Annotated in this window: 55 protein-coding genes, 4 tRNA genes and 2 pseudogenes (1 of these 61 running past the window's edge); 34 read left to right on the forward strand and 27 right to left on the reverse strand. The window is 44.8% G+C overall.

Translation table 11 applies throughout. The features are described from left to right. From RH86_RS20170 to RH86_RS14165, 5 genes are all read right to left on the reverse strand, one after another. The coding region (locus RH86_RS20170) for a GTP-binding protein (RefSeq protein WP_005595135.1) at positions 1 to 108 on the reverse strand (108 nt) is incomplete at its 3' end. Between the two features lie 102 nt (positions 109 to 210). Then, positions 211 to 286, reverse strand: a tRNA-Thr gene (locus RH86_RS14150). A 12-nt stretch (positions 287 to 298) separates the two neighbouring features. Next, a tRNA-Gly gene (locus RH86_RS14155) sits at positions 299 to 373 on the reverse strand. 34 nt (positions 374 to 407) lie between these two features. After that, positions 408 to 492: transfer RNA gene (locus RH86_RS14160), tRNA-Tyr, on the reverse strand. Between the two features lie 53 nt (positions 493 to 545). Continuing rightward, a tRNA-Thr gene (locus tag RH86_RS14165) sits at positions 546 to 621 on the reverse strand. Between the two features lie 206 nt (positions 622 to 827). Here RH86_RS14165 and coaA point away from each other — a divergent pair. Continuing rightward, positions 828 to 1,757, forward strand: a complete 930-nt coding sequence (coaA, locus tag RH86_RS14170) for a type I pantothenate kinase (protein WP_009386804.1) — start codon at positions 828 to 830, stop codon at positions 1,755 to 1,757. A 135-nt stretch (positions 1,758 to 1,892) separates the two neighbouring features. Here the strand turns inward: coaA and RH86_RS14175 are convergent, their stop codons facing one another. Both RH86_RS14175 and RH86_RS14180 read right to left on the reverse strand, forming a co-directional pair. Next, entirely contained in the window at positions 1,893 to 2,318 is a 426-nt protein-coding gene (locus RH86_RS14175) for a DUF805 domain-containing protein (RefSeq protein WP_009386805.1), read from the reverse strand. Positions 2,319 to 2,438: 120 nt separating this feature from the next. Further along, positions 2,439 to 2,786 carry a 5-carboxymethyl-2-hydroxymuconate Delta-isomerase gene (locus RH86_RS14180; protein ID WP_005599309.1) on the reverse strand — a complete coding sequence of 116 codons (348 nt, stop codon included), beginning with the start codon at positions 2,784 to 2,786 and terminating at the stop codon, positions 2,439 to 2,441. A 270-nt stretch (positions 2,787 to 3,056) separates the two neighbouring features. Here RH86_RS14180 and tpiA point away from each other — a divergent pair, with 270 nt between their 5' ends. Continuing rightward, a complete protein-coding gene (gene tpiA, locus RH86_RS14185; RefSeq protein ID WP_005599307.1) occupies positions 3,057 to 3,827 on the forward strand; it encodes a triose-phosphate isomerase in 771 nt (256 codons plus the stop codon). Between the two features lie 143 nt (positions 3,828 to 3,970). Further along, the gene (locus tag RH86_RS14190; RefSeq protein ID WP_009386806.1) at positions 3,971 to 5,350 is read left to right on the forward strand and encodes an MATE family efflux transporter; all 1,380 of its coding nucleotides are present in this window, start codon (positions 3,971 to 3,973) and stop codon (positions 5,348 to 5,350) included. 107 nt (positions 5,351 to 5,457) lie between these two features. On the opposite strand, the gene rraA is transcribed toward RH86_RS14190, so the two are convergent. The 3 genes from rraA to efp all read right to left on the reverse strand — a co-directional run bounded on the left by rraA (position 5,458) and on the right by efp (position 7,636). Next, entirely contained in the window at positions 5,458 to 5,970 is a 513-nt protein-coding gene (gene rraA, locus RH86_RS14195; RefSeq protein WP_005599303.1) for a ribonuclease E activity regulator RraA, read from the reverse strand. A 75-nt stretch (positions 5,971 to 6,045) separates the two neighbouring features. Beyond that, positions 6,046 to 6,963 carry a 1,4-dihydroxy-2-naphthoate polyprenyltransferase gene (locus RH86_RS14200; protein ID WP_009386807.1) on the reverse strand — a complete coding sequence of 306 codons (918 nt, stop codon included), beginning with the start codon at positions 6,961 to 6,963 and terminating at the stop codon, positions 6,046 to 6,048. 106 nt (positions 6,964 to 7,069) lie between these two features. After that, a complete protein-coding gene (gene efp, locus RH86_RS14205) occupies positions 7,070 to 7,636 on the reverse strand; it encodes an elongation factor P (protein WP_009386808.1) in 567 nt (188 codons plus the stop codon). Between the two features lie 33 nt (positions 7,637 to 7,669). Here efp and epmB point away from each other — a divergent pair, with 33 nt between their 5' ends. The 3 genes from epmB to RH86_RS14215 all read left to right on the forward strand — a co-directional run bounded on the left by epmB (position 7,670) and on the right by RH86_RS14215 (position 9,558). After that, on the forward strand, positions 7,670 to 8,692 hold the full coding sequence (gene epmB / locus RH86_RS14210) for an EF-P beta-lysylation protein EpmB (protein ID WP_009386809.1): 1,023 nt from the start codon (positions 7,670 to 7,672) through the stop codon (positions 8,690 to 8,692). A 78-nt stretch (positions 8,693 to 8,770) separates the two neighbouring features. Further along, complete coding sequence (locus RH86_RS20840) at positions 8,771 to 8,896, forward strand: prepilin-type N-terminal cleavage/methylation domain-containing protein (protein WP_139047656.1); 126 nt, start codon at positions 8,771 to 8,773, stop codon at positions 8,894 to 8,896. A gap of 152 nt (positions 8,897 to 9,048) precedes the next feature. Continuing rightward, positions 9,049 to 9,558 (forward strand): MgtC/SapB family protein, encoded by a 510-nt coding sequence (locus tag RH86_RS14215; protein ID WP_009386810.1) that lies wholly within the window; start codon positions 9,049 to 9,051, stop codon positions 9,556 to 9,558. 89 nt (positions 9,559 to 9,647) lie between these two features. On the opposite strand, the gene pfkA is transcribed toward RH86_RS14215, so the two are convergent. The 3 genes from pfkA to RH86_RS14230 all read right to left on the reverse strand — a co-directional run bounded on the left by pfkA (position 9,648) and on the right by RH86_RS14230 (position 12,463). Then, the gene (pfkA, locus tag RH86_RS14220; protein WP_005599287.1) at positions 9,648 to 10,610 is read right to left on the reverse strand and encodes a 6-phosphofructokinase; all 963 of its coding nucleotides are present in this window, start codon (positions 10,608 to 10,610) and stop codon (positions 9,648 to 9,650) included. A 272-nt stretch (positions 10,611 to 10,882) separates the two neighbouring features. Beyond that, positions 10,883 to 11,791, reverse strand: a complete 909-nt coding sequence (fieF, locus tag RH86_RS14225; RefSeq protein ID WP_009386811.1) for a CDF family cation-efflux transporter FieF — start codon at positions 11,789 to 11,791, stop codon at positions 10,883 to 10,885. Between the two features lie 183 nt (positions 11,792 to 11,974). Further along, on the reverse strand, positions 11,975 to 12,463 hold the full coding sequence (locus RH86_RS14230; RefSeq protein WP_009386812.1) for a CpxP family protein: 489 nt from the start codon (positions 12,461 to 12,463) through the stop codon (positions 11,975 to 11,977). A gap of 180 nt (positions 12,464 to 12,643) precedes the next feature. Between RH86_RS14230 and RH86_RS14235 the strand changes: the two genes are divergently transcribed. The 4 genes from RH86_RS14235 to trmL all read left to right on the forward strand — a co-directional run bounded on the left by RH86_RS14235 (position 12,644) and on the right by trmL (position 15,991). After that, a complete protein-coding gene (locus RH86_RS14235) occupies positions 12,644 to 13,330 on the forward strand; it encodes a response regulator (protein WP_009386813.1) in 687 nt (228 codons plus the stop codon). Further along, complete coding sequence (gene cpxA / locus RH86_RS14240) at positions 13,330 to 14,712, forward strand: envelope stress sensor histidine kinase CpxA (protein ID WP_009386814.1); 1,383 nt, start codon at positions 13,330 to 13,332, stop codon at positions 14,710 to 14,712. Before RH86_RS14235 ends, cpxA begins: the two co-directional genes overlap by 1 nt. An 84-nt stretch (positions 14,713 to 14,796) precedes the next feature. Continuing rightward, positions 14,797 to 15,414 (forward strand): superoxide dismutase, encoded by a 618-nt coding sequence (locus tag RH86_RS14245; protein WP_009386815.1) that lies wholly within the window; start codon positions 14,797 to 14,799, stop codon positions 15,412 to 15,414. A 97-nt stretch (positions 15,415 to 15,511) separates the two neighbouring features. After that, on the forward strand, positions 15,512 to 15,991 hold the full coding sequence (trmL, locus tag RH86_RS14250) for a tRNA (uridine(34)/cytosine(34)/5-carboxymethylaminomethyluridine(34)-2'-O)-methyltransferase TrmL (protein WP_009386816.1): 480 nt from the start codon (positions 15,512 to 15,514) through the stop codon (positions 15,989 to 15,991). 86 nt (positions 15,992 to 16,077) lie between these two features. Here the strand turns inward: trmL and RH86_RS14255 are convergent, their stop codons facing one another. Next, positions 16,078 to 16,608 (reverse strand): FxsA family protein, encoded by a 531-nt coding sequence (locus tag RH86_RS14255; protein WP_005599279.1) that lies wholly within the window; start codon positions 16,606 to 16,608, stop codon positions 16,078 to 16,080. Between the two features lie 423 nt (positions 16,609 to 17,031). On the opposite strand from RH86_RS14255, the gene aspA reads away from it, so the two are divergent. The 8 genes from aspA to RH86_RS14295 all read left to right on the forward strand — a co-directional run bounded on the left by aspA (position 17,032) and on the right by RH86_RS14295 (position 26,496). After that, on the forward strand, positions 17,032 to 18,480 hold the full coding sequence (aspA, locus tag RH86_RS14260; RefSeq protein WP_005599278.1) for an aspartate ammonia-lyase: 1,449 nt from the start codon (positions 17,032 to 17,034) through the stop codon (positions 18,478 to 18,480). 228 nt (positions 18,481 to 18,708) lie between these two features. Continuing rightward, entirely contained in the window at positions 18,709 to 20,016 is a 1,308-nt protein-coding gene (locus tag RH86_RS14265) for an anaerobic C4-dicarboxylate transporter (RefSeq protein ID WP_005599277.1), read from the forward strand. A 237-nt stretch (positions 20,017 to 20,253) separates the two neighbouring features. Beyond that, on the forward strand, positions 20,254 to 22,059 hold the full coding sequence (locus tag RH86_RS14270; RefSeq protein ID WP_009386817.1) for a protein-disulfide reductase DsbD: 1,806 nt from the start codon (positions 20,254 to 20,256) through the stop codon (positions 22,057 to 22,059). 158 nt (positions 22,060 to 22,217) lie between these two features. Continuing rightward, the gene (locus RH86_RS14275) at positions 22,218 to 22,853 is read left to right on the forward strand and encodes a response regulator (protein ID WP_005599274.1); all 636 of its coding nucleotides are present in this window, start codon (positions 22,218 to 22,220) and stop codon (positions 22,851 to 22,853) included. Between the two features lie 155 nt (positions 22,854 to 23,008). Next, the gene (locus RH86_RS14280) at positions 23,009 to 23,635 is read left to right on the forward strand and encodes a MarC family protein (protein ID WP_009386818.1); all 627 of its coding nucleotides are present in this window, start codon (positions 23,009 to 23,011) and stop codon (positions 23,633 to 23,635) included. 217 nt (positions 23,636 to 23,852) lie between these two features. Beyond that, positions 23,853 to 24,116, forward strand: coding sequence for a DUF4212 domain-containing protein (locus RH86_RS14285; protein ID WP_005599270.1), 264 nt, complete (start codon positions 23,853 to 23,855; stop codon positions 24,114 to 24,116). A 12-nt stretch (positions 24,117 to 24,128) separates the two neighbouring features. After that, a complete protein-coding gene (locus RH86_RS14290) occupies positions 24,129 to 25,856 on the forward strand; it encodes a sodium:solute symporter family protein (RefSeq protein ID WP_009386819.1) in 1,728 nt (575 codons plus the stop codon). A gap of 151 nt (positions 25,857 to 26,007) precedes the next feature. Further along, positions 26,008 to 26,496: a hypothetical protein gene (locus RH86_RS14295; RefSeq protein ID WP_009386820.1), complete on the forward strand. Its 489-nt coding sequence runs from the start codon at positions 26,008 to 26,010 to the stop codon at positions 26,494 to 26,496. A gap of 26 nt (positions 26,497 to 26,522) precedes the next feature. Here RH86_RS14295 and RH86_RS14300 read toward each other — a convergent pair whose 3' ends face one another. After that, entirely contained in the window at positions 26,523 to 29,954 is a 3,432-nt protein-coding gene (locus RH86_RS14300) for a NahK/ErcS family hybrid sensor histidine kinase/response regulator (RefSeq protein WP_009386821.1), read from the reverse strand. A gap of 95 nt (positions 29,955 to 30,049) precedes the next feature. Next, positions 30,050 to 31,240 (reverse strand): 3-phenylpropionate MFS transporter, encoded by a 1,191-nt coding sequence (locus RH86_RS14305; RefSeq protein WP_009386822.1) that lies wholly within the window; start codon positions 31,238 to 31,240, stop codon positions 30,050 to 30,052. 207 nt (positions 31,241 to 31,447) lie between these two features. Between RH86_RS14305 and RH86_RS14310 the strand changes: the two genes are divergently transcribed. From RH86_RS14310 to RH86_RS14355, 10 genes are all read left to right on the forward strand, one after another. Beyond that, positions 31,448 to 33,274, forward strand: a complete 1,827-nt coding sequence (locus RH86_RS14310; protein ID WP_009386823.1) for a DUF294 nucleotidyltransferase-like domain-containing protein — start codon at positions 31,448 to 31,450, stop codon at positions 33,272 to 33,274. Between the two features lie 10 nt (positions 33,275 to 33,284). Then, positions 33,285 to 33,917 (forward strand): 3'-5' exonuclease, encoded by a 633-nt coding sequence (locus tag RH86_RS14315; RefSeq protein WP_009386824.1) that lies wholly within the window; start codon positions 33,285 to 33,287, stop codon positions 33,915 to 33,917. Between the two features lie 233 nt (positions 33,918 to 34,150). Continuing rightward, positions 34,151 to 36,103 (forward strand): acetate--CoA ligase, encoded by a 1,953-nt coding sequence (acs, locus tag RH86_RS14320; RefSeq protein ID WP_005594843.1) that lies wholly within the window; start codon positions 34,151 to 34,153, stop codon positions 36,101 to 36,103. Between the two features lie 306 nt (positions 36,104 to 36,409). After that, positions 36,410 to 36,859 carry a type II 3-dehydroquinate dehydratase gene (gene aroQ, locus RH86_RS14325; RefSeq protein ID WP_005594842.1) on the forward strand — a complete coding sequence of 150 codons (450 nt, stop codon included), beginning with the start codon at positions 36,410 to 36,412 and terminating at the stop codon, positions 36,857 to 36,859. Positions 36,860 to 36,918: 59 nt separating this feature from the next. Then, positions 36,919 to 37,389: an acetyl-CoA carboxylase biotin carboxyl carrier protein gene (gene accB / locus RH86_RS14330; protein WP_009386825.1), complete on the forward strand. Its 471-nt coding sequence runs from the start codon at positions 36,919 to 36,921 to the stop codon at positions 37,387 to 37,389. A gap of 14 nt (positions 37,390 to 37,403) precedes the next feature. Beyond that, entirely contained in the window at positions 37,404 to 38,747 is a 1,344-nt protein-coding gene (gene accC, locus RH86_RS14335; RefSeq protein WP_005594839.1) for an acetyl-CoA carboxylase biotin carboxylase subunit, read from the forward strand. 106 nt (positions 38,748 to 38,853) lie between these two features. After that, positions 38,854 to 39,741, forward strand: coding sequence for a 50S ribosomal protein L11 methyltransferase (gene prmA, locus RH86_RS14340; protein WP_009386826.1), 888 nt, complete (start codon positions 38,854 to 38,856; stop codon positions 39,739 to 39,741). Positions 39,742 to 39,880: 139 nt separating this feature from the next. Beyond that, on the forward strand, positions 39,881 to 40,849 hold the full coding sequence (gene dusB, locus RH86_RS14345) for a tRNA dihydrouridine synthase DusB (protein WP_005594836.1): 969 nt from the start codon (positions 39,881 to 39,883) through the stop codon (positions 40,847 to 40,849). Between the two features lie 23 nt (positions 40,850 to 40,872). After that, positions 40,873 to 41,169 (forward strand): DNA-binding transcriptional regulator Fis, encoded by a 297-nt coding sequence (fis, locus tag RH86_RS14350; protein ID WP_000462885.1) that lies wholly within the window; start codon positions 40,873 to 40,875, stop codon positions 41,167 to 41,169. 245 nt (positions 41,170 to 41,414) lie between these two features. Further along, complete coding sequence (locus RH86_RS14355; protein ID WP_009386827.1) at positions 41,415 to 42,404, forward strand: sensor domain-containing diguanylate cyclase; 990 nt, start codon at positions 41,415 to 41,417, stop codon at positions 42,402 to 42,404. Here RH86_RS14355 and zntR read toward each other — a convergent pair. Beyond that, positions 42,401 to 42,841 carry a Zn(2+)-responsive transcriptional regulator gene (gene zntR, locus RH86_RS14360; RefSeq protein WP_005594832.1) on the reverse strand — a complete coding sequence of 147 codons (441 nt, stop codon included), beginning with the start codon at positions 42,839 to 42,841 and terminating at the stop codon, positions 42,401 to 42,403. The two genes, RH86_RS14355 and zntR, sit on opposite strands and share 4 nt — an antisense overlap. A 258-nt stretch (positions 42,842 to 43,099) precedes the next feature. On the opposite strand from zntR, the gene purH reads away from it, so the two are divergent. Beyond that, positions 43,100 to 44,707, forward strand: coding sequence for a bifunctional phosphoribosylaminoimidazolecarboxamide formyltransferase/IMP cyclohydrolase (gene purH / locus RH86_RS14365; protein WP_009386828.1), 1,608 nt, complete (start codon positions 43,100 to 43,102; stop codon positions 44,705 to 44,707). A 125-nt stretch (positions 44,708 to 44,832) separates the two neighbouring features. Continuing rightward, a complete protein-coding gene (purD, locus tag RH86_RS14370; RefSeq protein WP_009386829.1) occupies positions 44,833 to 46,122 on the forward strand; it encodes a phosphoribosylamine--glycine ligase in 1,290 nt (429 codons plus the stop codon). 60 nt (positions 46,123 to 46,182) lie between these two features. Here the strand turns inward: purD and RH86_RS14375 are convergent, their stop codons facing one another. After that, entirely contained in the window at positions 46,183 to 46,878 is a 696-nt protein-coding gene (locus RH86_RS14375) for a DUF1481 domain-containing protein (RefSeq protein WP_009386830.1), read from the reverse strand. Between the two features lie 49 nt (positions 46,879 to 46,927). Further along, a complete protein-coding gene (gene hupA / locus RH86_RS14380; RefSeq protein WP_005594827.1) occupies positions 46,928 to 47,200 on the reverse strand; it encodes a nucleoid-associated protein HU-alpha in 273 nt (90 codons plus the stop codon). Positions 47,201 to 47,552: 352 nt separating this feature from the next. Between hupA and RH86_RS14385 the strand changes: the two genes are divergently transcribed. Then, on the forward strand, positions 47,553 to 48,653 hold the full coding sequence (locus tag RH86_RS14385) for a CNNM domain-containing protein (RefSeq protein ID WP_009386831.1): 1,101 nt from the start codon (positions 47,553 to 47,555) through the stop codon (positions 48,651 to 48,653). 58 nt (positions 48,654 to 48,711) lie between these two features. Here RH86_RS14385 and RH86_RS14390 read toward each other — a convergent pair whose 3' ends face one another. Further along, positions 48,712 to 49,299: a YjaG family protein gene (locus tag RH86_RS14390; RefSeq protein ID WP_009386832.1), complete on the reverse strand. Its 588-nt coding sequence runs from the start codon at positions 49,297 to 49,299 to the stop codon at positions 48,712 to 48,714. 71 nt (positions 49,300 to 49,370) lie between these two features. Between RH86_RS14390 and RH86_RS14395 the strand changes: the two genes are divergently transcribed. The 3 genes and pseudogenes from RH86_RS14395 to RH86_RS20180 all read left to right on the forward strand — a co-directional run bounded on the left by RH86_RS14395 (position 49,371) and on the right by RH86_RS20180 (position 51,603). After that, positions 49,371 to 50,297, forward strand: coding sequence for a D-2-hydroxyacid dehydrogenase (locus RH86_RS14395; protein WP_009386833.1), 927 nt, complete (start codon positions 49,371 to 49,373; stop codon positions 50,295 to 50,297). Then, positions 50,297 to 50,386 (forward strand): annotated as a pseudogene (locus tag RH86_RS20425) (uracil-DNA glycosylase family protein); the annotation flags it as partial. The gene RH86_RS14395 and the pseudogene RH86_RS20425, both read left to right, overlap by 1 nt. Before the next feature lie 81 nt (positions 50,387 to 50,467). Beyond that, positions 50,468 to 51,603, forward strand: a pseudogene (locus RH86_RS20180) (IS3 family transposase). A gap of 64 nt (positions 51,604 to 51,667) precedes the next feature. On the opposite strand, the gene RH86_RS14410 reads toward RH86_RS20180, so the two are convergent. The 7 genes in view from RH86_RS14410 to RH86_RS14440 are tightly spaced (at most 3 nt apart) and all read right to left on the reverse strand, a layout consistent with a single transcriptional unit that may run on beyond the window. Further along, positions 51,668 to 52,918 (reverse strand): hypothetical protein, encoded by a 1,251-nt coding sequence (locus tag RH86_RS14410; RefSeq protein WP_009386836.1) that lies wholly within the window; start codon positions 52,916 to 52,918, stop codon positions 51,668 to 51,670. Next, the gene (locus tag RH86_RS14415; RefSeq protein ID WP_009386837.1) at positions 52,905 to 53,717 is read right to left on the reverse strand and encodes a glycosyltransferase family 2 protein; all 813 of its coding nucleotides are present in this window, start codon (positions 53,715 to 53,717) and stop codon (positions 52,905 to 52,907) included. Before RH86_RS14415 ends, RH86_RS14410 begins: the two co-directional genes overlap by 14 nt. After that, positions 53,714 to 54,721: a glycosyltransferase gene (locus tag RH86_RS14420; RefSeq protein ID WP_009386838.1), complete on the reverse strand. Its 1,008-nt coding sequence runs from the start codon at positions 54,719 to 54,721 to the stop codon at positions 53,714 to 53,716. The genes RH86_RS14415 and RH86_RS14420 overlap by 4 nt, the downstream gene beginning before the upstream one ends. After that, positions 54,718 to 55,836 (reverse strand): FAD-dependent oxidoreductase, encoded by a 1,119-nt coding sequence (locus RH86_RS14425; RefSeq protein WP_009386839.1) that lies wholly within the window; start codon positions 55,834 to 55,836, stop codon positions 54,718 to 54,720. The genes RH86_RS14420 and RH86_RS14425 overlap by 4 nt, the downstream gene beginning before the upstream one ends. 3 nt (positions 55,837 to 55,839) lie before the next feature. Next, complete coding sequence (locus RH86_RS14430) at positions 55,840 to 56,190, reverse strand: DMT family transporter (protein WP_009386840.1); 351 nt, start codon at positions 56,188 to 56,190, stop codon at positions 55,840 to 55,842. Beyond that, the gene (locus tag RH86_RS14435; protein WP_009386841.1) at positions 56,191 to 57,006 is read right to left on the reverse strand and encodes a sugar phosphate isomerase/epimerase family protein; all 816 of its coding nucleotides are present in this window, start codon (positions 57,004 to 57,006) and stop codon (positions 56,191 to 56,193) included. Beyond that, positions 57,006 to 57,671 carry the 3' portion of an NAD(P)-dependent oxidoreductase gene (locus RH86_RS14440; protein ID WP_009386842.1) on the reverse strand. The gene runs 117 nt beyond the window's last position, so 666 of the gene's 783 nt are visible here — the last part of the coding sequence; its start codon lies off the right edge, out of view; its stop codon occupies positions 57,006 to 57,008. Before RH86_RS14440 ends, RH86_RS14435 begins: the two co-directional genes overlap by 1 nt.

Genomic DNA, 57,671 nt, shown 5'->3' on the forward strand with positions numbered 1-57,671 from the left:
CAAAGTAGTACAGATAGCTGCAGTAAGAGTAGTTTTACCGTGGTCAACGTGGCCGATAGTACCAACGTTTACGTGCGGTTTTACACGTTCAAATTTTTCTTTAGACATGAGTTGTCCCTCTAGGTACGGATTTAAGTGGCGCAAATGACCACGTAACCAAACTTATTGGTGATAAAGTATATATCAAAAGGAAAATTTTGCTTTGGGAGCTGGTGCTGATACCCAGAATCGAACTGGGGACCTCATCCTTACCAAGGATGCGCTCTACCGCCTGAGCTATATCAGCAACACTAGTGATTGGAGCGGGCAGCGGGAATCGAACCCGCATCATCAGCTTGGAAGGCTGAGGTAATAGCCATTATACGATGCCCGCACACGTAACTCTTCGAGCTATTTCCTAAAGAATATGGTGGAGGGGGACGGATTCGAACCATCGAAGGCAGTGCCGGCAGATTTACAGTCTGCTCCCTTTGGCCACTCGGGAACCCCTCCAAATTTTTACATTCCATTCTCACTACAACGTTTCTAAAAGAAACAGGAGAGAATGGTGCCGACTACCGGAATCGAACTGGTGACCTACTGATTACAAGTCAGTTGCTCTACCTACTGAGCTAAGTCGGCATAAGTGGTGCGCATTCTATTGAATGATTTTCTACCTTGCAATAGCAAAATGGAAAAAAGTAATTTTTTTACTAAGTTTCTACCTATTTGCCGAATTTTCGTGCAATTTTTGTCGGAAAAAACAAATCTGGTGTGTCTGTCATTTTCTTTCTTGTAAGCTTGATGTATTTTCCAACTTCTTGTGCGATGAATCGATTAGGGAAACCATGACCCCATACCTCTCTTTTAATAGGCAGCAATGGGCTGAACTACGTAATGCAGTACCAATGACTTTGTCTGAAGAAGACCTAAAAGAGCTGCAAGGTGTGAACGAAAGTCTAACCATGGAAGAGTCTGTTGAGATTTACCTTCCTCTGGCCCGTTTACTCAATCTCTATATCGCGGCGCGCCAAAGTCGAAACTCAGTGCTACAAAAATTTCTTGGCGAAAAAGCCAAGGATAACGCTCCTCCTTTCATCATCGGTATTGCCGGCAGTGTGGCGGTAGGCAAAAGTACCACGGCGCGCTTGCTCAAAGCGCTACTCTCCCGTTGGGATAACCACGCTAAAGTGGAGCTTGTCACGACCGATGGATTTCTGTATCCGAAGAAAGTATTGGAAGAGCGCGGTATTTTGCACCGTAAAGGCTTCCCAGAGTCTTACGACATTAAGCGTTTGGTGGAGTTTGTCTCTGATATCAAATCGGGTAAGCCGAATCTGCGGGTACCGCTTTATTCGCATCTGACTTACGATATTACCGATGAAATCAAAACCATCGACCGTCCCGATGTATTAATCATTGAAGGATTGAACGTACTGCAAAGTGGCATGGACTATCCACAAGATCCACATCGCGTGTTTGTCTCTGACTTTCTCGATTTCACATTGTATGTTGATGCCGAAACCGAGGTGATTGAACAGTGGTATATCGAGCGTTTTTTAAAATTCCGTCAAGGTGCATTTACTCAGCCGGGGTCTTACTTTAGCCACTACACCCAATTGAGCGAACAGCAAGCGATTGATAAGGCAAAAGATATTTGGCGCACTATTAATGGCGTCAACTTACAAGAGAACATATTACCTACTAAGGGTCGTGCTCAGTTGGTGTTAAAGAAGGGCGCAAATCATCTGGTTGAAGAGGTGTGGCTAAGAAAATAATGCCGTAATTCAAACGACCGGTACTTCAAAGAGCCCGTGCTTAATTGAGCATCGACGAAAAAACAAAGGGTTGACTGTAAGGTCAACCCTTTTGTTTTTCTGCTTGTCCATTAAACGATGAGTTGGCGGTTACGTTTATTTTGGCTCAGGCCCGTATTGGTTAGCGCCCTCTTGTCCTTTAAAGAAACCACACTCCACCAAAATCCACACCCCACAGACCAATGCCGCAAGCGAGCTCAACATTTGCAACGTCGTACTGTGCGCCATTTGGCTCGGATCATTTGCTGGAATCGTCATGCGACCAATCACCAAAGGCACATTCATCAATAACCACCAGTTTGATTTACCTCTGTCATGCCATCGTTTGGCCGTGATCGCTAGATCTGGGATCAACACGAACACTAAAAAGACGGGCAAAATCAAATGTGCATAGGCCGGGAATAATTGATTGATACCCAACCCAAACCCCATGATCAATACGTAATAGGTGAGATTCCAGATCCAGTAGACTTTGCGTCCAATACGACCTTGGAAGGAAAACAACAACTCTTTAATCGACATCTTTTTTACCTAACTACAAACTTAAAAATAAAATCTATAACGCTGATGTTTATACAATAACAGTTTCCAAGTGAGAAACTTGCAACCGCTATCTAATAACAAATCAGCTTCCGTGGTGACTCAATTGACCACTTTCTGAAAACAGGCTTTATCCATATCTCTGACGTTAATCGTCAAACTCGTAATGTGACTGGCTTGCTGCTGCAACACCGCCATCAGTAACCTTGATAGCTCGCGCTTTTGCTCTGGGGTTCGCCCATCTAACAATTCAAACGTAATATGAATAAAGTCGCTACTGTCACCTTGCTCACCAATCATCCAATGATGGTAGCGCAAGGCTCTTGATTTCAACGACGGCACGTCGAATAGACCCGATTGTATCGCAGCATGATGTAAGTCTTCTAACAACCCTTGCACATTAACGCGTTCATCGACCGAATTTGAGTATTCCATAACTAAATGTGGCATATCGCTCCTTGATTCTGCTCGTTGGTTTATGGTGCTGATTAAGCACTAATACCAATTTATCGGCGAAAAACCGAGCCCATTACTAGTAATCTGTCTAACAGATCACTGATAGCTTTGAGCGCATGTTTTACAGCAGTCAATCTCTCCAAGTCGCCAATGAGATTCGATCAAGAAATGATTCGGGTCATGATCTAGCGAATTTATTCTGTTATATTCCTACGTAGATTATTTACATTAACACTTTTAATTAATTAATACGGAGATATTCCTATGCGTCGTCCTGTAGTGATGGGTAACTGGAAACTTAACGGTAGCAAAGCAATGGTAACTGAGCTGCTAACTGGTCTTAACGCTGAGCTTGAAGGTGTTGAAGGTGTTGACGTAGCAGTAGCGCCACCTGCGCTATACATCGACCTTGCTGAGCGTCTAATCGCTGAAGGCGGTAACAAGATCATTCTAGGTGCACAAAACACTGACCTAAACAACAGCGGTGCATTCACTGGCGATATGTCTCCAGCAATGCTAAAAGATTTTGGTGCAACTCACATCATCATCGGTCACTCAGAGCGTCGTGAATACCACGCAGAGTCAGACGAATTCGTTGCTAAGAAATTCGCATTCCTAAAAGAAAACGGTCTAAAACCTGTTTTCTGTATCGGTGAGTCAGAAGCGCAAAACGAAGCTGGCGAAACTGAAGCAGTATGTGCACGTCAAATCAATGCAGTTATCGATGCATACGGTGTTGAAGCGCTAAACGATGCAATCATCGCTTACGAACCAATCTGGGCAATCGGTACTGGTAAAGCAGCAACAGCTGAAGATGCACAACGCATCCACGCATCTATCCGTGCAATGATCGCTGAAAAAGACGCAGCAGTGGCTGAGCAAGTAATCATCCAGTACGGCGGTTCTGTTAAACCAGAAAACGCAGAAGCTTACTTCTCACAACCAGACATCGACGGTGCTCTAGTTGGTGGTGCAGCTCTTGACGCAAAAGGCTTCGCAGCAATCGCTCGCGCAGCAGCGGCAGCAAAAGCTTAATTTGAACCTCTCGGTTTAGATGAAAGAAAAGGTCAACTTCGGTTGGCCTTTTTTATTTGGGTACCATATTAATCACCCATGAAAGCCTGTCGCACTGACTTTGAATCAAGTATTCTACTCTTTTCCTCAAGTGCGACGCTCTTATGCAAGATAAACACGGCCTGCTAAGCGACCCGATCCCTCAAGTGCTGCGACAAATGACCATCCCAATGACCATGGGTTTGATTGCGATCTTGATGTTTAACTTAGTAGACACGTTTTTCATTTCATTGCTGGGCACAGACGCACTCGCCGCCGTCAGTTACACCTTCCCTGTCACCTTTGGGGTCAACTGTATCACTATGGGCATCGGTATTGGTCTATCCACTAATATTGGTCGACTGCTTGGGCAAGGCCACTCGCAAAGTGCCGCCCGCGTCTCTACTCATGGTCTATTGCTGGCGGTCATTTTGGTTGCCATTGCCTCAACCCTCGGCTTACTTACCATTGAACCACTATTTCTTGCTTTGGGGGCTGAGGCCAAACTAATCCCACTGATCAGCGAATACATGAGTGTCTGGTATTTCGCGATTCCGCTGCTGGTGATCCCAATGGCTGGTAACAGTTCGATTCGCGCCACCGGTGACACCACCACGCCCGCTAAAATCATGATTGCGGCTGGGGTGATCAATGGCGTACTCGATCCTTTATTGATTTTTGGTTACGGGCCTTTCCCTGAGTTAGGTATTCAAGGCGCCGCCATTGCGAGTGCTTTTAGTTGGCTTGGCGCATTGTTTGCTTCACTGTTTGTTTTGATCAAGCGTGAGAAGTTACTCAGTTGGCCTCAACTAGGCTCTCTGATTGAGGATTGGAAAACAATCCTTAAAATTGGTACACCTGCTGCGTTGTCAAACGCGATGACCCCCCTTTCTGGTGCACTTCTAATGATGATTCTTTCCAGCCACGGTACGGCGGCTGTTGCCGCTTATGGGGCGGCTCAGAGAATAGAATCCATCTTAATCTTGGTACTGATGTCTTTAACTTCTGCCCTAACACCCTTTATGGCGCAAAATTTTGGCGCAGGCAATCCACGGCGCAGCTTCGATGGCCAGTTTCTCAGTATGCGTTTTGCGATTGGCTTCCAGTTCATTTTGTTCATCTCGATGGTGCCATTAAGTGTGCCATTAGCGGCTTTATTCTCCCAAGAAGAGAGTGTGCGCAACCTACTTTGGCATTACTTATTGGTGGTGCCATTTAGCTATGGTTTCCAAGGCATCATGATGATGTTGGTCTCAGGGCTCAACTCTCTTCACAAACCACTGAAAGCCTTTCAGTGGAGTGCGATGCGCCTGTTTATATTTACCCTGCCATTAGCGTGGCTAGGTGGCAAGTTCTATGGCATTGAAGGGGTCTTTATAGGTATCGCTTTGGGCAATATTCTCGGCGGGAGTTTAGGTTATTGCTATGCACTGCACATAAAGCGCGTCACGCTTAAAGCCAGTCAACAGCCCCTTAACCCAGATAAGCACCTCGATAAGCAATAACCGCAGCAAGGCTTGTCCTCGTCAGGATAAATCGCCCATGCAAGAAAGCAAAAAGCCAGCATAATGCTAGCTTTCTTATAGATAATTTAACGTGGCAGATGTGCCGATTACAACTCGGGATCTTCTTCAAGTTCCAGATCGATATTGAGTGGCTCTTGCGACAAAATGACGCCGGTATTATCGGCATACAAATAATCTTCTGGTAGGAAAGTGACACCACCAAAGTTAACCGCTACGTCTGTCTCGCCTTCACCTTTACCTGTTGCACCAACAGGAATAGAGGCCAATGCTTGGATGCCAATGCTCATGTCTTCTAGCTCATCCACTTCGCGTACGCAGCCATAGACGACGATGCCTTCCCACTCGTTCTCTTCTGCCAATGCCGCAATTTCTGCATCGACCAAAGCACGGCGAAGTGAACCACCACCATCGACTAATAAAACTCGCCCAACACCATCTTGCTCTAAGATTTCACGAATGATGCCATTGTCTTCGAAACACTTAACGGTCGTAATTTGCCCCGCGAACGAAGCACTACCACCGAAGTTACTGAACATTGGTTCAACCACATCGACTTGTTCTAAATAAATATCACATAGAGCTGAAGTATTGTATTCCATCGCAATTCGTCTCATAGCATTGGGTTATTCATCGAGTATATCCCCTCACTGAGCCATTGCAATGACAAACATCAATCAACTCACGAGAGTTTGAGCTATAACAACCCCAGTAAAAAGAAGGTTTGTTAGCAGCGAGCATTTGACCACAATTGGCATCATCGGGGCGATATCGGCAGGTCGTTGTGCCAACCACACTGCACGGCCATGTTTGTAGATCACCAAAGCACTCAGTAGGAATGGCAACATCAACCAAATCGGCGCTGGTTGCAGTAACAAGTAAGCGATAAACGCCACCATCGCACCGCCAAGTAGAAGGAAGTGGTATTGCTTAGCTTTGCGCTGGCCAAGGCGAACAGCGACGGTACGCTTGCCACACTGCTCATCATTCTCGATGTCACGCATGTTATTAATGTTCAGCACTGCAACCGCCAGTAAGCCACAACCGATAGCAGGCAATGCCAACGATACATCGACAATACCAGTGTGTAAGAAGAACGTGCCTGTCACACCAAGTAAGCCAAAAAAGATAAAGACCGAGATATCACCCAATCCCACATAACCATATGGCTTGTTGCCGACGGTATAGGCTATCGCCGCCATGATCGCCAGTAAACCCAAACCTAAGAAAGCGACAATGCTTTCCCAGTTCGTCAGGGCATGCAGAACGAGAATAAGCCCAGCGATAACCGTAAAAATGATATTAATGATGATCGCTTGGCGCATAGTTTTAGGCGTTATCGCCCCAGACTGAATGGCTCTCGTTGGTCCCAATCGCGCTTCGTTATCAGTGCCTTTCACTGCATCACCATAATCATTGGCAAGGTTAGACAAGATCTGTAGCAAAGTGGCGGTAATAAACGCGAGCACCGCGACAGAAAATGAAAAGTGATGGTTAGAGTAGGCTAAAACACTCCCGGTCAAAATCGAGACCAGAGCCAAAGGCAAGGTTTTAGGGCGAGCGGCATCAAGCCAAATTTGCAGCGTTTGTTTCATGCTCATCAGTATCATCAATATCGGATAAATGAAATTGTGTCATATCAACGTTAGCAGAAAAACAAAAAAGGCCACCGAAGTGACCTTTTTTATTTCTGAACGCAGATTACTTTACGCGACCTACGTATTCTGCAGAACGAGTGTCAACTTTGATCACTTCGCCGATCGCGATGAATAGTGGTACACGTACAACTGCACCAGTAGACAGCGTTGCTGGTTTACCACCAGTACCTTGTGTATCGCCTTTCAGACCTGGATCCGTTTCAACCACTTCCAGTTCAACGAAGTTTGGTGGCGTTACAACGATTGGGTTGCCGTTCCAAAGTGTTAGCATACAAGTGTTGTTTTCTACCAACCACTTCGCGCTCTCACCCACAGCTTTTTTATCTGCTGCAATTTGATCGAACGTTTCGTTGTTCATGAAGTGGTAGAATTCACCGTCGTTGTATAGGTAATCTAGATCGATATCCATTACGTCAGCTACTTCAACCGTGTCGCCAGACTTAAATGTTTTCTCTAGAACTTTACCGGAAAGTAGCTTACGGATTCTTACGCGGTTAAATGCCTGACCTTTGCCTGGTTTGACAAACTCGTTTTCGAGAATGACACAAGGCTCGTTATCAAGCATAATTTTAAGACCGCCTTTGAATTCATTCGTGCTAACAGTAGCCATTTTTTCCTCTTACCATTCTTCGAGTTAAATTTAATGCCGCACATCATAACCCGAAATGCCGAATCTGTTGAGCAAAACTGGCTCAAACAGCTGGCGAATGGGATCTCTGATCCTACTAAACTGCTGAAACAGTTAGAGATCGATCCTTCACCTTGGCAACACGGATTTGAAGCAAGAACGCTTTTTGCGCAGCGTGTGCCGCAAAGTTTTGTCGATAGAATGGAAAAAGGCAATCCCTTTGATCCGCTTTTACGCCAAGTTTTACCGTTATCAGACGAATTTGCGGTACAGGAGGGCTATAGCAGCGATCCACTGGAAGAACAAAACAATGCGATCCCGGGACTTTTACATAAATATCGTAACCGTGCCCTGATGATAGTCAAAGGAGGCTGCGCTATTAACTGCCGTTACTGCTTCCGCCGTCACTTTCCTTACCAAGACAACAAAGGCAGTAAAAGTGCATGGCAAACCAGTTTGGATTATATCGCCGCTCACCCCGAGTTGAATGAAGTGATCCTATCGGGTGGCGATCCCCTAATGGCGAAAGATGACGAACTGGCATGGTTGATCGATAGTATTGCCAATATTTCGCATATTAAACGCTTACGTATTCACAGCCGCTTACCGGTGGTGATCCCAAACCGTGTGACCGATGGCCTGCTTGCCCTGTTTCGTCAAACGCGTTTGCAAGTGATCCTCGTGACCCACATTAACCATGCTAACGAGATCAATACCGAACTCAGCGAGCAAATGGCAAAACTAAAAGCCGTTGGGGTGACGCTACTCAACCAAGGTGTGCTGCTCAAAGGGGTTAATGACACGCTCGAAGCCCAAATCAATCTTAGTGAAGCTTTGTTTGATGCGCATATTTTGCCTTATTACCTACACGTGCTGGATAAAGTGCAGGGTGCGGCGCACTTTTATGTTGATGATCAGCAAGCGAGAGCATTGATGCATGGCCTGATTGCAAATGTTTCTGGTTATCTAGTGCCAAAGTTAACCCGCGAAATTGGCGGTCGTTCGAGTAAAACGCCATTAGATTTACATTTGGAGTAAATTTAATCACATAGCATTAAAACTGCCGATTAAACTTTGGTACTATATTAACGTCTTGTTTATCTAAGTTATCTCGCTATGAAACGTGCTCGCCTTGGTTTTACCCTAATTGAATTGGTGGTTGTCATAACATCGACGATAAAGATGGTTGGATACGCTTTATGCCTAAATCACGTAAAACATCAGGTGAACGTTGCTATTTGACATACTACGAAGCGACAATAAATACCGTACCCAGCTTTGAATTTACCACTAGCGGCTGTTAACTTCATACGCCCTATTAATCGTTACCATCAGAATCTTTTAGTCGATCGCTCGGTCTATTGTATGGATACTCCGCCATTTTGGAGGTCCATATGCAAATCAATCTACACCAACTGCTCGATCTTGGGCCATTCACTTGGTCAGCACTACTATGCTGTGCCCTCAATGGCATCTTAATTGGTGTCGAGCGTCAAACTCGCGGAAAACCTGTCGGTATTCGCACTTCGATACTAATTATCTCTGGCACTTACTTCTTTATGTCGATGGCGGTATCGCTGTCACCCAATACACTTGATCAAGCCCGAGTGCTTGGCCAAATTATTACGGGTGTCGGATTTCTTGGCGCTGGCGTAATGATGACATTGGATGGCAAAATCCATGGCGTCACTTCCGCTGCAATTATTTGGTTATTAGCCGCACTTGGCATGATGATTGGTTTAGGTTACTTACAGCAATCGGTGTTGATTACTGTTTTGGCACTGAGTGTACTGCTTGGCGTCGATAAAGCCGAAAACCGCATCAAAGCATTACGACGCGGAGTTCACCAAAAATTCCATGGCAAAAAAGAACCAAGTCGAGCTAAATCTATCGATAAATCCTAGCGGATAAATGAAATTAAATAACAAATACAAAAAACCACCTCATGAGGTGGTTTTTGGTATTCGCTTGATCTTACTCTCGACAAAATTGCTTAGAAGAGCTCTTCAGCAACCTTGTATAGATCATTGCGTACTGGGCGCTTCATATTTTCGATTGCATCGATGATATCGTGGTGAACAAGCTGTTCTTTTTGAATGCCCACACAACGACCACCTTCGCCTTCTAGCAATAGGTGAACCGCGTAGTTACCCATACGAGAAGCCAATACACGGTCAAACGCCGTTGGACGACCACCACGTTGGATGTGACCAAGAACCGTTGCACGAGTTTCACGACCCGTTGCTGCTTCAATTTCTTTAGCCAGCTCGTTAGCATCCATCATTAGCTCAGTCAGCGCGATGATCGCGTGCTTTTTGCCTTTGTCGATACCATCTTGGATATTGCTGATTAGCTTCTCTTTATCAAGACCGGTTTCTGGCGTGATGATGTATTCACAACCACCAGCGATCGCTGACATAAGGGTAAGATCACCACAGTGACGGCCCATGATCTCAACGATAGAAATACGTTGGTGAGAAGAAGAAGTGTCACGTAGACGGTCAATCGCATCGATAACCGTATTTAGTGCTGTTAGGTAGCCGATCGTGTAGTCAGTGCCCGCGATATCGTTATCGATTGTGCCTGGTAGACCGATACATGGGTAACCCATTTCAGTCAATTTCTTCGCACCCATGTACGAACCATCACCACCGATCACAACCAATGCATCGATACCGTGTTTTTTCAGGTTTTCGATCGCTTGCTCACGAACTTCAACTTCTTTGAACTCAGGGAAACGTGCAGAGCCAAGGAACGTACCGCCTTTATTGATTACATCAGATACGCTTGAACGATCTAATTGTACAATGCGGTCTTCATATAGACCCAAGTAGCCATCTTGTACGCCATACACTTCCAAACCTTCAGACAGCGCTGTACGCACTACGCCGCGAACGGCTGCGTTCATACCAGGTGCGTCACCGCCACTCGTCAAAACACCGATCTTCTTAATCATGCTCACCCTCGATTTTTGGGAATCTTGTTTCAATTTTTATGTTAGAGGCTTACAAATCAAGCCCCTATCCAGATTCTTTCAGCTGTGCAATATGTTACCGTTCCTTGATAGGAATACTACATTTATTTGCACGAAATTATGTAAGTTTTCTACTTATGTAAGAGTATTACAGGTTTGCTCATTAACTTTGTTGATACATATCAGGATCACGTTTATTTCTGTTTTCGTTGAAAAGATAGACAATAAACGGCTTTCATTCCAAACCAATCTCACTACCAATCAACCGATTTTTGTACCCGCTCAGAGGTATAAACCACCGAGTATGGATCTTGGTGGATGAGGATATCGGCTTGCGGAAACGCCGCCAATAAACTTCGTTCCACGTTGTCAGAAATACGATGTGCCTCGATTAACTGAATATGATCTTCCAACTCTAAGTGCAATTGAATAAAACGAACCGGCCCTGCCATACGTGTACGTAATTGATGCACACCTAATACGCCAGATACTTGCAAGCATTCTTGTTTGATCTGCTGTAACTCTTCTTCTGGTAATTGACGATCAAGTAATGTTTGCGTCGCCTCTGTCACCATTTTGAAAGCACTGTATAAAATAAAGAATCCAATCCCAACGGCAAACACTGCATCTGCTTGGCCAATCCCCGCCCAGCTCAATCCTAATGCCACCATGATTGCCGCATTCATATACAGGTCGGTTTGATAATGCAGTGAATCTGCCGCGATCGCTTGGCTACCGGTTTTACGCACCACGTGTTTTTGGAACAGTACTAGACCAAACGTAACAACAATAGCAAACATGCTCACATAGACACCGAGCTCAGGAGAGTTCAATTCGTGTGGGCGGAAGAAGCGTTCGATACCATTTAAAATCAAAAATACCGCAGAACCGGAGATAAACATCGCTTGGGCTAATGCCGCGAGCGATTCTGCTTTGCCATGACCGAAACGATGCTCTTTGTCAGCAGGCTGTAGCGAATAGCGAATCACGACGAGATTCACCACCGAGGCAGCAATGTCCAGCATCGAGTCAATTAATGAGGCGAGTAAACTTACTGAGCCGGTCACCCACCAAACCACCAATTTAACCAGCAGTAATAATGTTGCGACCACTGTTGCGGTCCATGCCGCGAGCGTAACTAATTTTCCGTAATCTTGTTTCATCACTTTGTATTCATCTTCAATGATGCGCTAATTATACTCAACTGACCCTAAGATGCAGCTCTGATGTCCGATAGTCATTAACGAATTATCGACACATCCCACTGAGTAAAAACCTATAAACGCAACAAAGCAGCCCATTGGCTGCTTCGGTCTCTATCAATCTAAATGTAAATAGGCAGATGATTAGTGGTGATTTTTGCGCTTCTCACCGCAATTTTCCATACGCTCTTTGCTCAGCTCAACAAACTTTGTTTTTTGCTCTGGTGTTAACACGCTTAGCATTTGGTGTTGCTTCTCAAGCATCTTCACTTTACGTTCCGTTTGCTTCTCTACCATGCTTTTCGCCAGTTCATTCGCCGCCGCTTGATCAAAGTTATCGGCTAACACCAATTGCTGGACTTTATCGTGGTGAGCTTGGCGCTCTGCTTTACGCGTATCCGCGTTATCAGCAAATTTAGCCTTCATTTCTGCCTTGTTTGCTTCACGCATCTCTTTAAGCTGTGTTTTTTGTGCATCGGTCAAATCGAGCTTTTTCATAATGCCGCGATCCATACCACCTTGGCAATGGCCACCTTTATGGTCACCTTTACCACCAAAGGCCATCGCACTGGCCGATGCAAATGCTAGAGGAATAACCGCTGCTGCTAATACGAATTTTTTAACTGTCTTCATAATCATTACCTTTCTTTTGTTAGTCGGGCTGCCTGTGCAGCGCTTGATAATAGATTAGTCTGCCAGAAGTAAAGCGACGTCTAGAGAGCGTAAAGATTCGTAAAGAGCAAAATTTACGCTAATGCTTAGATAAAATAATCAGTAAACTGATCCCATACCAGCCACTATTAAGGCAACCACATGGCACACATTTTATTAATCGATGACGACACCGAACTCACCGGCTTACTCAAAGAAGTACTCAGCTTTGAAGGCTTCACAGTATCTGAAGCTAATGATGGTGAAGCGGGTCTAGCCGCACTCAATAAAGAGATCGATTTGATCTTACTCGATGTGATGATGCCAAAACTTAATGGCACGGAAACTCTTAAACGCATCCGCGAAAACTGGGAAACGCCGGTATTAATGCTCACCGCCAAAGGGGAAGAGATTGACCGTGTCATCGGTTTGGAGTTGGGCGCGGACGATTACTTGCCAAAGCCTTTTAGTGACCGCGAACTACTGGCTCGTATTCGCGCGATTTTACGTCGCACCCAAACGGCCACAACCAGCAAACCAAGCGATAGCTTGCAATATCAAGATATTGAAGTGTTTCCAGGTAAACAGGAAGCTTACTGCCAAGGTCAGCAACTCGAACTCACTACCACCGAGTTTGCCTTATTAAGCCACTTTGTCATTCATCCTGGTGAAACCATTACCAAAGAAGTACTCAGTTTAGATGTACTCGGTAAACGCCTCGCCGCCTTTGATCGCGCTATTGATATGCACGTATCTAACTTACGTAAAAAACTCCCTGAACGCGCCGATGGCAAACCTCGCATCAAAACCCTGCGCGGTCGTGGCTATCTATTGGTCGAGGAAGGCTAATGCGCTTGCCAAGAATTACGAGCCTTTATGGCCGTATCTTTGCCATTTTTTGGCTGACGATGTTTTTGGTCGTGATTGCGGTATTGGCTTTGCCACATCTTGATCCACGTAAGCCTCATTCGATCCCTCAAGAGAGCTTAGCCAAGATGAAGCTGTTTGCTGAGCGAGTTGAAAATCAATACCAAGGCACCAATAACCTCAATCAAGTATTACGGGAAATCGACAAAGATCGCCCAAGCAAGCGAGATCCTCGCCCACGCTACTTCATTACCGATCTTGAGGGCGATATTCTTACTCCCAAAAAACAGCGCGATTTTAAAGCACGCGCATTGCAGAACCTGATCTCGACCATCGAATCGCCAAGCGATCCTAAACAGCGCCTGTATGGCCATTACATGGTGGCAGGCCCGGTGCCTATTACACTGGCGGGCCAGCCACTGCACATGTTCTTAGCCTTTAAGTGGGATCAGCCACCGCCCTTTTTACTGCGCATGTTCGACAAACCATTTCAGCTGTTATTGGCCGTCATGGTTGCCAGCACACCGCTACTACTATGGTTAGCCTGGGCTCTCAGCCAACCGGCGCGTAAGTTGGAACGCGCAGCCAAACGCGTTGCTAAAGGCGAATTTGTGGTGGACCCAAGCTTAGAAAAAGGCACCAGTGAGTTCCGCCAAGCCGGCACGGCATTTAACCAAATGGTGCAAGACGTCAATCAAATGATCTCAGGTCAGCAACGCTTGCTCTCTGACATCTCCCATGAGTTGCGCTCGCCTCTTACTCGGCTAAGAATGGCCACCGCGCTCGCCACTCGTAAGCAAGGTGAAAGCGCTGAACTGACGCGAATTGATACCGAAGCGCAGCGATTAGAGCAGATGATTTCTGAGTTGCTCGAACTGTCTCGCATGCAACTTGATAGTCACACCGATCGCGAAAAACAGCCGCTATCTAGCCTTTGGGAAGCGATCTTAAGCGACGCGCAATTTGAAGCAGAACAGATGGGCAAGACGCTCAACTATTCAGCCATTCCAGAACAAGCTATCTCAGGCAAACCAAAACTGCTAATGAGTGCACTCGATAATATTGTGCGTAACGCCATTCGTTATGGCCATGATGCTATTGAGGTAACCATTAGTACAACGGCAGATCACGTTACCTTGATGGTCGATGACAATGGTGAAGGCGTCCCTGAAGAAGAATTGCAAGCGATCTTCAGACCTTTCTATCGCGTTTCAACCGCACGCGACCGCGTCAGCGGAGGCACAGGATTGGGCCTTGCGATTACCGAAAGTGCGGTGCGCCAACACAGTGGAAGCATCGAGGCTTCACGCAGTCCATTAGGTGGTTTAAGGGTAGAGATTTGCCTCCCTCTTGGAGTGGACTAAAACCGTAATAACCTTACAAAACAACCATTGATAATGATTGTTATTATCATTTATAGTAAATCCTTCATTCAAGGAGGATTTACTATGTCCCATCGATTTCCCGCACTTCCATACGCATATGACTCATTAGAGCCGTACATCGACGCCCAAACCATGGAAGTTCACTACAACAAGCATCATCGAACTTACTACGAAAAATTTATCGCGGCGATAAGCGGTTCAGAGCTTGAATCCCACTCACTCAACGCCATCTTCGCCAATGTCTCAGCCCATTCTCCTGCAATACGCAACCACGGCGGTGGCTTTTACAACCACATCCTTTATTGGCAATGTATGACGCCCGATGGCGGCGGCCAACCACTCGGGGCACTCGCCGATGCCATCGATCGAACGTTTGGCTCTTTCGATAACTTTAAAGAACAATTCTCACAAGCCGCCGTGAACACCTTTGGTTCCGGTTTTGTTTGGCTTATTGTGCAAAATAACCAACTCGCGATCACCTCAACCCCTAATCAAGATAACCCTTTGATGGATGTAGCCCAGCAACAAGGCGAGCCAATTCTCGCTCTCGATGTATGGGAACATGCTTATTATATTAGTTACCAAAACCGTCGACCTGAATACATTAACGCATGGTGGAATGTGATTAATTGGCCGATGGTTGAAAGCTATTACGATCAAGCAATCAACAGCCACTCATAAACCAATAGCGGTTGGCTCCCACTAACCGCTATTAAGTTCTCGCTTGTTAAACCATCCTGTTATAATCGGCGCAGTTTTTACTGACACAGATTATGCCATGTTTGATATTGCCCTTTATGAACCGGAAATTGCGCCAAATACTGGCAATATAATCCGTCTATGCGCCAACTGTGGTGCCAACTTGCACCTCATCGAGCCTTTGGGTTTTGATTTAGAAGAGAAGAAGGTGCGTCGTGCTGGCTTGGATTATCACGATTTAGCGCGAGTAAAACGCCACAAGGACTTGCAAGCCTTTCTCGATTATTTAGAGCAAGAACGCGGCGGCCAATTCCGTATTTTTGCCTGCACCACCAAAACGACAGGCCATCATGTTGATGCGCAATTTACCGAAGGCGATGTGCTGTTGTTTGGCCCAGAAACACGCGGCCTGCCGGCAGAGTTAATCGAAAGCTTACCGATGGAGCAACGCATTCGTATTCCTATGATGCCTGATGCTCGTAGCTTGAACCTATCCAATGCCGTCGCGATTATCGCTTATGAAGCATGGCGCCAAATGGGTTTCAAAGGCGCACAGTAAATAGCGCAATCACAGCACTATTTCGCAAAACAGACAGATAAAGAAAAAGGCGCCAAGGCGCCTTTTCATCTATTCAGTCATTCTATTTAGTTCAGCTTATTGCGGTCATCATCGTCTTTGCGCTCAAACTCACCTTCGAAGGTGTTGCCATCTTTCGATTGTTCGAACGGGTTGCGTTGAAATGGGTCTTGACCAAATCCATCTTGTGAACCAAAGCCACCTTGGTTGTTAAAGCCACCGTGAAAACCACCACCGACCGATTTCACCACCATCTTACTCATCAAGTATTTGGCGATCGCCGCACGCGGTGCCGGCAGCAGTATTAGCATCCCCAATGCATCCGTCATAAAGCCCGGCGTCAGCAATAAGACGCCCGCAACAGCAAGCATCACGCCTTCAAAAATTTGTTGCGCTGGCAATTCACCCTGTTGCAGACGATTTTGCACATTCATTAAGGTTTGTAACCCTTGACTGCGCACTAGTGAAGCCCCAACAAATGCGGTGATCAATACCAAGGCAATCGTTGGCCACAAACCCAGAAACCCGCCCACTTGGATAAACAGGCCAATTTCAATAATCGGAACTAAAATAAACAGTAATAATAAGATAGGAAACACATGCCCTCCTTTGTTAGCGACACATTAGCGCTAACCGCTACGACTCACAATATATTCGCTCGTTGAAATGTTAGAAATCGTGACCAAACAAAGTGTTCATACCGATTACTTACATATTAGCAAAGCATGAATCAATCAAGTGACACCCGCGTTCATGACGTTAACAATCTGCCCCTATCAAAACTCACGAAACGCAACAACTGTGAGCGAGATAAATGACGTAGCGCATAGCAACGCAAATTTTTCATACCTTTGGTTCAAATAGTGATCCACTTAATATTTTTATGAATTTAGTCCAGTATCATGTGCCACATATGTCAGGACGGATTTCCAGCCAAACACTCTGACGAATGGATTCTTAAACAGCAGAATTGGCGATTACAAAAAAATTTAATATCACAATAATTCTCTAAGGATCCACCTATGGCTACTCTATCTGAAGCTACAGCAGCTAACTCAGCCACTCGTATTGAAGAAGATCTATTAGGTCAACGTCACGTTCCTGCAGATGCTTACTACGGCATCCACACTTTACGCGCTATTGAAAACTTCAATATCTCAAACGTTACTATCTCTGATGTACCTGAATTCGTACGCGGCATGGTAATGACCAAAAAAGCGGCGACGCTAGCCAACAAAGAACTGGGCGCTATTCCAAAAGATGTTGCAGATTACATTCTGCAAGCGTGTGATTTGATCCTAGAAACAGGCAAGTGCATGGATCAGTTCCCTTCAGACGTATTCCAAGGCGGCGCTGGCACCTCAGTTAACATGAACACCAACGAAGTGATTGCGAACGTAGCACTAGAACTGATGGGCAAAGAAAAAGGCCAATACCAGTTCATCAACCCGAACGATCACGTTAACAAGAGCCAATCAACCAACTGTGCTTACCCAACGGGTTTCCGTATCGCCGTTTTCAACAGCGTACACAAGCTGATTGAAGCGATTGAGTACCTAAAAGGCGCCTTCGAGCTTAAAGCGCAAGAGTTCAGCGGCATCTTGAAAATGGGTCGTACTCAGCTACAAGACGCGGTACCAATGACGGTTGGTCAAGAATTCCACGCTTGGGCTGTTACACTGAACGAAGAAATTCGTGCTCTTGAGTACACATCAAAACTACTGCTTGAAATCAACCTAGGCGCAACAGCAATCGGTACTGGTCTAAACGCACCACAAGGTTACCAAGATCTCGCCGTTAAACACCTAGCGACCGTAACTGGCCTAGATGTGGTTGCAGCAGAAGATTTGATCGAAGCAACCTCTGACTGTGGTGCTTACGTAATGACGCACGGCGCACTAAAACGCCTTGCTGTTAAGCTATCAAAAATCTGTAACGACTTGCGCCTACTTTCTTCAGGCCCACGTACTGGTTTCAACGAACTAAACCTACCTGAACTGCAAGCTGGTTCTTCAATCATGCCAGCAAAAGTAAACCCAGTTATCCCTGAAGTGGTAAACCAAGTTTGCTTTAAAGTACTAGGTAACGACAATACGGTTTCTTTCGCAGCAGAAGGCGGTCAACTACAGTTGAACGTAATGGAACCTGTGATTGCACAAAGCGTATTTGAGTCAATTTCTCTGCTACACAACGCGTGTGTTAACCTACGCGACAAATGTATCGACGGCATCACCGTTAACAAAGAAACGTGTGAAAACTACGTATACAACTCAATCGGTATCGTAACTTACCTAAACCCATACATTGGTCACCATGAAGGCGACATAGTGGGTAAAATCTGTGCAGAAACAGGTAAGAGCGTACGTGAAGTTGTGCTAGACCGCGGTTTATTAACGGCAGAAGAGCTTGACGAGATTCTTTGCGTTGAAAACTTCATGCATCCAACGTATAAAGCCAAACGTTACGAGTAATAACGACAAGAGGGGTCCCAGATGGGACCCTTTTTTTGGCGCTGTTTTTGGCGCTTTATACCAATCAAGACCAGTTCATGGTCAACGTTTGTAAAAATAATCGACGACTGATGTTGGTTGGTATTAATCACTAGAGTGATGGTTATAACTACACTTATACCTACACGCTCAAAGAAGCGATGGGAAACCACCACCAAATAAAACCATAACAATTTTGAGGGTCTTTATATGGTAGCAGTCGAACTGTTAGTCGTTCTGCTCTTTATCTTTATAGGAGCAAGAATCGGGGGGATCGGCATCGGGTTTGCCGGTGGCGCGGGCGTAATCGCTTTGTCTGTGGGTCTTGGTGTACCCACCAGCCAAGCATTTATTCCAGTCGATGTTATTTTAATTATTATGTCGGTTATTACTGCTATTGCTGCAATGCAAGTGGCTGGCGGCATGGATTGGCTGGTGCAAATTGCCGAAGATTTTTTACGTAAAAATCCTAAACGAATCACCTTCTACGCACCGATCGTGACGTTCTTTATGACGCTGATGGCGGGGACTGGCCACACGGCATTCTCAACATTGCCCGTGATCGCAGAAGTAGCAAAAGGCCAAGGCGTACGTCCTTCTCGACCACTCTCTATTGCGGTTGTTGCCTCACAAATCGCCATTACTGCTTCACCGATTTCAGCCGCTGTGGTTGCCTTCGCTGCGATGTTGGCACCGGTCGGGGTAGATTACCTAACTCTACTTGCCGTGTGCATTCCGACATCTTTCCTTGCTTGTATGATTGGCGCATTCGTGGCGAACTTCATGGGTTGTGAGTTAAAAGACGATCCCGTTTACCAACAGCGTTTAGAGCAAGGGTTAATTAAGCTTCCAGATACGCAACGACGTGAAATTCTGCCAACGGCCAAAACCGCAACCTATATTTTCCTAATCGCAATTGCATTAGTGGTGTGTTACGCCGCGGCCATTTCAGACTCAATTGGTCTCATTGAGAATCCAGCGTTAGGTCGTAATGAAGCGATTATGGCCGTCATGCTCGCCGCTGCTGCCGCAATCGTGATGTTCACCAAGATCGACGCGAACCAAATTGCCGCAGCCGCAACATTCCGCTCAGGCATGACCGCTTGTGTTTGTGTATTAGGTGTTGCTTGGTTAGGCGCGACATTTGTTAACGCTCACGTGGATGGAATAAAAGAGCTGGCGGGTGAACTACTCGCTGATTACCCTTGGATGTTAGCACTGGTGCTATTTTTGGCCTCAATGCTGCTCTACTCACAAGGGGCGACCACGGTGGCACTTATGCCTGCTGCGCTGGCGATTGGTGTTGCACCACTCACCGCCGTTGCTTCATTTGCCGCCGTCAGCGCATTGTTTGTTTTGCCGACTTACCCAACGCTACTCGCCGCAGTAGAAATGGATGACACTGGCTCAACTCGTATTGGCAAATATGTGTTTAACCACCCATTCTTTATTCCGGGTGTCACCACCATTACTTCTGCCGTTGCGCTAGGCTTTGCTTTTGGCGGTCTATTTATCTAATACACCATCATTCAGCGCTGCATTAGAGATACTAAAGGAGCTTCGGCTCCTTTTTTTATTTCACTAAAACGCTAATTTCCGATCTTCAAAGCCAATTTCATCAATGATGAAACTAATTGGCGCTTTTCCCTGTCCTATTACGTTCAAGCCTCATTACGAACAAATTTCTCACTATCTAGAGAAAACTGGCGTCAATTGAGTATAAAATACCCTAAATTCTAATAAAGTGACTTTTGTATGCGTTTTCTTTTATCGCTTTTACTGCTGTGTGCTTCCGTCGTTTCGATGCCAGCAATGGCCCTGTTTAACTCGGGTAACGCCCTTAGCTTCGGTGACGATAGCAACCAATTTGTCCCTGTCGATCAAGCATTTCAGTTCAATGCTTACCAGCAAGGCGATCGCGTCTTTATCGATTGGCAAGTCAAACCAGATTACTACCTCTACCAAGAACGCATTTCACTCAGCGGTGAAAAAGTCACCCTTGGCGATTTCGCGATGCGCCAAGGCCAGCCACACCAAGATGAATTTTTTGGCGATGTGCACATCTATACCGAACCGCTATTCATTGAAGTACCACTACGCGATTATCAGGTCGGCGCACGCTTAATCGTTCAATATCAAGGTTGTGCCAAAGCGGGATTTTGCTACCCACCAGAAACACGCGTCATCGAATTGGAAGCCTTTACCAATTCAGCCACTAACACATCAACGGTAACACCAGCAACGACAGACATTACTGGCAATGGTAAAAACAACGCTTTTGCTCAGGGTGATAAAGTTGCCCCACAATCAAAAGAGAGCAGCTTAGCTGATAAACTGGCCGATAACTGGTGGACGCCTGTGCTCTTTCTTGCTCTAGGGGTTGGCCTTGCCTTTACTCCGTGTGTGCTACCTATGTACCCAATCTTAACCAGTATCGTGCTAGGTAGCGGCAAGCTTAGTCACCGTCGTGCGCTGGGGCTCTCCTTCATTTACGTACAAGGTATGGCACTGACCTACACACTACTTGGCTTAGTGGTTGCCTCTGCGGGGATGCAATTCCAAGCAGCGATGCAACACCCTTACGTCTTAATTGGGTTGAGTATTCTCTTCGTCGCTTTAGCGCTATCAATGTTTGGCGCTTATACGTTGCAATTACCATCCAGCGTACAAACTTGGCTCAATGGTCTGAGTAATAAGCAGCAAGGTGGCAACTCTCTGGGTGTTTTTGCCATGGGTGCTATTTCAGGTTTAGTTTGCTCACCATGCACCACCGCCCCACTCTCTGGTGCGTTGTTGTATGTCGCGCAAAGCGGAGACTTACTGACTGGTGCAGTAGCTCTCTATGCTCTCGCGATGGGGATGGGTATTCCACTCATGTTGGCAGCGGTATTTGGTAATAAACTGCTACCGAAAGCCGGCGGTTGGATGGATACGGTGAAGATCTTGTTCGGCTTTATTCTGCTTGCGGCTCCACTGTTTTTACTCGAGCGTATCTTGCCTGAATTGTGGGCGACCGCTCTTTGGTCACTGCTGGGGATAGTGGCTTTTGGCTGGCTATATCACATCAAAAACAAACTGCCATTTGGCGGTTGGAAGCAAAGCACCATCGGTATTATTGCCGTACTAGGATTGTTCGCTTCCGCTCAACCATTGTTGAACTATTGGTTTAACCCTCAACATCAAACGCAGAGCCAAAACGTTGAGTTTATTCGCATCAGCAACACCAGCGAATTAGAGCAGCAATTGGCCGCAGCCAAACAGGCAGGTAAACCAGTGATGCTCGATTTCTATGCCGACTGGTGCGTCGCCTGTAAAGAGTTTGAAAAATATACCTTCCACGATGCGCAAGTGGCCGACAAGCTACAAAACTTTGTCTTACTGCAAGCGGATGTGACCAACAACCAAATGCAAGATATTGAACTGCTCAAAAAAATGCAGGTACTTGGTTTACCGACAATTGAGTTTTGGGATGCCAATGGTGAGCATATCAAGCATGCACGCATTACCGGATTTATGGCCGCTGAACCCTTTATTGCCCATTTAGACAACTATCAGCTCTAAAGCGACACGACTTCACATCGGTGTGTATGCACCGGTGTGATTATTTCAAATCAGCAGTAAAACTCGATTTAGTTCAGACTTTTAATGGATAAACATTGTTCACCAAGCCAATCAGAACAATAATTCCATTAACCAAATTACAATAAGTGATTAACGTCATGGACTCGACTTACACCATCCTTATCGCCGACGACCATCCGCTATTTCGCAACGCTCTGTTTCAGTCGATCCATATGGCCATCAGTGGCGCAAATCTACTCGAAGCCGATTCTTTAGATGCGTTACTCCACTTATTGGCCAAAGAACCTGAACCAGATTTGTTACTGCTCGATCTAAAAATGCCGGGGGCTAATGGCATGTCAGGCTTGATGCAGCTGCGAGCTGAATACCCAGATCTGCCGATTGTCGTAGTGTCTGCCAGTGAAGAGCCAAGTGTCGTCACGCAGGTGAAAAGCCATGGTGCCTTTGGTTTCATTCCAAAATCGAGCGATATGCGCGAGCTGATCAGCGCCCTCAACCAAGTATTAGGTGGTGAACCTTTTTTCCCAGAAGGTTTAATTACCAATAACGCAGCTTGTAACGATCTGGCGGAAAAAATCGCGACCCTGACTCCGCAGCAGTATAAGGTGCTGGGCATGCTGTCAGACGGCTTACTCAATAAGCAAATCGCCTACGAACTCAACGTTTCTGAAGCAACGATCAAAGCTCATATGACCGCCATTTTCCGTAAGTTAGGGGTTAAAAACCGCACACAAGCCGTGATTCTGTTGCAACAGCTCGAATCTGAATCGTAATTATTCGGCGTAATTAACTCTGCGTTAACTTGTTACCTTATCGAGTTTGCTAAACTTAGCTTGGTCATTAACTTCTACTTTGACCATCCCTCTGTTAACGCCATCTCGACCATGCGGGTTTTGATGGGAAGCAGTCAACTCTGGGAGGCATTTCGTTGCTTAGCATTATCATTACTCAATTCGTCGTACTCTGGGCGGTAATCGATCCCGTCGGTTCCGTTCCTGTCTATCTATCTCAAACTCAACATCTCACCGTCAAACAACGCCGTATCGTGGCATTGAAAGCCGTCGCGATAGCCACCGGCATCTTGCTGTTTTTTCTGCTCGTTGGGCAATTATTGTTGGAAGCGATGCAAATTCCACTGCCTGCCTTTCAAGCGGCTGGCGGATTAGTACTGCTGCTATTCGCACTCACCATGATTTTTGGTGAAAGCAAACCGGAACAAGAACAAAAGCTGACGCAAGATGTCAGCCATTCCGATCTGGCCGATCTGGCTGTATACCCGCTAGCAATGCCTTCCATTGCCTCCCCAGGCGCAATGATGGCGATAGTGATGCTGACCGACAATCACCGCTATTCACTGATTGATCAAGCAATCACCGCCGGTGTCATGGCCAGCGTGTTACTCATCACCTTGCTATTTTTACTCGCCGCGAGTCATATCCACAAAGTGATTGGTAATGTTGGTGCTGCCATCATTAGTCGTGTTATGGGCCTTATTCTGGCTGCCGTGGCACTAAATAATTTGTTAATGGGCATCCGCGACTTCTATATTGTGTGATCCAGTTATCAAGACTTAGCCGATAACATTAGACCTTCGGCTAAGTTAACACAATTTTAACAACCAATCGCTCCCACAAAAAACTTCAAACAACTGATTTAATAAGCTTTTAGCTAAAAACCCTGCCGACTAAAGTTGAAGAGCACTCTCTTTCTCTCACTGCTATTGTATTTTCTGAAACATTTTATTAACAACAAACATGCGTAAGGAGACGGCAATGGCATTTGAAAGTCAGGAACGCGCCAAAGCTTACTGGCAAAAGAACGTAAGACTAATGATTGGGTTAATGGTCATTTGGTTTGTCGTATCTTTCGGCTGTGGAATTTTATTTGTTGATCAACTCAACCAATTTCAACTCGGAGGTTACAAGCTGGGTTTCTGGTTTGCTCAGCAAGGGTCTATTTACACCTTCCTAGCAATCATTTTCTACTACGCGTGGAAGATGAGACGTATTGACCGCGAATTTGGTGTGGACGAGTAAGGAGCAACTCAGATGGATTTGAAAACAATTACTTACCTAGTAGTAGGATCAACATTCCTCCTCTACATAGGTATCGCAATTTGGGCACGTGCGGGCTCAACCAAAGAGTTTTATGTTGCTGGCGGCGGCGTAAACCCAATTGCCAACGGTATGGCTACAGCCGCTGACTGGATGTCGGCAGCGTCATTTATCTCAATGGCAGGCCTTATTGCCTTTATGGGTTACGGCGGTTCGGTATTCTTAATGGGTTGGACTGGCGGCTACGTACTACTTGCTCTGCTTCTTGCTCCTTACCTACGTAAGTTCGGTAAATTTACTGTACCTGAGTTTATTGGTGAGCGCTTCTATTCAAAAACAGCACGTATCGTTGCGGTTGTTTGTTTGATCATCGCATCCACCACCTACGTTATCGGTCAAATGAAAGGCGTTGGCGTGGCATTTGGTCGCTTCCTTGAAGTGGATTACTCAACAGGTCTACTGATCGGTATGTGTATCGTATTTATGTACGCGGTAATGGGCGGCATGAAAGGCATCACATACACGCAGATTGCACAATATTGCGTACTCATTCTTGCTTACACTATTCCAGCAATCTTTATCTCTCTGCAACTGACCGGTCACCCACTGCCACAAATTGGCTTAGGCAGCACCATTTCCGGCACCAATGTCTATCTACTCGACCGGCTCGATCAGGTAGTGACCGAACTTGGCTTTAGCGAATACACCACCCACGTTCGCGGTGATACACTCAACATGTTCGTTTACACCATGTCACTGATGATCGGTACTGCAGGTCTGCCACACGTTATCATTCGTTTCTTCACGGTACCGAAAGTACGTGATGCACGTACCTCAGCAGGCTACGCACTCCTATTCATTGCGATTCTTTACACCACCGCTCCGGCAGTATCTGCCATGGCGCGTCTAAACCTCATGGATACGGTTAACCCGGCTCCGGGCAAACACCTTGCCTACGATGAGCGTCCTGATTGGTTTAAAAACTGGGAAAAAACCGGCCTGCTTGGTTTTGATGATAAGAACGGCGACGGCCTTATTGAATACACTTCAAGCCCAGAAACAAACGAACTGAAAGTTGACCGTGACATCATGGTACTGGCTAACCCTGAGATTGCGAAACTACCAAACTGGGTGATCGCACTGGTAGCCGCCGGTGGTCTTGCTGCCGCACTCTCAACTGCTGCAGGTCTGCTACTGGCGATATCGTCTGCGATATCTCACGACTTGATTAAAGGCGTTATTAATCCAAATATCTCTGAGAAGAAAGAACTGCTGGCAAGTCGTATCGCGATGGCGGTCGCGATAGGGGTCGCGGGTTATCTCGGCCTCAATCCACCAGGCTTTGCTGCTGGTACGGTGGCTCTGGCATTTGGCCTCGCAGGGTCTTCGATATTCCCTGCCTTGATGATGGGTATCTTTAGTAAGAGCATCAACAAGGAAGGCGCTATTGCCGGTATGATTGCTGGTATTACCATCACGCTATTCTATGTATTCCAACACAAAGGCATCCTATTTGTTGCTGATTGGACATACCTACAAAGCTGGGGTAGCAACTGGTTCTTCGGTATCGAACCAAATGCATTTGGTGCTATTGGCGCACTCTTCAACTTCATCGTAGCATTCGCTGTATCACGTGTAACAGCAGAAACTCCGCAAGAAGTGAAAGATTTGGTTGAGCACGTTCGTGTACCGGCAGGTGCTGGCGATGCAGTTGACCACTAAAATCTAATCCAAACCACAAAAGCCCCTACGGGGGCTTTTTTATTCAACTCACTCTGTTTATCTTGTATCAATCTGAATAAGTTAATGGATTGCATTACTTAACCAAATTGGTATCTGTTTCGCCTTATATCGTAGCTGCAAGGAAGCCTCTATGTTCAAAAATAAGCACATTATCATTGCGCTGTTAGTCGCCCCAATTCTTTCTATTCTTGCTTACGTGGGGACCGATCTCGCCCTGAGCGAAAAGCCACACGCAGCCAAAGAAGGCACAGATTACAAACTGGTTAGCAAATCCAACTGTCGCTATACCAGTGGCTTATGTGATATGGCCAATGGTGAGTTTAAAGTGAAATTTCGTTCAGAAAGTCTGACGAACGATCAACTTGAGTTGTCGCTGACAGCCAGTTTCCCTCTCGAAGGCGTCAAACTGTCTGTGGTTGATAATCAAGATCAAATGGGCACACCAACCGATATGAAAATGGCAAACAGTAACGGTAAGCTATGGTCAATTACGCTCCCCGCCCCGGCCTCAGCTGAGAGTTGGTTACGGGTAGCGATTCAATCCGATGGCGTGCTCTATTACGGTGATACACAAATGGCCTTCATCAAGTATGAAACGCTGCTAAGCGAATCAAACTAACTCAGCCATCTTTCCCACCAATCAGCTTATGCGGAGCGATTTAATATCGCCCGCAGCTTCAATGGCTTGACCGGCTTAGGGATAAAACTAAAGCCATTCGATTTAATACCATCCAACATATCCGCAGTACGATCGGCACTGATGATCACGCCAACAAAGCTATCACCGAGCCGCAAGCGACATTGCTGCAGCACTTCCAATCCCGTCCGGCCATGATCAAGTCGATAGTCCGACAAGATTACGTCTGGGATCCAGCTTTCGTCGATGGCTTGCAAACTGCCGACAATATCCGTTGCGGTGCGCACATTGCATCCCCAACGTGCTAACAGTTGATCCATTCCGATCAAGATCTCCGGCTCATTATCGACGCACAGAACATTGAGATGACTGAGATCCGATACAGCTTGCGGCGAAACAACTGTTAATTGTGGAGCCACTGACTTTGCGCGTTTAAGCGTGATCGAAAAGACGCTGCCTTTACCCGGCCACGAACGCATCGCGATTTGATGACCTAGCACATTAGCGATGCCTTTGGAGATTGCTAGCCCTAACCCTAAGCCTTGATCTGAGCGCACCTGGCTTCCACGGTTAAACTCTTCGAAGATTTCTTGCTGCTTATCTTCATCAATGCCCATTCCGTTGTCCCAAACTTCAATTCGTACGTGCTCGCCAGCACGGCGCACACCTAACAAGACTTTGCCTTGTGGGCTGTAACGGAACGCATTGGTTAAAAAGTTCTGTATCACTCGGCGCAGCAACTTAGGATCGGATTGCACCAACTGCTGACTCGGAAAGAGGCTAAAATCTATTTTTTGCTGTTTTGCTAGCGCACTAAATTCCGCATTGAGATTAGACAACACATCATTAATCGCAAAACCGTGAACATTGACGTCCAACTTGCCTGACTCCAAACGCGATATATCGAGTAAATCACCAATCAAATCTTCTGCCGCTTCTAGCGCACTTTCAATATGCGTGGCTAACTGCTTGCTTTCACTCTCTTTAGCCACTTCCGATAGCGAAGAAGCAAATAAACGTGCCGCGTTTAAAGGCTGCATCAAGTCATGACTCACTGCCGCGAGAAAACGAGATTTGGACTGTGACTCATGCTCTGAACGCTGCGTCGCCGTGACCAACTGCTTATTCAAGCGTTCCAATTCTTGCGTCCGTACCAACACGCGTTCTTCTAAGGTTTCGTTGGCTTCTTTGAGCGCTCGCTCGGCATCTCGGAAGACCGTGATATCGGTAAAACTCATCACAAAGCCGCCACCGGGCATAGGGTTGCCTTGCACTTCAATCACACGCCCGTCCGCACGAACTCGTGAGGAGGTATGCCGTGAACCTTGTTCCAAATGGTAAATACGTCGGCGAACATGATCTTCTGGATCGCCAGGGCCACATAACCCTTGCTGTGCATTGTGACGGATCACATCGGCAATCGGCCTGCCCACTTGGATCAAACCGACAGGGAATTCAAATTGCTCTAAATAGCGTTGATTCCATGCCACCAGCCGCAACTGTTTATCGACGACGGCAATTCCTTGGCCAATATGTTCAATCGCTCCTTGCAGTAATCCCCGACTAAAATCATACAGCTCTGATGCTTCATCGACGATAGTGGCCACTTCTTCAAGTTGCATGTTGCGACCTTGCAAGGCAGAAGTAAGTACTAACTTAGCTGATGATGCGCCAAATACCCCAGCCAACACGCGCTCTGTATGGCGAATCAAACTCGATGGCGCTTGCTGATTAGGCATCAAGGTTTCGCGCTGTTGCCCCCAAAACTGCTGAAAAGCAGAGCGAACCCGTGCGCGGCCAACAAAACGTGACGCCAACATCTCTAATTCTGCCACCGTAACACGGCTTTGATAGAGGCTGATATTTTCACTTTCTGGTAATGGCGAACCAATAAAGGACGCCGACTGCAGTCGCTCACTTAAACTTGCGCGGGTGATAGACGAAACAAACACATAGCATAAGGTGTTCAAAACCAAGCTGAGCACAATGCCCCAATCGGAGTTTTGAATACCCATATTGGCTAAGTATTGTGGCGGCTCAATAATCCACAGCAGTAAGTTGGTATGACTGTCGCCTGCCAACATATCGGTTGCGCTCATCAAGGTGATTAACCACAAGGTAAAACCAAACAATAAGCCAACATACACCCCTTTGCGATTGCCTTGTCGCCAATACATTCCACCGAGTAACGCGGGAGCAAATTGGCTAATCGCCGCAAAGGAAAGAAAACCTATTGCCGAGAGTGAATGAATGTTACCGAGCACTTGGTAGAAGCCCCATGCGCCTAGAAGTAACAATAAAATTAAGCCACGACGAATCACCAGCAGTAATCCCGAGAACTGACGGTGATCACGTTGAGTCAGTTTCATCCGACGCAGTAACAATGGCATCACCAGATCATTCGACACCATGATAGCCAAAGCGATAGTCGAAACAATTACCATGCCGCTGGCCGCTGAGGTCCCACCTAAAAAGGCCAATAAAGCCATATCCGTCGCGCCAACCGACATCGGCAAACTAATCACATAGGTATCAGGGCTTACACCGCCTAACAACGCCTGGCCAACCCAAGCGACAGGGAGTACGAATAGCCCCATTAAGACAAGATAGAGGGGGAATAGCCAACGCGCTGTATGCAGATCTTGCGCGCGTTCATTTTCCACCACCATGGTATGAAACTGACGCGGTAGACACAAAATCGCCATCATGGTCAAAAAGGTATGAATGACTAACGTGGCGATATTCGGCGATTGATAAGTTTGTGCTGCGACATCCATTAAAACAATATCGTCACGATTGAGGGCAAGAAATAAAATGAAGCAGCCAACCACCAAAAAGGCCACCAGCTTAATCACCGATTCAAACGCAATCGCCATCATCATACCGCGATGGTGTTCGGTATTATCGATATGACGTGTACCAAACAGCATGGTAAAGACAGCTAAAGCAATCACCACAAACCATGACACATCAAAAATGCCCCACTGACCTTGCGATTGCAATTCAGGCGCAATCACTTCCAACCCCATGGTGATACCACGCAACTGCAAAGCGATATAAGGTAAAATACCCACCACCGCAATTAAGGTTATCACGACAGCTAAGCCTTGCGACTTACCATAGCGCGCCGCAATAAAATCAGCAATCGAGGTAATATGCTCACGTTTGGCGACCAAAATCAGCCGAGCGAGAACACGCCAGCCAAAGGTAAACACCAGAATAGGCGCAAGATAGATTGGCAGGAAAGACCATGGATTATTGCTCGCTTGCCCCACCGTGCCGTAAAAAGTCCAAGAAGTGCAGTAGACGGCTATCGATAAGCTATAAATCCACGGTCGCCATTTGGCTAACCACTTATTTTGCTTATCGCCATACCAAGCAATTAAAAACAGTAACCCGAGATACATCAGTGATACGGGAATCACTAGCCATCCTTGCATGCGATATCCTTTATTTACAAATAAGCTTATAAAAAAACCTCTCCGAGGAGAGGTTCATTAAACAAACTGTATGATTAAATATCAATCAGTTGAGGCTAATTCTGTGCTTCAGACTCCGCTTTCCATGCCTGACCGTCCTGGCTATTCAACTTGGTTGGCTCAAGTTTGACAAACAGCGCCACTACGCCCATGGCAGCCATTGCCCAGAAGACATTCGCCCCCCAGTTTTCATATCCCCAACCGCTTAATGCAGTCATCAGCGCAATAAATGCCCCAAGAGGAATTGCATTGTAAAGAGCCTGCAACGCCACCATTTTACGTTCTTCTTGACCTTGAATGTATTGAATCGCTGCAATGTGCGCCATGGCAAATGTCACCCCATGTAACACCTGAATCGCAACCAGAGCGAGCAATACCGTTGTCGAAGCCGTTAAGCCCCAACGTACCGTCACACCAAGCGCTGCGACCACAAACAACATACGTAGTGACCAACCGGCAAACATACGCTTACTCAACGCAAACACGGCAACTTCAGAGGCAACCCCTAAGCTCCATAGATAACCAATGATCTCCTCTGAGTAGCCAGCCCCTTTCCAATAAATGGTACTAAAACTGTAATAGGCCGCATGGCTGCCTTGGATCAAAGCCACTAAAACTAAAAATTTCACCACTGCACTATCACGCAGCAGTTCGGTCAATTTTGGTCGTTCTGCTTGTGACTCTGACGTGGTGACTGGCATTGGATTGGTCTTGCGCATTCCAAGTACCAAGGCGACAAAGATACCTGCCAGCGCGGTATATAAGATCATATCGGTGCCATAACGAGCCACCAGCATACCCACAACGGTAGAGCCGGCGATAAACGCCAATGAACCCCAAAGACGAGTACGACCATAATCGAGCATTTTCAAACGCGAATAGTAGTTGGCCATCGCATCAGACAACGGAATAATCGGTCCAAGGCATGAGTTGAATGCAACTGTGGCTAACGCCATTAACCAGAAATTTCCGCCCGTGAAAAAGTGAAAACCAACAAATAATAGAGCGGCGAAAGTCAACCAACGTAACGCAGGCATTAAGTGCTCAACTTTATGCAAGCGCGGCGTGATCACCATATTCGCCACGCAACGAGTAGCAAAACCGATCCCGACTAGCAGGCCAATATCCGTTGGTGATACACCTTGCTCTTCAAACCACAACGCCCAAAATGGCAAATAGACACCATAAGCAAAAAAGAAACCAATGAAATACTGGGATATCCAGCCATAAGGAGTGGGGGTAAACATGAAAACCTCAAAAATAACAATATGATCTGACACTATTATCTAATGAGCGTAGAGGAATAAAAAGGGAATATTATTTGCGCACTCTTTTCCGCATTGATGGCAGTCCGAATAGGGCAAGCATGCAAGCGCTTCGACCAAAGTCGTCTGGTGAAAATAGCGAAATTTGTCACACTGAGAGTACAGTCTAGTGTGCTTGCAAGGTCTCTTATGCCCGAAAAACTCAACATGCAATCAGCCCCGTTTAATCGGCTCACGCCCGCTCAACAGCAAATATTGCGCAGCTCTTTGGATGTCGCCTATTTCCGTGCGCGTGATACTATTTTGCACCACGGTAATGCTAGTGCTCATCTGCATATTTTGATCAAGGGCGCGGTTGAGGAGCAATCACCACACAATAACGAAATCTACGCTCACTATACCAACGACGATTTGTTTGACGTACGTTCACTGCTTGAAGGGCAGAGTCGTCACAACTACATCGCTCTTGAAGATACCCTCTCTTATCTGCTACCCAAGCAGGTGTTTTTAGATCTCTATAATCAAAATGGTCAATTTGCGGCTTATTTCGATAATAATCTCGCCAAGCGACAAGCCTTACTTGATGCGGCACAACAACAGCAAAATTTAGCCGAATTCATTCTCACTAAAGTCGACAATGACATCTATCATCCTCCATTGATCTTAGCGCACGACCTTCCTCTGGATGACGTAACTAAAATTCTCAAAGACAATGCACTTGATGCCGCACTGATCACCTTAGCAGCCGATGATCCCCGCCTGACAAATAGCACAAATAAAATGCCTTACGGCATCATTACGCGCACCAACATGCTGCACGCCGTGATGCTGGATCGTCAGCCTCTCAATACGCCAGTGGGCAAAGTGGCGACCTTTCCTGTCATGCACATTGATGAAGATGACTTTCTCTTCAATGCCATGATGACCATGACACGTAACCGTATGAAGCGCTTAATGGTATGGGATGGCAAGAACCCCGTTGGCATGCTCGACATGACGCAAATACTCAGTGCCTTTTCAACCCATTCTCATGTCTTAACTCTCAGTATTGCGCGAGCGAGCAGTGTTGATGAACTAGCGATCGCCTCTAATCGTCAACGTCAATTAGTGGATAGCTTACTCAGCAATGGCATTCGCACACGTTTCATTATGGAACTGATCTCGGCAGTCAATGAACAAATCATAGAGAAAGCCTTTGAACTGATTGTTCCTCCCGCCTTGCATGATCACTGCTGCTTGATCGTACTGGGCTCAGAAGGCCGAGGTGAACAGATTCTCAAAACCGACCAAGACAACGCCTTGATTCTTAAAGATGGGCTTGAGTGGCAACAATGCAGTGCCATCATGAACAAGCTCACTCATACCCTTCAGCAACTAGGTTACCCTCTCTGCCCCGGCAATGTGATGGTCAATAACCCTGCATGGGTAAAAAGCCAAGTCGAATGGCAGGAAACGATCTCTTGCTGGTCAAAAGCCTCCAGTCCAGAACAGGTAATGAAACTGGCGATCATGGCCGATGCACACGCTGTAGCTGGCAACCGTGAACTGCTGGTACCGATAAGTGAACACTTACATCAAATCATGTTTAATAACATGCTGACCTTACAAGAATTTACTCGTCCAGCCTTACAGTTTTCATTGCCATTGACCTTGTTTGGTAACGTAAAAAGTGACAAGCAAGGGCTGGATGTAAAAAGTGGCGGTATCTTCCCAATCGTGCATGGCATTCGCACTCTAGCGCTTGAATATCACATCACCGCTAGCAACACTTTTGCCCGCATTGACGCTCTGGCAAAGAAAAATATTCTGGAACCAGATACTGCTGATAACCTCACCGAAGCACTCAGGCTGTTTTTTAAGCTGCGCCTTAACCAACAGTTAGATAATCAACATAGCCATAACCGCATTGACCTCAAACAGTTGGAAAGAAGTGAACGAGATTTGCTGCGGCATAGCTTTCATGTGGTGAAGAAATTTAAACAATTTCTTGGCTATCATTATCAAATAAGAGATTAAGGAGAGTGCGATGAATTGGTTACAACGCCGCTATTGGCACTACAAGTTAAAAGGATCGCCTTTCCAGTCTTACTTTGGCCCCGTGGTAAAAGGCGAATTTGTCTCGCTGGATTGTGAAACCACCAGCCTCGATCCTAAACGGGCAGAACTGGTCACCATCGCGGCGACGAAGATCATCGATAATCGCATCATCACCAGCCAGCCGTTTGAAGTCCGTCTGCGCGCGCCCCAGTCACTCGATTCTGGTTCAGTACGCATTCACCGTATGCGGCATAAAGATCTCGAAGATGGCCTTGATGAAAAACAAGCGCTACTCAAGTTACTTGAATTTATTGGCAACCGGCCAGTGGTGGGCTATCACATTCGCTACGACAAAAAGATTCTTGATATTGCTTGTCGTAAACAGCTTGGTTTTCCATTGCCGAACCCATTAATTGAAGTGAGTCAGATCTATCACGACAAATTGGAGCAGCATTTACCTAATGCCTACTTCGACTTAAGTTTAGATGCGATCTGCAAGCATCTCGATCTTCCGCAGCAAAACAAGCATGACGCCTTACAAGACGCGATATCTGCGGCATTAGTGTTTGTACGCTTAACCAAAGGAGATCTGCCAAGTCTAAGCTTTCCTTATCAGCAATAATCCACAGAATGCGGCCAATGCCGCATCTCATCCCTTAAATCTTACCACCCAAGCGGCTTCCTCATCCTAAAGTCTAATTGTAGAAATAGCCGCAGTGATTGAAAGTTATAGCATTGCTGTTTGTCAGGTATTTTTTGGTTCGCTGCCGCAAGCCTGACGAAATAGAGATGTAACCTTTGGCATCTACCCTACTAACACCAAAGGAAGCACAAAAATTCACAAGGAGAGAAGCAATGAGTGAAGCCCACATTTATCCGGTAAAAGAGAATATCAAAGCAACCACACATGCGGATAATGAGACCTACCTTGCCATGTACCAACAGTCTGTTTCTGATCCAGAAGGCTTTTGGGGTGAACACGGCAAAATAGTGGATTGGATTAAACCATTCACCCAAGTGAAAAGTACCTCTTTCGATACTGGCCACGTCGATATTCGTTGGTTCGAAGATGGCACACTCAACGTTTCTGCCAACTGTATTGACCGTCACCTTGCCGAGCGCGGTGATGAGGTCGCGATTATCTGGGAAGGCGATGACCCTGCAGATGACAAAACACTGACTTTTAATCAGCTCCACAAAGAAGTGTGCCAATTTTCTAATGCGCTGAAAGAGCAAGGTGTACGTAAAGGCGATGTCGTTTGTCTCTACATGCCAATGGTACCGGAAGCAGCCGTTGCCATGCTCGCCTGTACCCGTATTGGTGCTGTTCATACCGTCGTCTTCGGTGGTTTCTCACCAGAAGCACTCTCTGGCCGTATTATCGATTCAGATGCGAAAGTGGTCGTGACTGCCGATGAAGGCGTCCGTGGTGGCCGTGCTGTCCCATTGAAGAAAAATGTCGATGAGGCACTGACTAACCCAGAAGTAAAAACCATTTCTAAAGTGATCGTCTTCCAGCGTACTGGCGGTGATATTGATTGGCATGAACATCGTGATGTTTGGTGGCACGAAGCCACAGCGAACGTTTCAGAACAATGTCCACCAGAAGAAATGAAAGCAGAAGACCCACTGTTTATTCTTTACACTTCAGGCTCAACTGGCAAACCTAAAGGTGTACTACACACCACCGGTGGCTACCTTGTTTACGCCACAATGACGTTTAAGTATGTGTTTGACTACCAAGAAGGCGAAACCTTCTGGTGTACGGCGGATGTAGGCTGGATTACTGGCCACACTTACCTTATTTATGGGCCGCTGGCTAACGGTGCTAAAACCATTCTCTTTGAAGGTGTGCCAAACTATCCAAAAACCAATCGCATGAGCGAAGTGGTTGATAAGCATCAGGTCAACATTCTTTACACCGCCCCAACCGCGATTCGTGCGCTGATGGCAAAAGGCACTGAAGCAGTTGATGGTACATCACGTTCAAGCCTTCGTATCATGGGCTCTGTTGGCGAGCCGATCAACCCAGAAGCATGGGAGTGGTACTACAAAACGATTGGTAACGAGAATTCTCCGATCGTCGATACATGGTGGCAAACCGAAACGGGCGGCATTCTGATCGCACCACTACCAGGGGCAACCGATCTTAAGCCAGGTTCCGCTACGCTACCGTTCTTTGGTGTACAACCGGCCCTAGTCGATAACATGGGCAACATCATCGAAGAGACCGCTGCAGAAGGCAACCTTGTCATTCTCGATTCATGGCCAGGCCAAATGCGCACCGTTTATGGCGACCATGAGCGCTTTGAGCAAACCTACTTCTCAACCTTTAAAGGTATGTACTTCACCAGTGATGGCGCGCGTCGTGACGAAGATGGTTATTACTGGATCACTGGCCGTGTTGATGACGTTCTTAACGTCTCCGGTCACCGCATGGGGACAGCAGAAGTGGAATCCGCACTCGTTGCGCACCATAAGATAGCTGAAGCCGCGATCGTCGGGATTCCACACGATATCAAAGGCCAAGCCATTTACGCTTACATCACACTGAATGATGGTGAATACCCATCAGCAGAATTGCACAAAGAAGTGAAGGATTGGGTACGTAAAGAGATTGGGCCGATTGCGACACCAGATGTACTGCATTGGACTGATTCACTGCCAAAAACACGTTCAGGCAAAATCATGCGACGTATTCTGCGTAAAATTGCCGCTGGCGATACCAGTAACTTAGGCGATACATCAACACTCGCCGATCCGGGTGTGGTTGATAAGCTGATTGCGGAAAAAGCGGAATTAGCTTAAACCCATAGCGTAATTCCCCCTCTCAATACCAGAGCCGCCTCATTTGGCGGTTCTTTTTTTTTGCATTCATCCCATCAATGGCACTAAACCTTGTCGAGCAACACCGCGTTTATGTTACCTCTGTAGCACTTTCAAAAGAGCAACATCAGTGATTAGACCAGTAAATTGCTGCTAATTGCTGTGAATTAGCTATAATCTTTGACGATTTTTTAAAAATCTCGCGATTGCTACTGAAAAATCGTGATGATTTATCGTATATTTGGGAATATGTAAGTTCCACTCACGATAAAGGAAGATGTCAGCACAATGTCAGCAAAGTCACGAATTCTACTTCTGAATGGCCCAAACCTTAATCTTTTGGGATTGCGCGAGCCCGGACACTATGGCTCACAGACACTTGAACAGATCGTTACGACCTTGGCTGAGCAGGCCAAGCAAGCCGATGTTGAATTTGAACATCTCCAAAGCAATCGTGAGTATGAGTTAATCGAAGCTATCCACGCCGCTTATAATAACGTGGATTTTATTTTGATTAACCCTGCGGCATTCACGCACACCAGCGTTGCGTTGCGCGACGCACTATTAGGTGTCGCGATCCCATTTATAGAAATACATTTGTCCAATGTGCACGCACGAGAACCATTCCGCCATCACTCCTATTTGTCTGATAAAGCACAAGGGGTCATTTGCGGTTTAGGCGCACAAGGCTATGAATTCGCTCTGTCGGCAGCAATCAAACACCTGCAGGCAAAGTAACCTAACACTCTGCGACCCTAACGGGTTGTCTTACTCACAAGATAAAGAGAAAGATAAAGATGGATATCCGTAAAATTAAGAAACTGATTGAACTAGTTGAAGAATCTGGCATTGCTGAACTAGAGATCTCTGAAGGTGAAGAATCGGTACGCATCAGTCGCCACGGCGCAGCACCTGTTCATGCTCCAATTCAATACGCAGCAGCACCTGCACCTGTTGCCGCTCCTGCGGTAGCGCCTGCAGCACCTGTTGCAGCGGCAGAAGTTGCAGCACCTGCAGCTCCAGCAGCTCCAGCGGGTCACCAAGTTCTTTCTCCAATGGTGGGTACATTCTACCGTTCACCAAGCCCTGAATCTAAATCATTCATCGAAGTCGGCCAAAGCGTTAACGCTGGCGACACGATCTGTATCGTTGAAGCGATGAAAATGATGAACCAAATCGAAGCAGACAAGTCTGGCGTTGTTACGGCAATCCTAGTTGAAGACGGCCAAACGGTTGAATTTGACCAGCCACTAGTTGTAATCGAATAATCGAGGCTGAAGCTATGCTAGATAAATTAGTCATCGCGAACCGAGGCGAAATCGCACTTCGCATCCTTCGCGCATGTAAAGAGCTCGGCATCAAAACGGTCGCAGTACACTCTACTGCAGACCGCGATCTTAAGCATGTCTTGCTAGCAGATGAATCTATCTGTATTGGCCCTGCACGCGGTATTGATAGCTACCTGAACATTCCTCGTATCATTTCAGCAGCTGAAGTGACGGGCGCGGTAGCCATCCACCCTGGTTACGGTTTCCTTTCAGAGAATGCTGACTTCGCAGAACAAGTAGAGCGCAGCGGCTTTATCTTTGTTGGCCCTAAAGCTGATACCATTCGCATGATGGGTGACAAAGTGTCAGCGATCAATGCGATGAAAAAAGCGGGCGTACCCTGTGTACCAGGTTCTGACGGTCCTCTAGACAACGATGAAGTGAAGAACAAAGCGCATGCCAAGCGCATTGGTTACCCAGTTATCATCAAAGCGTCTGGCGGCGGCGGCGGTCGTGGTATGCGTGTGGTTCGCAGCGAAGCGGAACTAACACAATCTATCGCTATGACGCGCGCAGAAGCAAAAGCAGCGTTCAACAACGATGTGGTTTACATGGAGAAATTCCTAGAAAACCCTCGTCACGTTGAAGTTCAAGTGATTGCTGATGGCCAAGGCGGCGCAATCCACCTAGGCGAGCGCGACTGTTCCATGCAGCGTCGTCACCAGAAAGTGGTTGAAGAAGCTCCAGCACCAGGCATCACTGAAGAAATGCGTAAGTACATCGGTGAACGCTGTACTCGTGCCTGTATTGAGATCGGTTACCGCGGTGCAGGTACTTTCGAATTCTTATATGAGAATGGCGAATTCTACTTCATCGAGATGAACACCCGTATCCAAGTAGAACACCCAGTAACTGAAATGGTGACTGGTGTTGATTTGATCAAAGAGCAACTTCGTGTTGCTGCAGGTCAACCACTATCATTTACTCAAGATGATATTAAGATCCGTGGCCATGCAATCGAGTGTCGTATCAATGCGGAAGATCCGGTTCGTTTCCTACCTTCTCCAGGTAAGATTGAACGTTTCCATGCACCTGGCGGCATGGGCGTGCGTTGGGAATCTCACATTTACAGTGGTTACACAGTACCACCTCACTACGATTCAATGATTGGTAAACTGATCACTTATGGTGAGAACCGTGATGTAGCAATTGCACGAATGAAAAATGCCCTTGGCGAGATGATCGTTGAAGGCATCAAAACTAACGTGCCGCTACAGATCTCAATCATGAACGACGAAAACTTCCAACACGGTGGTGCTAACATTCACTACCTAGAGAAGAAGCTCGGCTTGCAATAATTCGTTCGCAGAATTGAGCAAAATGCCCACATTACGTGGGCATTTCTATTTCTGGCTGCTACACTCTGCGCCAATATTCGATCACCCACGTTAAGAGTACCGACTCATGCCTTGGATTCAAATCAAACTCAATGCGACCAAAGAAAACGCCGAAATGGTCAGCGACATGCTTATGGAAGAGACTGGCGCACTATCTGTTACCTTCTTAGATGCAAAAGATACGCCTATCTTTGAACCTCTTCCTGGCGAAACTCGCTTATGGGGTGATATCGATATCCTCGCACTGTACGACGCCGAAGCGGATACCCAGTTTATCCTCAGCCAAATTAAAGCAAGTGGCATGCTTGCTGAAGGTTTTGCGCACAAAGTAGAGCAACTTGAAGATAAAGACTGGGAACGTGAATGGATGGATAACTTCCACCCAATGAAGTTTGGTGAGCGCCTGTGGATCTGCCCAAGCTGGCGTGATGTTCCGGATCCAGAAGCGGTGAACGTTCTACTTGATCCAGGCCTAGCATTTGGTACTGGCACCCACCCAACCACAGCGCTTTGCTTAGAGTGGCTTGAAAGTATCGATCTTGCAGGTAAAACCGTAATCGATTTCGGTTGTGGCTCTGGCATCCTAGCGATCGCAGCGATCAAACTGGGCGCAGAAAAAGTTATCGGGATCGACATTGATCCTCAAGCTCTTGTGGCGTCTAAAGACAACGCAGAGCGCAATGGTGTGGCTGAACAGCTGCATGTATACCTTCCTCAAGATCAACCTGAGAACATGATTGCTGACGTCGTTGTGGCTAATATTCTGGCAGCACCACTACGTGAACTTTCACCAATCATTAAAGGTCTGGTTAAGCCAAACGGCTTGTTGGCAATGTCGGGGGTTTTAGACACTCAAGCAGAAGATGTCGCGAACTATTACCGTGACGAGCTTCACATCGATCCAATAAAAGCCCAAACAGAGTGGTGTCGCATCTCTGGTCGCAAGCAAGGCTAGACAAGGTTTTTAACCTTAATTGTTTGAATTTTATACGAATTAACAAAACAATTTGGTAATGCTCAAATAATAGTCTTTTCACGCAGTGAAAAAATGCGTAAAATGCGCGCCCTTGCTGGTACAGAACTGTGAAGACGTTTTGAAAATAGGTAATTATCAACTCAAGAACAAACTAATCGTCGCTCCAATGGCGGGGGTTACGGATAGACCGTTTCGTGAGTTGTGTCTCCGCTATGGTGCGGGAATGGCTGTCAGTGAAATGATGTCCTCTAATCCAAAGCTATGGAATACGGCCAAATCAAAACAGCGAATGGTACACGAAGGCGAATCGGGCATTCGATCGGTACAAATCGCAGGCTCTGATCCCCAGTTAATGGCTGAAGCAGCTCAATTCAGTGTTGAGAACGGTGCGCAAATCATCGATATCAATATGGGTTGCCCAGCAAAAAAAGTGAATAAGAAGCTAGCCGGCTCTGCACTGCTTCAACATCCAGAGATCATTAAAGATATTCTGAATGCCGTTGTGAGTGCGGTCGACGTTCCTGTGACGTTGAAAACCCGTACTGGCTGGGACACAGAGAATAAAAACTGTGTCTACATCGCTAAATTAGCCGAAGACTGCGGCATTCAAGCTCTTGCGCTGCATGGCAGAACAAAAGCGTGTATGTACAAAGGTGAGGCCGAATACGACAGCATCAAAGCGGTAAAACAAGCAATCTCTATCCCGGTTATCGCTAACGGTGACATCGATAGCCCAGAGAAAGCTAAATTTGTACTGGATTATACCGGTGCAGACGCTTTGATGATTGGACGCCCTGCCCAGGGTCGTCCGTGGATTTTCCAGGAAATCCAACACTATTTGGAAAACGGCACCGAGATGCCTGAGCTACCAATTTTGGAAGTGAAAGGTATTTTGCTTGGTCATGTGAATGCTTTACATGAGTTTTATGGAGAGTATTTAGGCCCTCGCATCGCTCGCAAGCATGTGGGTTGGTACCTGAAAGAGCATGAGCAAGCCGTCGAGTTTCGCCGTACCTTCAATGCCATTGATCTTGCGCAAGCGCAAATCGATGCATTAGAAGGTTATTTTGATAACGTTGCACCATAATTACGAGAAGAGCTAGACCGAATATGTTCGAACAAAATCTAACTTCAGAAGCATTAACAGTAACTACAGTAACTTCACAAGATCAAATCACGCAAAAGCCACTACGTGATTCTGTTAAAGCGTCTCTTAAAAACTATCTTGCTCAATTAAACGGCCAAGAAGTTACAGAACTATACGAATTAGTTCTAGCTGAAGTAGAACAGCCACTACTAGACACCATCATGCAGTACACTCGCGGTAACCAAACTCGCGCAGCAACTATGATGGGCATCAACCGCGGTACTCTTCGTAAGAAACTGAAAAAATACGGCATGAACTAATCTCTGATTAGTTTAGCGATTAAGAGGCCATGCTACTTGTTAGCATGGCCTTTTCTTTATCTACTCACCTGGATTTCAGAGAACCTCAAACACCGGTTCGTCATTCTCTTCCGCAAAAGATACTCCGATCGCAACTTGAACTATTTCTTTAAAAATAAAGATTTACATTCAATACCATCAAATTGCCTTATCACTTTTTTTGGTTACAATACGTAATTGCTTATTGAATTGGATAAAGGCCTATAATGGTTTCACATCGCGAGAAATGGTTGGATTTTTTACTAAATTCATTGCCTGATCACGTCTTTATCCTTGACCCAAACGGACGCTATATCGATAGCTATGGCGGTAGCCATTATGCTCCGGGTTTCGATGCCAAACGCTATATCGATCTCTGCCTCGACCAAATTTTTTCCGCAGCCAAAGCGGCGGAAATGCAGGGTTATATTGATCAGGTCATCCACCAGCAAAAAACACTAGTGGTGCGCTATAGCGTACAACTGCAAGATCATCTCTTGCTCTCTATTGATGACATTCAAAATTTTGAGTTACCTGAAGAGAGTTGGTTTGAAGCGATTATCAATTACGTCCAGCCAAGCGCTCGTAACCACGCTGCACAAGTGATGTGGTCGGTACGCAATATCACTAAGGCACATCAACTAGAGAAAGAGCTTAAAAAGCTATCAGAAACTGATGAGTTAACTGGCGTACTCAACCGCCGCGCATTCATGCTAGAGCTAGAGCAAGACTTCCAGCAGCAAAGCGCGGACAATGCTCATCTAACCTGTCTGATGGTCGACATTGATCACTTTAAAGATATCAATGATATGGTCGGTCACCTTTCTGGGGATCTTGTCATCACTCAGGTTGCGACGATTTGCAAAAACGTCATTCGTGGTAGTGATTATATTGGCCGTTTAGGCGGGGAAGAGTTTGGTATCATTTTGTCTCATACCAACGCGATTCAAGCATTTGACATTGCAGAACGTATCCGTCTATCAATCAATAGCACGCCATGCCATGTCGATGGCCATGAGATCTATCCGACGGTCAGCATTGGTATTGCCGAACTTAATAGTGACAGCCAATCCGTCAAAGCACTGCTCGTTGAAGCAGACAAAGCAATGTACTACTCCAAGCGTACTGGCCGCGATCAGGTCACCATCTACCACCCTAACCTACCGGATCTAAAAACGCACTCCACGTCCAAAGCTCGCATCTTAAAAGCGTCTTAGGCCTCTTTATGCTCCTTTTGGCAGCAATGTGACTCTTCGCTCGCGAGAGCACCTAAAATAGAGCAGTGACTGGCGTTATCATCAATATGGCCACAACAGGCATCGTTAATCTTTTTCAATGCACTGCGGATACGCTTTAACTCCGCAATCTTTTGATCAATCACGTCTAATTTAGCGGTCGTGATCGCTTTAACTTCTGCACAACTATGTTCTGTTGCTTCAAGTTTGATTTCCAACAGCTCTTTAATCTCATCTAGGCTCAAACCCAGCTCTTTGGCTTTCAGAATAAAGGTCACTTGTTTTTGGTTTTCTTCGTTATACAAGCGATAACCAGAATCACTGCGGCCGGCTGGTTTAATCAAACTATTTTTCTCATAAAAACGCAGCGTATCTGCACTAACACCACAACGTTTTGCTAATTCACCGATCTGAAACATAACTTCCCTTATTAACGTTCTAATTACTTTTATGACTAAAGATGCTGGATTTTACAATTATTTTTGAGATGCCAAACGATTGCGCAAGCTTTTTTGTAATAAATTAGTTAGAATGTGCGCCATCAAATTCGGAGTCTACATTCGCTCTCGATATGGAAAAGGTCTTTACCAAAGCTGGCCAATATTTTACTCAAAGGTAAAAACAAGTTCATCTTTGGCAAACATCTTTTAATTCGTGAATTTGAGGAAAATGGAAGTATGACTAACCGTCCTATTCGCCGCGCGCTGATCAGCGTATCAGACAAAACAGGTATTGTTGAGTTTGCACAAGCTCTTGCTGAGCGTGGTGTCGATATTCTCTCAACTGGTGGTACTGCTCGCCTATTGGCTGAGCAAGGCATTTCAGTAACTGAAGTTTCTGATTACACTGGATTCCCAGAAATGATGGATGGTCGTGTTAAGACTTTACATCCAAAAGTTCACGGTGGTGTACTTGGTCGTCGTGGTCAAGATGATGACATCATGGCACAACATGGCATCAACCCAATCGATATGGTTGTGGTTAACCTTTACCCATTTGCTGAAACCGTAGCAAAGGAAGGCTGTACGCTAGCTGATGCCGTTGAGAACATTGATATCGGCGGCCCAACAATGGTTCGCTCGGCAGCCAAAAACCACAAAGATGTCACGATTGTGGTTAACGCGAAAGATTACTCACGCGTTATCGCTGAAATGGACAGCAACGAAGCATCACTTACGCTAGAGACTCGCTTTGATCTTGCCATTGCCGCCTTTGAACACACTGCCGCTTATGATGGCATGATTGCCAACTACTTCGGCACCATGGTGCCATCCTATGGTGCCTCTTTACTTGATGAAGAAGGTAAGAAGGCTGATGAAGAGAGTAAGTTCCCTCGCACTTTCAATCAGCAGTTCGAAAAGAAACAAGACATGCGCTACGGTGAAAATAGCCACCAAGCCGCTGCTTTTTATGTTGAAGCGAACCCTCAAGAAGCCTCCGTTTCGACTGCTCGCCAAATTCAAGGTAAAGCCCTTTCTTACAACAACATCGCCGATACAGATGCGGCACTGGAATGTGTAAAAGAATTCGACCAACCCGCTTGTGTGATCGTTAAGCATGCTAACCCATGTGGTGTTGCTCTAGGTAAGGACATCCTAGAAGCTTATGACCGCGCATTCAAAACCGACCCGACCTCGGCATTTGGCGGCATCATCGCATTCAACCGCGAATTAGACGCAGCAACCGCAACGGCGATCACTGAGCGTCAATTTGTTGAAGTCATCATCGCTCCTTCTGTTTCTGCCGAAGCGGTCGAAATCGTTGCTGCGAAGAAAAACCTACGTCTACTTGAGTGTGGTGAATGGACAACGAAGACCACAGGCTTTGACGTGAAACGCGTTAACGGAGGCTTACTCGTTCAAGACCGCGACCAAGGCATGGTGACTGAAGATGACCTGAAAGTGGTTTCTAAGCGTCAACCAACAGCAGAAGAGCTCAATGACGCACTATTCTGCTGGAAAGTAGCCAAGTACGTTAAATCAAACGCGATTGTTTACTCAAAAGGCGATATGACCATCGGTGTTGGTGCAGGCCAAATGAGCCGCGTTTACTCGGCGAAAATTGCCGGTATCAAAGCAGCAGACGAAGGTCTTCAGGTAGAGGGTTGTGTAATGGCATCTGATGCCTTCTTCCCATTCCGTGATGGCATCGACGCAGCAGCAGAAGCCGGTATTAAGTGTGTTATCCAACCGGGTGGTTCAATGCGTGATGATGAAGTGATTGCCGCTGCTGATGAACATGGCATGGCGATGATCTTTACTGGTATGCGTCACTTCCGCCACTAATTGTTCAAAACCGTCATTCCGTATAGCGAGGAACGAGCGTAGTACGGAATCTCTAGGTTTAACAGATTCCCGACCGTTTCGTTCCTCAACGTCGGGAATGACGAATTTTGATTGAAGGATTTAAAATGGATGTATTGATTATTGGCTCTGGCGGTCGTGAACATGCGCTGGGTTGGAAAGTGGCACAAAACCCAAATGTAGACACCATATTCATCGCACCCGGTAATGCGGGCACAGCACTTGAGCCTAAGTTGGAAAACGTCAACATTGATGTAGAAGACATCGCCGGCCTTGTCGCATTCGCGCAAGAAAAGTCGATTGAACTTACGATTGTTGGCCCAGAAGCTCCGCTGGTTATTGGCGTTGTTGATGCGTTCCAGGCAGTGGGTCTGCCAATCTTTGGGCCATCTCAAGCCGCAGCGCAGCTTGAAGGCTCTAAAGCATTTACCAAAGACTTCTTAGCTCGTCATGACATTCCAACCGGTTCATATGCAAACTTCACTGAAATTGAGCCCGCACTCGCTTACGTTCGTCAACAAGGTGCACCGATCGTTGTTAAAGCCGATGGCTTAGCCGCAGGTAAAGGCGTCATTGTGGCAATGACACTCACTGAAGCAGAAGAGGCGATTAAAGATATGCTCGCTGGCAATGCTTTTGGTGAGGCAGGTAGCCGTGTGGTTATCGAAGAGTTTTTAGAGGGTGAAGAAGCTAGCTTTATCGTCATGGTGGATGGTGAAAACGTTCTACCAATGGCAACCAGCCAAGATCACAAACGTGTCGGTGATAAAGATACGGGTCCAAACACGGGTGGTATGGGTGCCTATTCTCCAGCTCCAGTCGTCACACAAGACATTCACGATCGCATTATGCAGGAAGTCATCTACCCTACGGTACGTGGCATGGCAGCTGAAGGTAACCCATACACTGGCTTCCTATATGCAGGCTTGATGATCGATAGCACTGGTACACCAAAAGTGATCGAATACAACTGCCGTTTCGGTGACCCAGAGACACAGCCGATCATGATGCGTATGCAATCTGACATGGTGGAGCTATGTCTTGCTGCCATCGATAAAAAACTCGATCAAGTAGAATCAAAATGGGATCCGCGCGCATCTATCGGTATTGTTTTAGCAGCCGGTGGTTATCCAGCAGCTTATGACAAAGGTGATGTCATTTCGGGACTTCCACAACTCGAAGTAGAAGGCGAAAAAGTCTTCCATGCTGGCACCGCTAATCGTAATGGAGAGATCGTTACCAATGGCGGCCGTGTGCTTTGTGCGACAGCACTTGGTAATAGCGTCTCAGAAGCGCAGCAACGCGCCTATGAGCTGGCAAAGCAAGTAAGTTGGAATGGTGTATTCTTCCGTAGTGATATCGGTTATAGAGCGATTGAGCGCGAAAACAAAGCTTAATAGATTCGATTTTTACCAGAGAATACAGAAAACAAAAAGGCGCTGAACTCAGCGCCTTTTTTAATTTTGTAACAGCTGCGGCCTTTCAACACACGACTGGTTATCATTGGTGAGCATCAATAACTGCTCAACCAATAAAGTGTCACCTTTTCGTTCACCGACAAACGCGACATAACTGTCAATATCCGCTAATCGACTAACAACAAAATTTGGCAAGGTTTGATTAAATTCAAGTGAAGCAAAACTCTGTCCAGCGCAGGTTTCAAATTCACTACCATCCCAGTACCCCTGGAACAATCGTGTACCGGCTTTATTTTGTCGTTTGGTCTGCTCAGCAACATTAATGGCTTCGGCTTTCACCTGTTCAAGCATCTCGCTATTCATAGGGAGTACTTTGCCACCGAGTCGATACTGCTGATAAACCGCATCCCCTTCCCGGTTAAAGCGCACGTGAATACTGTATTTAACCAAACCAGCGTTATTTTTTAATTGTTCACCTTCACGAATCAACTCTCGAACATTGCCGTCTTCCCAGCGGTAATTACTTTGATACCAGCCATAGTCACCAGCAACAACATAGTCCGCAGCACTGATAGGCATAGCAAGACGTTCGGTGAACCAATATAAGCTGGTTGCATCACCCATGTTTTGTCCACCAGAATGCTGAAGCGTGGTTTCTAAACTTGTGTTGGTCACGGCTGAAGAGCAGCCAAAGAGGAAAGAGGTGATTAGTGAAGATAAAAGGATTTTTTTCATAAGGAGAGTATACGCCAAGATAAGGTAAGTTACCTTGGCGTAAATTATATTATTTCACTGCGTCTTTCAGTGCTTTACCAGCAACGAAAGCAGGAACATTTGCAGCAGAGATTTGGATCTCAGCACCCGTTTTAGGGTTGCGGCCAGTGCGCGCTGCGCGGTGGTTCACTTTGAACGTACCAAAACCAATTAGTTGAACTTGGTCACCCTCTTTAAGTGCACCAGTCACACCTTCAAGAGTAGCTTCAAGAGCAGCTTTAGCTTGAGCTTTAGATAAGTCTGCTTTCTCTGCGATAAAGTCGATTAATTGGGTCTTGTTCATTAGGTTTCCCTTCTCATGTGTTATCGAATTCGACTCACTCTAAAACATAAATGCCCCATCTGGCAAAGGTTTGTAAGCATTCTTTGGCTTCTATGACGTACTTTTAACCATAATATGAGTAATAACTCACAATTTGTTGCTACCTGAGTCATAATGAAGACTTGTTTTTCAACCAATTTAACCTTATTTATAAAACGCTCAAGCGACGTAAAGCCTGATATTGCGGGGCTTAGAGCGAATATAAAATACACACACCAATAATGCCCAGGCATAGAGAGAATCGCACTAATAGAACCCAGTGATGATTTTTTCAGCAAAATTAGGCTGTGGTAAAAACTTACATAGGAACAATATGTTGCTGCTAACTATATACGTCTCTGTTGCCATTGGCGTATCTTTTGTCTGTTCGGTTCTTGAAGCGGTCCTACTCAGTATTACTCCGAGCTACTTAGCTCAGATGCGTCAACAGGGCCATCCGGCAGAAGAAAGACTGTCAGCGTTAAAAAAGGACATTGACCGTCCTTTAGCCTCAATCTTGACGTTAAATACCATCGCTCACACCATTGGTGCGGCAACGGCGGGTGCGCAAGCTGCTGTAGTATTTGGTAGTGAATGGCTCGGCGTTTTCTCTGCAGTGCTAACGCTCGGTATCTTGGTTCTGTCTGAAATTGTACCTAAAACTATTGGTGCGACATACTGGCGCCAACTCGCACCTTACGCGGCAAATGTTCTACGCTGGATGGTTTGGAGTTTAACGCCATTTGTTTGGTTCTCTGAACAAATCACCAAACGCCTTGCTCGTGGTCATGTTGCGCCAAAAATGCGTGATGAACTTTCTGCGATGGCACTATTGGCGCGTGAAAGTGGTGAGTTCGCCGAAGGTGAATCAAAGATCCTAAGCAATTTATTAGGCATCCAAGATGTGCCGGTAACTCAAGTTATGACGCCACGACCTGTCGTTTTCCGTGTGGATGCCGAGCTAACAGTTAAAGAGTTCCTTACAGAACACCGTGACACACCATTTTCACGTCCGTTAGTGTATAGCCAAGCAAACGACAATATTGTTGGCTTTGTACACCGCCTAGAGCTATACAAGCTGAAATTGGCGGGCTCTGGTGACAAACAACTTGGTGCGGTTATGCGTCCTGTTCACGTGATCCTTAATAACATGTCGCTACCAAAAGCTTTTGACCAGATGCTATCCAAGCGACTACAGCTTGCGCTTGTGGTCGATGAATACGGCACAGTTCAAGGTCTATTAACACTAGAAGATATCTTTGAACACCTTATTGGTGAAGAGATTGTTGATGAAGCAGACAGCACAACAGACATGCAAGAACTGGCATTTGAGCGCTGGGAAAAGTGGAAAAAACAACATGGTGTAATCGAAAGCCGTGATGACGACGATGAATACACGAGAGTTGACTCAGAGTCTGCAGATAAAGATAAATAAGACAAAAGGGAGCTGAGGCTCCCTTTTTTAATTTCAGTATGACGTGATGAAGTGTGGCTTATAGAGTGACGCCAATATTGCTCTCGCCTTCTTCTTTCAATTCTGCGCGAAGATCTTTGATCAAATCAATATCACGTTCTCCGGCCTCTTTTAGTGGTCGGAAGATCGCCCACTGCACATCCCATTCAGCACAAACCGCTTCGTTCTCTTTCTGGTTTTCATTGCTGATCTCAATCTCTAACTGCGCCTCTTCAAGTTGAGCGACAGTCATTACCGATTGTTGACTCACTTTCTGCATGCTTTCAAAAAGATCGTCACGATCCAACAATCCGTGTAGCAACGTTGAAAGGGCAACACAGGCATCAATTGCTGGATAAACACCGTAAAAGTCAAAATCTTCAGAACTAGGGATGATCTCTTCTAATTTTTCAAGCTGACGTTCAAAGTTAACTTTTGCTGTCTTAACCGTAAGCTGTTCCCAAATGCTATCGAGAATATCGCGATAAGTACGTGCAGGAGCAAACTGAGTGCTTTCGCAGAACATGGCATAATTCGGATACATGCGTTCACATAAGCACGCCATGAAGGTAATCTGTTTCCAAGGTTCTAGCTTCTCAAGGCGAAGCTGAAGCGGGTTCTGTAGCATAATGGCTCATTGATTGAAGAAAAAGACAGCGGCAGTTTACTTGATAACCAGCAGGGAAAAAAGCAAAGCCTATGGACAATTTGACAAAAAAGCTCTACATCCTCACTGATGCTGACCAAATCTACCAAGAGTTAATTGAGAAGTTAGCACTCCCTAACCTCATTATAACTAACCAGCGCAATGAAGCGGATATCTTACTTGCCGCTCCTCCGAGACTAGCAACCCAGCTTGATGATTTTACAAATATAACATGGGTACAATCCACCTATGCGGGTGTCGATGCTCTTATCAACCATAGTCTACGCCAAGACTACTTGCTGACGAATGTGAAAGGGATCTTCGGTCAACAGATTGCAGAGTACGTCTTAGGCTTCACCATTGAGCACTACCGTCACTTTAAGCAATACCAGAAACAACAGACAAACAAGCAGTGGCGACCGGCTCAATATCAGTGCCTTAATAGTAAAACGTTAGCCATTGTCGGCACGGGTGAAATAGGTACGCATTTAGCCCAAGTTGCTAAAGCCTTTGCTATGCGTACTATAGGCATCAATACCAGCGGCATTCCAAAGCCTGGGGCGCCATTTGATGAAACATATCATGTTGATGAACTCGCTTCTGCGATCGCTCAATCCAATATCGTCTTGAACACCTTACCTGATACAGCAAGAACACGGGGACTATTCAACCAAGCAGCCTTTGCAAGGGCTAAAAATATCTTACTCTTTAATGTTGGACGCGGTAGCAGCATCGATCAAACTGCACTGATCGACGCACTCAACCATGACAAAATTGAACATGCCTTTCTCGATGTATTTGAGCAAGAACCACTCAGTGCGGAACACCCTTATTGGAGTCATCCGAAGATAACGATAACCCCTCATATCGCCGCCCTAAGCTTCCCAGAACAAGTCGTCGACATTTTCACTCAACACTATATCAACTGGGAACAAGGCTATACGCTGCACGACTGCATTGATTTTAGTAAAGGTTATTGATGCTAGAAGATCTACTAACAAAAATCCGTCAATGTCGACAGTGCGAGCCGGAATTAGCACTCGGAGCGAACCCGATCATTCAAGCGCATCAAGGGTAACCCTCCCAATAATCGTCTCACTTTCATTGAGACGTTTTCCGTTCACACTCAAAGAAACGGAGAAACAACATCATGAAAAAATCACGCTTTACGGAAGAGCAAATTATCAAAATTTTGAGAGAGGTTGAGGCTGGTCGAATGGAAAAAGATGTCTGCCGAGAACACGGTGTGACATTGTCTACGTACTATAACTGGAAATCGAAATATGGTGGTATGGAAGCATCCAATGTAAAAAAACTCAAAGAACTAGAAGAAGAGAATCGACGCCTTAAAACGATGTTCGCAGATCTAAGCTTGGAGCACCGAATTGTCAAAAATATTTTAGAAAAAAAGCTGTAAAGCCAGCGGTTAAAAGAGAACTTTTTATTATGTTATTCAGCAGTTCAGGTCAGCCTAAGACTGGCCTGCCGCGCAGTTGGCATTAGTGGTTCAAGTTATCGCTACAAAGCGGAGCAACACCGTGATGATATAGTCATCGAGAAAATCCAAGGGATAGTTGAACGTTATCCTGCGTATGGATTTAGCAAAATGTTCAAAGTTCTAAGGCGGAAGGGTCCCCCTGAAATCACAAGCAGGTTTATCGAGTCTACTGCTCGCTTAAACTAAATTTCCGCCGTAAAGCTAAACGTCGTCTTCCCAGCCGTAACCCTGCACCACTTGCCGTTCCTGAACATATGAATGCCTGTTGGTCGATGGATTTTGTTAGTGACGCTCTTAAATGTGGAAGAAGATTCAGGACGTTAAATATCGTCGATGACTTTAATCGAGAAGCTTTGGCCATTGAAATTGACCTTAATTTACCTGCTCTGCGAGTTATTCGAACCCTCGAAAGGCTTATTGCATGGCTTGGAACACCATCAAAGATCAGGGTAGACAATGGGCCTGAATTTATCGCGATGGCAATCGCAGAATGGGCCGAAGAATATAGAATTCTCTTGGATTTCATTGAACCAGGAAAGCCAACACAAAATTCATTTATTGAGCGATTTCAGCGTACATATCGAAACGAGTTACTCGATATATACGTTTTTAGTAGCTTGAATCAACTTCGAGAAATTACGGATGAAGGGATGCTAGAGTATAGCGAAGATCGCCCTCGTGACTCTCTTGAAGATCTAGCCCCCAATTCATATTTAGCCAAATATGAATTGGGTAAACATCTAATTCAAAGTGTCACTAAACAGGGATGGTTACAATCAGACTTATAAATAACGACTGTAACATTTACACACAAAAAGTGTATTAGATTATTTTTTTGCATTCTCAACATACCTAAAGCCAACTAAACAAAAATTTTCGTCTTTTCACATACCCATAAAAATCGTTTAACAGAATAAGAGAAATAAAACCAAATGAAAGACCAAGTGTAAGAGAAAAAATATACCAATCATACATTCCATGCCACATTATATGTTGGTAAGCAAACACATACCATGACAAGTATGACACAATACCATAAGCCGCTATTATAGTTATATTATTCAACAAATTACGATGTGAAAATGAGGATATTAGAATGGAAAGAAACAGAAAGACTATAACATAGAGCTCTTTTATATTCGGAAAACCATCACACCACGAGAATGCAACTTTTGACAATCTCCCCCACATTGTTTGATAAAAAGCATCAGTAAAAGGCATTACTACGCCATTAACTGATAAGGTACGATGAGTTAAACTTCCAAATGCAGTTCTCAATGAGTCAAAAAAAGACAACTCCCATCCACTATCGAATGACAGCAAACTAATATGAATGAAGATAGAAAAAACAAAAGAAACACATGTTATACCAAAAACCAACGCTCCCTGACTTAATTTATAGCGAATATCACCTCTGGTAAAGTAGAATGCTAAAAATGCCATAAGCAAAGAATAGACAGTTGCAAACTCATAACCACGACAAAAAAAGATGACACTCAGAACAAAAACCCAAAACTTTGACTTATTACCAAAGAAAACTAGTTGAAACACCATCAAAACCGGCGGAAAAACCATCAAAATAGGGAGGAAATATAAATTCTGAGCAAAAAAAACAAATCCTGCACTACCTCCAACTAAAAAAGGAATTAAAAAATGCGTTTTATAACTGGCATCATAACAAAAACAGAAATACAATAACGTTACTAGAATAGAAAACAAAACTGCAGTAACTATTCGAAACAAAGAGAAATAGTCATCTAATTCGCTTTCATTCTTAAAACCAAAGACATTCGCAAAAAAAGTCAACGGTAGTGTTTGAAATGAGATATTGCTTGTATAGCTAGTCATGCCATTTGGGTTAAAATCGTAATTACCATCTGAATAACCAATCGTTCTTATCGGAAAAATATGATAACTCCCTTCCGTAAGAATATTAGCCTTAACTGTATTTCTAATAAGATAGTCAGAAGAAGAATCTACTCTATCCTCATACTTACCGCCCCCATCTCCGTAATGATAATTTAGAGACTGCGGGTTAAAAATTATAAAAAGAGAAGCTACAAAAGAATACAACAAAATTAAAAAAGCATTATTTACCCTCACAAAAACCCCTATCTTTTACGTGATAATATCCTGATGTTACTTTTACAAGCGTGATTATTATATCAACATTTCCTTTAATTGGTGATATTTTAGTAACAATTTTACCTTTAGGATAAACTCTGGTTACTGGTATCTCAATACATCTAAAACCTTGCTTGGCAGATTCAATCGCTAAGTAATAATGAAACTCATAACTTGTGAATACATCTCTGAAAACCGCCATGTTATCATCAAGTAGTAATTTTTTACTATAGGCTCTAAAACCATTTGTAGTATCTGTATACTTAAACCCGGAAGCCATTCGCATCATCGGGATATGTAAAAGCTTCAATCCTAGTAATCGAGAAATTGGCGTATTAATTGCTTTCCCTCCAGGGACAAAGCGAGATCCTTGAATGTGGTCATAACCTTCTTCTAACTTTATGACAAAATCATTTATGTTTTCTACACTATCTTTATTATTACCATCAATCACAATAACTCCCTTGTAGCCTTTTTTTAGAGCCCAAGAAAAAGCAATTCTCATTTGGCTGCCAAGCTTACCGGCCTCTTTCTTCACAAGTAAAGTATTAACATTTAGTGCTTGTAGCGCTTTTGTATCCGTTGAACCGTCGAAACTACCACCATCAGATATGATGACATCTGCATTCAACTGAGAATCTTTCATTCGCTGCAATTGTTTGTGTAGCTTTTCACCTTCATTGATAACAAAGATGGCAACACAATAATCGTGTCCTTTATCCGAAGTGAATACTTCATCATATTTTGGAACTTGGCGATTAGTTGAGTCTACGGTCATTTGTTTCTTCCTGTCTGGCTTTTATTTACGTCACTATTAACGGAAGTAAATAAAACATTGCTACGATCTTCGTTTAACATAACCGAACTATTTTTCTCATATACAACGTTATAATCTTTGTGTTCACTACGGTCATTTAACAATCGAGCCAAATACTCTCCAAAAAATGATAGCATAGTAAATAAAATAGCAAACAACATAGACATAAATAGAATTGTCGTTGTCCAACCAGAAGCCACTGTGTCATTAATCAAGTGGATCAATAGACTATAAGTTGAAAAAACTATTGCTAGAATACTACCCATTATACCTAAAAAGCTCATCCAACGAAGTGGCTTTGTTGAGTTAAACACCATATGATGAAGCGTTTCAGTTATCCCTCTAGTTATATTTTTTCTCTTATTTGGGTGCGTGTATTTATTGGCATTAAAGGGATGCAGGGAATATCCAATATTAGCTATTCTCATCTGTAGCTTACAGTAATAACGACTAGATTCTGTAATAGCATTAACCGCTCTTCTGCTAAAACAAAACGTTCCAGTGCTATCATTTGGCAATGTATACCCGATAGATTTTAACAATCCAGTTGATATGATTTTAATTTTCTTATAAAAATATGAGGTTACTTTATTTGATGTACATACAATAATATCATTACCTAATAAAGCGCATTCCATTAATGGTAATACGACTTCTACATCATCACTTTCAATGTTTAAATTGATAACAAAATCACCGATTGCATTCTCTAACCCAGCAGCAAGAGCAACATCATTGCTCTCCTCTTGAGATAGACGAATATGCCTTATCGATTGATGGGTTACCAAACATTTAGGAAGTTCTTGCTCTAAACCATCTTTGGAGTTTTGGTCAATAATGACAATTTCATAGTCATTGAGGTAATGCTCCAAGTATGGCGATAGTTTATCTATATACCCTATCAATTTCTCTGTTTGATTTTCAACGATTAATACTACTGAGACAAATGTATCACTTTTTATCATTTATCTAATCCTAATTCATTAATTGTTTGTATAACGTCATACACATTGTCAATTTTTCCACCCATTACGCAGTGAAGCCCTTTCAATCCATAATTCTCTTTAAATAAAATTGGACGTGAATCATCTGTTCCACTGCGAGGTAATATTGTTTTTACTTCCCATAATGACTCTTTATATTTTATATCTTCTAGCATTGGGATATAACGCTGTGCGTCTAATTGCATTTTTTTAAACGCTGTTCTTCGATGGTTTTCTTTTGCCAGTTTATGAGCGTTTAAATATGAGTCATTATTGTTATCATCCCACTCATAATGTGGTGTGTAACGTACATGGCTAAAAGAATGAACTTGTTTAGATGGAAAAGGCATAATGGAAAAAAATGGGCCGCACATAACCGTGATTCCAATTTTTTTTAATTCATCAGGGACATCAATAATACACATTTCTGTCATTTCGTGCCTTAGAGGAATAAGATCAAGACTCGACTCTGACAAGACAGAGTTCAGCAATGAGTAAGTGCAGTTAAATACCTGTTTGCTCATGACTTTTTGTTCATCTGTGCCAGAGATAACGATAAGCTCTAAGTTAGAGTTAGTTCTTTTTATTCTAGACACTTCGTGATTAAACAAAATCTCAACATTATTATTTTGTAATCTGTTCAGCATCGTTTCTTTCAAGAGGATAGAATTGAATGCAAACTCTTTTACTTTGAAGATGCCATCAATCATATTCGGTTTAACTAAATTATGTATTGACGATGATGCCGGCTCGTGTGATGCACCTATTCGATCACAGAACTTTTCAAATTGGTTAGGGGTAACTTTACCTAAGCGATTAGATATCATGTAATACTTATCAAAATCACTATCAATACATGATTCGAACTCGTCAACAAATCGAGGAAAGGAGATACGTGAGCGTAAAGCGGTGAGTACACTTCTAGGATAATGATACCCATTATGCACACGAGCTTGATTTATGTAAGATGCTCTTTGCATTGCGTCATTTTCTTTTTCAACAACTAATACTTTTTTATTGAGCAATGCGTAGTATTCGGCAAGATATAAGCCAAAAAAACCACCGCCAATAATTGTGATATCTATATTATTATACATAAGCTAATTAATTGTTAGCGCAACAACCCCAAGTGTAATTAATATGATCCCTGCTATATTAATAGAAGAGAGAGTTTCATCAAATAAGGCAACCGAAGCTATAGCGACTAACGCAATGGAGCCGCTAGTTAATGTTGGGTGAGCTATATTTAAAGGTAGGTAGGTTAGAGCAACAGCATAGAGTATGAAAGCTAATCCATACAGACTAAGCCCGGATACTAATGGAATGTTCCCAATGATAGACAACGGCTTACTAAGCTGTATTGGTGCGGATGTATTCGTCATCGCAACCTTAATCAAAACACTTGCTGATGCATTTGATAAGATGCCCAAAACCAAAATTAACCATTTCATCTATAAGCCTCTATAAATTTTTTGCACTAGCTCTATTGCATTTCGTATTTGCTTAATTGATGAATAAGAGTTGGTTGTTAGCATTTCAATTGTCATCGGCATTTCTGGCAAATAGGTTTCTATCGCTTCCGCTGCTTTTTTGTGAAAGGGGTTATCTTTATTCAATGGAGCAAGTTGTGGTTCACTAATATGAATATGGTGAATAATAGGTGCTACTAGTTTTATAATTTTAGTGGGATCTTCATTGTTGATATTCATTGCACCAATATCAAGTTGCATTCGAATATGAGCGTGATTAATTTCTCGAACAATAACCGCTGTATCAATGCTGTTTGTCATAAAGTTTGCTTGATAACATTCAGGGTTAGGCTCTAGACATATAACAACGCCATAACTCTCAGCTATAGCACCTAAGCGTCTAAAGAAATCGACCGACATTTTTAGTGTTTGATTATCGTCTAAGTGAGAACGGTCTCTGTTTTTAGGTGAGCCAAAAACAAGTTTTTTCGTACCAAGAGTGCTTCCTATTCTGCAAATATGAGTTAAATGCTGTAAAAGTAAGTTTTGCGTTTCAATCGTTCCAAACACATTAAGACCTGTAGTGCCAAACAAGAGAGCTTGCATCCCAATAGGTTCGACTCCCTTACTGTTCCAGTAATACTTTACCTCTAAGATTTTTTTTTCTTCTGCTTGACTAGGTATATCAAAGTATTTTGGCGGTGCTATGTCGATGTAAGGAACGGCATAGTCGTTTAAAACTTTGGCAACATCCTCGTCTTTGGCTACATCCCAGGCAATATTAGAAATTGATATCATTACTCAATCTCTCTCTTAGCTTCTGATTGAGCATAAGCTCGAATAGCTAATAGTATTTCTTTTTTTGAGTATTGATAAGGATGATCATTGTGAAATAAATGAGAGACCTCTGTTTGAAAATCATAGCTAGCTGGCTTATCACTTAATCTATTTTCAAAGTCTAAGTTAAAACACTCTTTTGCAATATCACTAACAGATAATGGTTCAGCCGTTAAATGTAAAAGGTTACAGTTGTTTCTAATAGCCACTTGGATATCTGACCACAAGTTAACCATCGGGTAAAACTGGAAAACACCACCGCTATCTATAGCATCTAAGTTTTTACTATTGAGAAAGTCGTAAATAACATTCTTTTTAAGCCCTGGGCCCACGAGCCCAGGCAGACGTATGATGATATGATTAGAAAAATTAGCCTTTACAAACTCTTCGAGCTCATACCTGTGGAGACCGTAAGGATGAAGACCTGATGTATCAACTGAAGTTGATTCAGTTGCTTGATTAGGGTTTTGAAATACATCGACTGTACTAATTAAGATGAACTGTTCACATTTTATGGTTGATAAATGTGAGATTAAGTCTTGTATACTTTGTTTATCTTGCTCTGGGTGCTTGTTCGCTAACCATTTAACAGCGGGAGCGCCAGCACAAACGACTGTATCAAATAA

This window comes from Vibrio sp. N418 (assembly GCF_000222565.1).
Lineage (GTDB): Bacteria > Pseudomonadota > Gammaproteobacteria > Enterobacterales > Vibrionaceae > Vibrio > Vibrio scophthalmi.

Coding starts and splice junctions, on each gene's coding strand:
- coaA (WP_009386804.1), top strand. CDS start 828: ATGACCCCATACCTCTCTTTTAATAGGCAGCAATGGGCTGAACTACGT.
- RH86_RS14175 (WP_009386805.1), bottom strand. CDS start 2,318: ATGTCGATTAAAGAGTTGTTGTTTTCCTTCCAAGGTCGTATTGGACGC.
- RH86_RS14180 (WP_005599309.1), bottom strand. CDS start 2,786: ATGCCACATTTAGTTATGGAATACTCAAATTCGGTCGATGAACGCGTT.
- tpiA (WP_005599307.1), top strand. CDS start 3,057: ATGCGTCGTCCTGTAGTGATGGGTAACTGGAAACTTAACGGTAGCAAA.
- RH86_RS14190 (WP_009386806.1), top strand. CDS start 3,971: ATGCAAGATAAACACGGCCTGCTAAGCGACCCGATCCCTCAAGTGCTG.
- rraA (WP_005599303.1), bottom strand. CDS start 5,970: ATGGAATACAATACTTCAGCTCTATGTGATATTTATTTAGAACAAGTC.
- RH86_RS14200 (WP_009386807.1), bottom strand. CDS start 6,963: ATGAAACAAACGCTGCAAATTTGGCTTGATGCCGCTCGCCCTAAAACC.
- efp (WP_009386808.1), bottom strand. CDS start 7,636: ATGGCTACTGTTAGCACGAATGAATTCAAAGGCGGTCTTAAAATTATG.
- epmB (WP_009386809.1), top strand. CDS start 7,670: ATGCCGCACATCATAACCCGAAATGCCGAATCTGTTGAGCAAAACTGG.
- RH86_RS20840 (WP_139047656.1), top strand. CDS start 8,771: ATGAAACGTGCTCGCCTTGGTTTTACCCTAATTGAATTGGTGGTTGTC.
- RH86_RS14215 (WP_009386810.1), top strand. CDS start 9,049: ATGCAAATCAATCTACACCAACTGCTCGATCTTGGGCCATTCACTTGG.
- pfkA (WP_005599287.1), bottom strand. CDS start 10,610: ATGATTAAGAAGATCGGTGTTTTGACGAGTGGCGGTGACGCACCTGGT.
- fieF (WP_009386811.1), bottom strand. CDS start 11,791: ATGAAACAAGATTACGGAAAATTAGTTACGCTCGCGGCATGGACCGCA.
- RH86_RS14230 (WP_009386812.1), bottom strand. CDS start 12,463: ATGAAGACAGTTAAAAAATTCGTATTAGCAGCAGCGGTTATTCCTCTA.
- RH86_RS14235 (WP_009386813.1), top strand. CDS start 12,644: ATGGCACACATTTTATTAATCGATGACGACACCGAACTCACCGGCTTA.
- cpxA (WP_009386814.1), top strand. CDS start 13,330: ATGCGCTTGCCAAGAATTACGAGCCTTTATGGCCGTATCTTTGCCATT.
- RH86_RS14245 (WP_009386815.1), top strand. CDS start 14,797: ATGTCCCATCGATTTCCCGCACTTCCATACGCATATGACTCATTAGAG.
- trmL (WP_009386816.1), top strand. CDS start 15,512: ATGTTTGATATTGCCCTTTATGAACCGGAAATTGCGCCAAATACTGGC.
- aspA (WP_005599278.1), top strand. CDS start 17,032: ATGGCTACTCTATCTGAAGCTACAGCAGCTAACTCAGCCACTCGTATT.
- RH86_RS14265 (WP_005599277.1), top strand. CDS start 18,709: ATGGTAGCAGTCGAACTGTTAGTCGTTCTGCTCTTTATCTTTATAGGA.
- RH86_RS14270 (WP_009386817.1), top strand. CDS start 20,254: ATGCGTTTTCTTTTATCGCTTTTACTGCTGTGTGCTTCCGTCGTTTCG.
- RH86_RS14275 (WP_005599274.1), top strand. CDS start 22,218: ATGGACTCGACTTACACCATCCTTATCGCCGACGACCATCCGCTATTT.
- RH86_RS14285 (WP_005599270.1), top strand. CDS start 23,853: ATGGCATTTGAAAGTCAGGAACGCGCCAAAGCTTACTGGCAAAAGAAC.
- RH86_RS14290 (WP_009386819.1), top strand. CDS start 24,129: ATGGATTTGAAAACAATTACTTACCTAGTAGTAGGATCAACATTCCTC.
- RH86_RS14295 (WP_009386820.1), top strand. CDS start 26,008: ATGTTCAAAAATAAGCACATTATCATTGCGCTGTTAGTCGCCCCAATT.
- RH86_RS14300 (WP_009386821.1), bottom strand. CDS start 29,954: ATGCAAGGATGGCTAGTGATTCCCGTATCACTGATGTATCTCGGGTTA.
- RH86_RS14305 (WP_009386822.1), bottom strand. CDS start 31,240: ATGTTTACCCCCACTCCTTATGGCTGGATATCCCAGTATTTCATTGGT.
- RH86_RS14310 (WP_009386823.1), top strand. CDS start 31,448: ATGCCCGAAAAACTCAACATGCAATCAGCCCCGTTTAATCGGCTCACG.
- RH86_RS14315 (WP_009386824.1), top strand. CDS start 33,285: ATGAATTGGTTACAACGCCGCTATTGGCACTACAAGTTAAAAGGATCG.
- acs (WP_005594843.1), top strand. CDS start 34,151: ATGAGTGAAGCCCACATTTATCCGGTAAAAGAGAATATCAAAGCAACC.
- aroQ (WP_005594842.1), top strand. CDS start 36,410: ATGTCAGCAAAGTCACGAATTCTACTTCTGAATGGCCCAAACCTTAAT.
- accB (WP_009386825.1), top strand. CDS start 36,919: ATGGATATCCGTAAAATTAAGAAACTGATTGAACTAGTTGAAGAATCT.
- accC (WP_005594839.1), top strand. CDS start 37,404: ATGCTAGATAAATTAGTCATCGCGAACCGAGGCGAAATCGCACTTCGC.
- prmA (WP_009386826.1), top strand. CDS start 38,854: ATGCCTTGGATTCAAATCAAACTCAATGCGACCAAAGAAAACGCCGAA.
- fis (WP_000462885.1), top strand. CDS start 40,873: ATGTTCGAACAAAATCTAACTTCAGAAGCATTAACAGTAACTACAGTA.
- RH86_RS14355 (WP_009386827.1), top strand. CDS start 41,415: ATGGTTTCACATCGCGAGAAATGGTTGGATTTTTTACTAAATTCATTG.
- zntR (WP_005594832.1), bottom strand. CDS start 42,841: ATGTTTCAGATCGGTGAATTAGCAAAACGTTGTGGTGTTAGTGCAGAT.
- purH (WP_009386828.1), top strand. CDS start 43,100: ATGACTAACCGTCCTATTCGCCGCGCGCTGATCAGCGTATCAGACAAA.
- purD (WP_009386829.1), top strand. CDS start 44,833: ATGGATGTATTGATTATTGGCTCTGGCGGTCGTGAACATGCGCTGGGT.
- RH86_RS14375 (WP_009386830.1), bottom strand. CDS start 46,878: ATGAAAAAAATCCTTTTATCTTCACTAATCACCTCTTTCCTCTTTGGC.
- hupA (WP_005594827.1), bottom strand. CDS start 47,200: ATGAACAAGACCCAATTAATCGACTTTATCGCAGAGAAAGCAGACTTA.
- RH86_RS14385 (WP_009386831.1), top strand. CDS start 47,553: ATGTTGCTGCTAACTATATACGTCTCTGTTGCCATTGGCGTATCTTTT.
- RH86_RS14390 (WP_009386832.1), bottom strand. CDS start 49,299: ATGCTACAGAACCCGCTTCAGCTTCGCCTTGAGAAGCTAGAACCTTGG.
- RH86_RS14395 (WP_009386833.1), top strand. CDS start 49,371: ATGGACAATTTGACAAAAAAGCTCTACATCCTCACTGATGCTGACCAA.
- RH86_RS14415 (WP_009386837.1), bottom strand. CDS start 53,717: ATGACCGTAGACTCAACTAATCGCCAAGTTCCAAAATATGATGAAGTA.
- RH86_RS14420 (WP_009386838.1), bottom strand. CDS start 54,721: ATGATAAAAAGTGATACATTTGTCTCAGTAGTATTAATCGTTGAAAAT.
- RH86_RS14425 (WP_009386839.1), bottom strand. CDS start 55,836: ATGTATAATAATATAGATATCACAATTATTGGCGGTGGTTTTTTTGGC.
- RH86_RS14430 (WP_009386840.1), bottom strand. CDS start 56,190: ATGAAATGGTTAATTTTGGTTTTGGGCATCTTATCAAATGCATCAGCA.
- RH86_RS14435 (WP_009386841.1), bottom strand. CDS start 57,006: ATGATATCAATTTCTAATATTGCCTGGGATGTAGCCAAAGACGAGGAT.